The sequence below is a fragment of the Chitinophaga oryzae genome (genome assembly GCF_012516375.2).
Classification (GTDB): domain Bacteria; phylum Bacteroidota; class Bacteroidia; order Chitinophagales; family Chitinophagaceae; genus Chitinophaga; species Chitinophaga oryzae.
This window is the reverse complement of sequence record NZ_CP051204.2, coordinates 2,651,909-2,709,579: the sequence shown is the minus strand read 5'-3', so window position 1 is coordinate 2,709,579 and position 57,671 is coordinate 2,651,909. Positions and strand designations below refer to the sequence as shown.

The window sequence follows — 57,671 nt, the reverse complement described above, 5'->3', positions numbered from 1 at the left end:
GTACTTTGTGCTCACTTGTTGCGTAAACACGCAATGAAGTAAAAGAACTATAAAAAAGCAGAAGGAGTTGCAGATGATCTGCAACTCCTTCTGCTTTTAATGCGTTTAGCGGTTGTAGTATTTGTTTACCGCGTCCGTCCTGCTGCGGACGTGCAGTTTCTCATAAATATTATGAACGTGCCGTCTCACTGTTTCGATACTGATAAACAGGTTGCTGGCAATTTCCTTGTAGAGGAATCCTTTCGATAACTGATCGAGAATTTCTTTTTCGCGCGTGGTCAATGCTTCCAGCGCCGGGTTAGGTTTTGCCTGTTTCTGGAAAAAGGCCACCACCCTTCTGGCAATCTGAGAACTCATCGGCGAACCGCCTTCGTGCAGATCCCTGATGGCTTCCAGCAGTTCACCGGGAGAGGTTTTTTTGAGGATGTACCCACTGGCGCCGGCTTCCAGTGCCATGAAAATTTTGTCGTCATCTTCATATACAGTGAGCATCATAAACTGCATATCCTGGTACTCCGCTTTCAACCGGGCAATACATTCAATACCATTCATCCCACCGGGAAGATTAAAATCCATCAGGACTACGTTGGGCAGCAGGTGAGGGATTTGCTCCAGTGCGGTTTCTGCATTATTGAAGGTGCCAACACAGGCATAACCGTCAGAACCATTAATCAGCAATTCCATAGCCGTGCGGATATCATGGTTATCTTCTACTATCGCAATAGAAATGATGTCCATGTTATCCTGGGCCTTCTTCTTTGAGTATACCGTCATGTTTATAGGAATTATAACACTTAAATGTTACTTAAAACAAATGTATGTTAATTTAGTGGGATATCGAGAAAAACTATTGTGCCGTTGTTGGAAGTGATGTCTGCATTGCCGCCTACGGCCATCATCCGCTTCTGTATATTTTTCAAGCCATTGCCAAACAAACGCACCTTCTCCTGGTCAAACCCTTTGCCGTTGTCTTTGATCATGATCGTCATGTTTTTATGCATTTTCACTTCAATGATTACCTCTGTTGCCTTCGCATGTTTCACCACATTATGCAGCGATTCCTTCACCGCCAGGTAAATGTTCCGGCGTGTGCCGCCGCTCAGCTTAATATCCGGAATAACTTCAGGGAAGAAAAACTGATGCGAGATGTGCGCGTGCTCCAGGAAATCGGCAGCAAAACTGCGCATATACGCGATCAGATTGGCCAGGGAATCATTGGAGGAATTCATCGCCCAGATGATTTCACTCATCTTGTCGATCATCTCCCCGGCTGTTTCACTAATGCGCTCAATCTCTTTCGTTTGCGATGTGTCCGGTATCTTTCTTTTGGCTATTTCGCTCAGCAGCCTGATCGTGGACAAACCAGACCCCAGATCATCGTGCATATCGCTGGAAATACGCGCCCGCTCCTGGTCTACCGCCTGCTCTTTTTCCAGTTTTAGTTTCTCATGCCGTATTTTATAATCAAGATACAACGTAGAGAAATAATATGCAATGCCTAACAGCAACAACAGTAATAAAAATCTGAACCACAGCGATTGCCAGAACGGTATCCGGATCTGTATCTCCAGCATCGTGGGCGTTGTGTTCCAGCTGTCATCATTGTTGGAAGCTTTCACTTTAAAAATATAACTGCCGGGATGCAGGTTCGTATAGCGCGCCATCCGGAAAGCACCGGCCTCCACCCAGTCTTCATCAGCTCCTTCCAGCTTGTACTGTACCTTGTTTTTCAAAGGGTTGGTATACTCCAGCGGCACAAACTCAATTGCGATCGTGTTCTGGTTGTAAGGCAGCTCTACCCGCTTCAGCAACGAAATGGCGGTGTCTGACTCATAAGGCTTGTCCAGCACTTCCATCCTCCTGATAATCACCTTGGAATTGAACGGGTTCTTCCGGAAATTCTTCGGATAAAAACCATTTACCCCGCGGGTACCACCGAAAAACAATTCCCCGTCGATAGACTTATAAAAAGCGCCGGTATTAAACTCATTGGACTGTAGCCCGTCTTCATGATTAAACGTGGTGATCTCGCGGGTAACCGGGTTGATCTGTGTTACTCCTTTGTTGTGGCTCACCCAGATACGGTCTTTGTCATCCAGCAACACTCCGTACATGTAATCGTTGATCAGTTTCGGATAGTCGTAACTGTTATAGTGCGTTTTCAGCCGCCCTGAAGCGTCATACACGAACAACCCTTTATTGGTGGCCACCAGCAACTCTTTGTGTGGTGTTTTGTTGATGCCTTTTACCGTAGTGCCTTCCGGCAACTTCACATACCGCCAGTGGGAATCGGCCAGGTGTTTGATATACAGGGCCGACTTGGTGCCCACATACTGATTGCCCATATGGTCCTCGAAGTAAGTGGTCAGTAGTTCATCCTGGAAATCATGCACCACAGACACGGTATAATCATAACCGCCATGTTCTTCGAAACGCAGCAGGTAACGGCCATAATTAAAATACAGTTCACCGTTGGCCCGTTTGAAGAGAAAGGGGAACGGGTCTTTCTGCGGCGGCAGCTGCAGTGCGTCCACTTTGGCTGTCAGGTCCCGGAAAGCTTTGGTCTGCACATTGAACAGGCCGATATGCATACCGGCGAAATGCAGCCACAGGTGTTCAAAATTCTCCCGGCAGATAGCCCCCAGGTCATTGCCCGGGAACTTATGCGGATACAGTTCGTTACTGATACGCTCCAGGAACTTACCGCCTTCGCCATAGATGTTCAGTCCGTCGCGCATCAGGCCCACATACAATTTGCCGTCATCGTGCTTGTATACCGCCTGCACCATATTGTGGGAGATATAAGGAGAGCGGTAGAGGTTGAACACCTTTTTATGCGGGGAATATTTTTTTACGCCGTCACCATCAGTGCCCACCCACATGTTATCGGAACCGTCGCGATAAAGGTAGCTGACGAGGTTGTAGGAGCGGGTTTCAAATGTATTGAAGCTGACGATATGCCGGATAATTTCGTTGCGGGCGATACTGTAAATCAGTATGCCGTCGGTCCCGCCAATCCAGGCGTTGCCTTCATGATCGATCTCCATCACATTGGGAGTGAAAGCATCTCCCCATTCATTCCGGTAATCATAACTGAGATCGCTGAATTTGTTGCGGCGTTTGTTGAACACGACAATATGCCCTTCGCTGACGATCAGGATGGAATCCGCATTCAGGTTACGCATAATAGCATTCCTGCCAACACCGGGCAGGCAGTAGGTTTGCAGCTGCAGCGTCTGAATATCGAGCGCCAGCAGTTCCCCTTCGTCGCCACTCATCCAGATGGTGTTGCCATCCTTCAGCAAGGCGGAAGGAATAATGCCCATCCGCTGAAACTGCGGCGGATACAGGATAATACGGCGGGTCACATACGAACTGTCGTCCAGCACGTACAGCCCTTTCATAGGGCGCCATACCCACAGGCTCCGGGTAGCGGCATCTTCCCCCAGTATGCGGAATTTCACGTTGGCGTCCCGCTCCTGGGCATTTACATTAGAGGTGTCTATCAGTACGTTGCGGAAATTATTACGATACTTGTCGTATAGGCTGATCCCATTGTTATGGACCAGCAGCAGCTGGTGATGACGGTCGTGATAGAAAGAATATCCTTTGTAACCTTTCAGGTCAAACCGGTTGATCACCGCCCGGTTGCCGTTGCTGCCACGGGGCACCAGCTCGCCTTTCCCTTCCCCTGCCCTCGCCTGGGAGCTGGGTTTGTAGCGGTATTCGTTGAAAGTATAGCCGTCAAAACGGTTAATGCCATCGCGGGTGGCGATCCAGAGAAAGCCCTGGTCGTCCTGCGTGATATCAAAAATGGTGCTTTGGGAAAGCCCGTCATTTACACTGTAGCTGTCAAAAATATACGGCTTCTCCTGCGCATATAATATACCGGTACCCATTAGTAGGGCGCATAGGCTCAGGCAGAAAAGTCTTTTCAATTGGCGGGAATGAAGCACGCTGATTTAGTTATTGACAGTAAGCTGGTTTAGGCTGTTTTTGCAAATATATAATTCTGCGCCACACTTTAAAGCTATTTTGTAATTTTCTTGCGGTTTAACCGATTGGAAATAAATATTATAATTAATGACCATACTTGCCCGTTACATTCAACGTCCTGCTACCGGTGCTTTCCGGCAGATGATTTTCCTGAAGCGCCTGCTCAGTCAAAGCCTGCTTTTGCTGATGCTCACCACCGCCTATATTCAGGTGTCCGCACAAAATACTTATCAGCTTCACACGCTGGAAGCGCAACCACCCCTGAAAAGCATACGCGGCCTTAGTGCTGTGAGCGACGACGTGGTATGGGCATCCGGTACCGGCGGCATGGTAGGCCGCAGCATCAACGGCGGCGCGGACTGGGAATGGCATCAGGTAAAGGCATGCGACAGCTGCGACTGGCGCTCGCTCTACGCGTTTAACGATCGTAAAGCGGTGGTGATCAACGCCGGCGAACCGGCGCATGTGTTCCTGACGGAAGACGGCGGACAGTCCTGGCAGCGGGTATACTTCAACGCTACTCCCGGCATTTTCTTTGATGCTGTTGCCTTTTATAATGAACAGGAAGGTATCGCTATCGGCGATCCGCTGCAACAACATTTTGCAGTGCTCCGTACGCATGACGGCGGCCGCACCTGGCAATTGGATACGCCGGCACAATCCCCCGAAGCCGCTACCGGCGAGTCCATCTTCGCGGCCAGCGGTACCAGCCTCATAGGCCGCAAAGGCCTCACCACCTTCGTGACCGGGGGTACCGTATCCCGCATCCATACGCTGTCCGGCCACCAATGGAGCAGCAGGCCCTTGCCCCTGTTACAGGGACAACCCAGTATGGGCGCCTTCTCTGTGGCATTCCTGGACAACCGCAGCGGCATCGTGGTTGGCGGCGATTACCGCAACGACACCCTTCGTCAACAAAACTGTCTGCTGACCAGCGATGGCGGCCGTACCTGGACCAGCCCACGCACGGCGCCCGGCGGATTCAAATCCGCCGTCACCTGGCTCACAGCTAAAATACTGGTCGCCACCGGCACTTCCGGCACAGATATTTCTGTCAACGGGGGCAAAGACTGGCAGAAGATAGGCGCAGGATTTCATTGCGCTGTTAAAGCAAGAAAAGGAAAACGCCTATTTTTGGCGGGAAAATCCATTGGATATTTAGAAATTTAGATATTTAGAAATTTTGGGATTTTGGGGAATTGAGATTTGGGCGATTGTGGGATTGGGGATTGTGGGATTAGGGATTGGGGATTGGGGGATTGGGGATTGGGGGATTGGGGATTGGGGATTGGGGGATTTGAAAGAAACCAGGCACACTTCCAATCAAAAAATCGTAAATCAAAAAATCCCTAAATGAAAAAGGTGCTCCTGGAAAGGCGCACCGAAAAATAGGTTAAAGCAAAAAGTACATTTACAATATGAAGTTACTAACTAATCAAGTCAATTTTCACTCTTTTTTGTCAAAAGAGTGATTTAAATCGTAAACGCGGGAATATCCGCTTCTAACGCGAATGTCTGTACTACTCTGATTTTTTTATGTAATTTAAGACCATGCAACAGCCGGGAACTAACCCGGTAAAATACAGGCTGTTGTCCGTGATTCACAAAAAGAGATTATGCAAGTTGAAACCTCGTCCAGTAAATACGGTATTAAACATTATCCGGACGCTATCCGGGAATGGAAGAAAGAAGGAAACTATTTTTGTTTTTACACTACCGAAACCATTTTGGAAGTAAGGGTGATCGCAGACAAGATCATCCGTTTCCGCTACGCTGCCGACGGCACTTTCCAGCGTGACTTTTCCTACGCCACCAGCGACACCCTCGAAGAATCCCCTATTACTTTCGGCATTAAAGAATGGGAGGAGACTTTTGAAATATATACCGACGTTCTTAAAGTGTTCATTGCCAGGGACAACCTGCGTATCACCATTACCGATAAAGACGGGAAAGTGATCAACCAGGACGAAATGGGCTTCCACTGGCAGCACTACCTGCAAAAAGGCGGTAAAATCGTCTATTGCAGCAAACTCGTGCAGGAAGACGAGTGTTTCTACGGCCTGGGCGACAAGCCGACGGAGCTGAACCTGCGCGGCAAACGCCTCGAAAACTACGGCACCGACGCCTACGGCTACCAGAAAGACACCGACCCGCTATACCGCAACATCCCCTTTTATTACGGGCTGCACAACGGCATCGGCTATGGCATCTTCTTCGATAATACTTTCCGTACCATTTTCGATTTCGGTAAAGAACGGGAAGACGCCTGCAGCTTCTGGGCCCGCGGCGGGGAAATGAACTACTACTTCATCTACGGTCCTGAACTTCTGGATGTGGCTGCTTCATATACCCGTATTACCGGCACGCCGGAACTGCCGCCCCTGTGGACGCTCGGCTATCACCAGTGCCGCTGGAGCTACTACCCCGACAGCCGTGTCCGGGAAATAGCCGCCGAATTCAGAAAACGCCGGATTCCCTGCGATGTCATCTACCTTGACATCGATTACATGGAAGGCTTCCGCTGTTTTACCTGGAGCAAAGAATACTTTCCCGATCCGGCAGGCCTCATCAGGGACCTCGCCGCACAGGGTTTTAAAGTAGTAGTGATCATCGACCCGGGCATTAAAGTAGACCCGGAGTACAGCATCTACCAGGAAGGCGTGAAAAACAACTACTTCTGCAAACGGGCAGACGGCGCACTCATGGAAGGCGACGTATGGCCGGGTAAATGCGTGTTCCCCGATTTCACCAACCCGGAAGTAAGAGAATGGTGGAGCAGCCTTTTTAAAGGACTCGCAGAAACCGGCGTCCGCGGCGTATGGAACGATATGAACGAACCGGCTGTTTTTGAAATGGGTACTTTCCCGGAAGACGTACGGCACGACTATGACGGCGAAGAGGTAAGCCACCGTAAAGCCCACAACGTATATGGTCACCTGATGAGCAAGGCCACCGCCGCCGGTATGAAAAAATACCTGCTGCCCAACAGGCCCTTCCTCATTACACGCTCCTGCTATGCGGGCGCACAACGCTGGTCTTCCGTATGGACCGGCGACAACGTCTCCAGCTGGGAACACCTCTGGCTGGCCTCTGTTCAGTGCCAGCGCCTCGCAGTGTCCGGCCTCTCCTTCGCCGGCAGCGATATCGGCGGCTTTATCGGAGAGCCCGACGGAGAACTCTATACCCGCTGGATCCAGCTGGGCACCTTCCACCCGTTGATGCGCACCCACTCCGCCAGCAACGAAACCGGCTTCAACCAGGAACCGTGGAGCTTCGGGCCGGACTATGAAAAAATTGTCGCCAGGTTCATTTCCCTGCGGTATGAACTGCTGCCCTATCTGTATACCACCTTCTGGCAATACGCCACCCACGGCACGCCCATGCTGCGGCCCATCGCCTTCGTGGCACAGCATGATCCGGCTACCCATAACTGCACACACGAGTTCATGGCAGGCGATGCCCTGCTGATCAGCCATGTGAGCGAAGAAGGGATGAAAGAGAAAGCCGTATACCTGCCACAGGGTCAATGGTACTATTTCTGGAATGATAAGGTGTACAATGGCGGCCAACAGGTGACTGTGGCCACGCCACTGGAAGAAATGCCGTTGTTTGTAAAGGCCGGCGCTGTCGTTCCCCGCTACCCTGTTATGCAGCATACCTATGAAACACCCATCACGGAAATGCTGCTGCATGTTTACTACGGCGATACCGTTACACAAAGCACACTGTATGAAGATGCCGGTGATCATTACGGTTACAAGAACGGCCAGTACAATGTCATCACTTTCAAACAGGTCTCTTCGGCAGAACAGTTTATGCTGAAGAAAAAATATTTCGTCAACTATGAAACAGCGTATAGCCATCACCGTATTATCCTGCATGGCCTGCCATTTGAAGCAGGCGCCGTGCTGGTAGACGGCGTACCGCTGATGCTGACTGCCGAACATCACTTACCTGACGGCACTATTTCGTTTATAGCTGACCGTGGGTTCGAAAATATTACGATCCACAAAGTGTAAGATAATTTGTTGTCAGACCGGTCATGTGCATCCCGCAGGGAAAGCATGACCGGTTTTTCTTTTTCCGGAAGACCAATAACTACCCGTATGAAAATTGCCATTATCTGAAATTACAATCCCCAGGCGGGCACCCGGGCTCTACCGCGGCACATCCGCAGCCGCTTATATGCAGGTTTCTGCTGCAGGTAAAAGCGTCCATAGAAACACCCTGATACCTGTGCCCGCTATAACGCGTGTTTGCTAATGAAACAAAACCATCTGTAAAAAAAGAAAAAGGAGAAAGAAGGTTCAGAAGAAAAAAGGCTCTCAGATAGAGATCTGCCGCCGGGTTCCTAACCTATGCCAACTTTAGAGATCCTAAAAATAACAGCTTAAATGCGATGCGCAAAATTCTGACAGCTGTCAAAAGCACAATGAACAAAATGAACAGATTCGTTAACATTGAATTAAGAAATCGGCATTATACCAAGGTTAGTACCGGTTTATCACAGAAAGCCTAAACGCACGCTCATCGGGCCTTTTCCCGGATGCGACCAAACAGCAGTAGATAAGTCATTCACCCCCAATACTCTCCGACAAAGCGTTTCATCAACAAAATCCATTTAGCAAAAGCGGCAAAAAAACCGGATATCCTGTTATACAAATACGTCAGCGGGAATATAGAGATGGTCCCCGATCATAGCTGTATACTAAAATATCCGGTATATACTGCTTAGTAAAAAATCGACAAAAAGAAAATAGAGATCAACGCGCAGAAAACCAGCAATACAAAAATTGCGCGGAACAAAATCTCAGTTCTGTCAGGAGTGGATTCCAGTCCATTTAATTCATGAGGTCCATCTCCATGGTTGATTATCAGGTTTTTCATACAAACAAATTAAAGGATTCACAATAAAATAGCGTACACATTGCCATCAGAGCTTTGTTCCTCATTTACTTCTCTAATGAAAGTACAAAATAAAAAGCTAAAACGGACAACTTTTCTCCTTCATTTTGGCATAAAAACCCGTTCATTTTGTTCAACCTTCTCAGTGTTGCTTTTTTCGCTTTCCGGCGTCCTGGTGGGGCAAAGTCGCAGGCGCAGGTGCCGTAGGGGGCGTTGCGACAGTAGTACTATCTTCCCCCATATCTTCAGGCGTCACCAGCTCTCCTCTTTTGTAATATGCTTTCGCCATTTTACCGGTATCTTCATCATATAATTTCCATACACCGTTGCGCACGGAATTGCCCTGCCGCACGATCACCACCGGCGTTTCCTGTTGCGTTACCGGGTCCACGGCCATCACGGTGTCCTTCTGCCCTTCTATTTCGGTCGCCAGGTAAGCGCCTTCTTCCGCACGCTTTCCGTTCGGATAAAAGTATTTACAATAACCATCCAGCACATTATTCCGGTAGGTCTCTTCTGCGATAATATTGCCGCCGAGCGAAGTCTTCTTCCAGATCCCTTCCTTACGGCCGTTTTTATACGTTCCCTCCCAGATATACCCAGGCTCGCCACGCAGCTCTTCCACCTGTTCTATCCAGTAACCCTGTTTACGCTGTTGGGCATCTTTCTGATTCCTGGGCTGCCCGGCCTGTCCCTGCACCTGGCCTGCTGTCGCCAGCATTAACCCGATGATTGTCCCCGCTATTATTTTTCGCATATGCTGTGATTTTATCACAAGTTAAATAATTCCGACATGTATTTGCACCTGTAATAAAAAGCCGGCGTACTTTCCAGTACACCGGCCCGGTTGTTTTTTAGCAGCGTTACTATTTATGTAGTTTAATATCTCCCAGCTTTGTATCCCTGCCCCGCTCAACGGTCACATTGGTAATGGTAGTGTCTTTATACCCGTTGGATGTATTCACAAATACATTCCAGGTACCCGGTTTCAACCCGCGCACTTTAAACTCACCGCTTCTCCAGGGCAATGCGTACAGTGTGTCTTTGTTGCTGTTGTAAACAGAGATCACCGGGTAGGCGTCCCAGGGCGTAACACGGCCGGAGAGGCTGCCCATTTTCAGGATAGTGAATACGTTGATGTACGGACGCAGGATGAACTTGCCGTTCCAGGTACGGATGATGGAACGTTGTACATCGAAATCCAGCCACAGCTGCAGGTTGTCGGTAGACACTTCGTCCCATTCGTTATGCCTGATCCTTACAATAATCTTTGACTGGCCGGCCACAGAGGTAACCGGATAAGTCACGTTGTTTTTCACGAGGGAATTGTTGTCTCCAATGGTGATACGGATCCGCTTCATCACGCCCTTCTTTACCAGGCCACCGGCCAGCAGGGTATCGGCGCCATTACGAAGCGTCAGCAGGTCATACACGCCGGGACGGATGCTCAGTGAATCCCATACCTGGCAGGTATCACGGCCCTGACGGTCGTGGTCGCGGTCTTCGTCCCACCAGCAACGGTCGCGGTCATTCCAGTTGTCGTCGTCGGTTTTTCCGCAGGTGTCTATCAATATCTCTACCTTGCGGATGTCCAGCAATACCTTGTCGAACAGCCCTGGATCATCGGAAAGAAACAAGCTGACTTTTTGCTGGTTCCGGGGAATCGGATCAGCGGAGGATGATTGATCTTTTTTACAGGAGTACAACAGGATGGCGGCCAGCAAAGGAATCGATACGGCCAGCAAACCCCGCTTCAGGAGAGCACTTTTCATACTTTGTAGGTTTTTTATACAATAAAAAAAATATGGCTGATGCAGATAGCACTTAGCAGATAAGGCCGGCTGTTGGTCCTGGCTGGATTGTTGGTGTTGTTGGCTTCGTCTGTACTCCGCTTACCAGGCACGCTGACTAATGACTATATGCTATAAAAAAACGTCTGTATCTCTCCTCTTATTGCAGCTGCGCAAACGTCCTGATAATAGATGGGGCAAAAAGAAAAAGGTTTAACGGCAGCAAAGAAAAATCCGGTAACCGGGCAACGCCGGATACCGGATTCAAATAACATGTATGTCAAACAATTACGCTGTAACGGGTTTCAGTATGGTTACCCCCAATGGCGGGATACGGAGCGACAGGGTATATTCGCGGCCATTGTAAAATTGTTTTGCCGCCTGCAGCGGACCGGTATTTATCACCCCGCTTCCATAATACCGGGGATGATCACTGTTTAACACCTCTTCCCATACGCCTCCCAGCGGGATGCCCACCGGGTACTGCTCACGGGGCACCGGCGTCATATTCAGCACCACCAGCATTACATCGCCCGCCGCTTTGCCTTTACGCAGGTAGGCCAGCACACAATTGTCATAATCGTTGACGATCATCCATTCAAAGCCCTCTCCTTCAAACTGTTGCTCGTACAAAGCAGTAGACTCGCGGTACAACCGGTTAATGTCTTTTACGAAATCCTGTATCCCCTTATGGGTAGCGTGTTTTAATAGGTGCCAGTCCAGCTCCCGTTTGTAATTCCATTCGGAAGTCTGCCCCAGCTCGCCCCCCATAAACAGCAACTTAGTGCCGGGATGAGTATACATATAACCGTACAACAGGCGCAGGTTGGCGCATTTCTGCCAGTCGTCGCCCGGCATCTTGTACAGCAAAGGAGATTTACCATGCACGACCTCGTCATGGCTCAACGGCAGCATATAGTTCTCGCTGAAAGCATATACAAGGCTAAAAGTCAAATCGTTCTGGTACCATTTACGGTGAATGGGATCTTTTTGGAAATAATCCAGCGTATCATTCATCCAGCCCATCATCCACTTCATGCCGAAACCCAGTCCTCCCATAAAGGTAGGCCTGGACACGCCATAATGATTGGTGGAGTCTTCGGCAATGGTCTGTACATCGGGGAACAGCGCATACACTGTTTCATTCAGCTTTTTTAGGAAACTGATGGCTTCCAGGTTTTCATTGCCGCCCAGTTCGTTGGGTTCCCAGGCGCCGCGCTCCCGGGAATAATCCAGGTGTATCATGGAGGCCACGGCATCTACCCGCAGGCCGTCGATATGGAATTTGTCCAGCCAGTAAATAGCATTGCTGAGCAGAAACGACCGCACTTCATTGCGGGAATAATTGAAAATATAGCTGTTCCAGTCAGGATGGTACCCTTTGCGCATATCGGCGTATTCGTACACATGTGAACCGTCGAACCGGTACAGACCATGCGCGTCATGCGGAAAATGGGAAGGCACCCAGTCGAGTATCACGCCGATGCCGGCTGCGTGAAAGGCTTCCACCATGGCCATAAAATCCTGCGGCGTGCCGTAGCGGGATGTGGCGGCGAAGTAACCGGTCAGCTGGTACCCCCAGGAGCCGTCAAACGGGTGTTCCATTACCGGCATCAGTTCCACATGCGTGAAGCCCATTTCTTTCACATAGGGCACCAGCATAGCGGCAATTTCTCCGTAGGAGTAAACGCTTTTTTCGTCGTTGGGGTCTGGCCTGCGCCAGGAGCCGAGGTGCACTTCATACACGGAGAAAGGGCTGCTCAGGCTGTTATGTTTCTTCCTCTGCTGCATCCATTTTTTGTCGTGCCAGGTATGGTCCAGCGGATGCACCACGGAAGCTGTTTTAGGGCGTACCTCCCAACGGGTGGCAAAAGGATCTCCTTTAAAAAGCTCTTCTCCGCTGTTGGCACGGATAAAGTATTTGTACAGGCAGCCGGCTTCCACGCCCGGAATAAATCCTTCCCATATGCCGGAGCTGTCCCAGCGCGGCAAAAGGGTATGACTGTAATGGTCCCACTGGTTAAAATCACCCATGACGGCCACAAAGGCAGCGTCCGGAGCCCATACGGCAAAATAGGTGCCCTGTACGCCCTCATATTCGAGCGTATGTGCGCCAAATTTTTCGTATAGCCGGTAATGTGACCCTGCCTGGAACAGGGCAATATCTCCGGATGAAAAAAGCGAAAATGGTTCTACTGACTGCAAAGGGCGATTGATAACTCCGGTCATAGTAACGTGTGAATTGGGTGTCTGCATAAACAAGATAGTCTAAATTTGGCTATTTTGACATTTAGTCGTTTGGTTATTTGAGAATCAGGGAATTTCGAAATTTCGAAATTTTAAAATTTTGAAATTTAGGGATTTTTGGGAAGAGGAAGTCACCGGGGGTAAAAAAAGGCGCCCCGGGAGGCAACAAAATATTAAAATAACAAAATGAATTTGGGTATCTCAATATCCGGATGCGCAGGGCTGTCCTGATATCAAAATACCCAAATATTAGAAAGCTAAATCAGCTTAGTATTTACGTTTAAACGGAGGTTTACCGCCGCCGGAGTGTTCGCGTTTTTCGCCGGAACGGGGACCGCCAGGTGTCCAGGTCCTTTTGCGCGGACCGCCTTCGCCGCGGTTGCCACTGAAGCGGCCACCGCCACCGCCGCCACGTTTGTCGCCATCCTGCGACATTTCGATGCGTACAGCGCGACCGTTGTATTCCACTTTCTTAAAGCTCTGGGTCACTTTTTCCAGCTCGTCATTTTCCACTTCAAAGAACGAGTAAACACCTTTCAGATCGATACGGCCGATTTTGTTGCCACGTACGCCGGTGTTGTCGCACAGGTAACGGAGCATGTCGCCGCGGTTGAAATCGTCCACAGAGCCGAGGTTGATGAACAGGCGGGTGTATTTGCCACTGCCACGGCTGCCACGGCTGTCGTCACCGAAGCGTTTGTCATCTTTCGTGTTCAGGTCCGGAGCATCCTGGTAGTATTCCAGGAACTGGTTGAACTCGAGGGACGCAAAACGTTTGATCAGCTCTTCCTTCGTCATGGAGGAGAACTCTTCGTATATACGTTCCAGGTACGGTTCGATCTGTTCTTCGTTGACAGTAACGTTGTGTACTTTATGTACGAGGCCGAACAGTTGTTTTTCGCAAACGGCGAACCCGTCGGGCACTTCTGCTTTCACGAATTTTTTGCCGATCACTCTTTCGATCTGGCGGATTTTTCCGGTGTCACGGCCGCCGATAATGGCGATGGAGACACCGGATTTACCGGCACGGCCGGTACGGCCGCTACGGTGGGTGTAGTTTTCCACGTCATCCGGCAGGTCGTAGTTGATCACGTGGGTCACATTGTCCACGTCGATACCACGGGCGGCTACGTCGGTAGCTACCAGTACCTGCAGGGCTTTTTCACGGAAACGTTTCATCACCTTGTCGCGCTGCTGCTGGGTCAGATCGCCGTGCAGGGCGTCGGCATTGTAACCGTCCTTGATCAGGGATTCAGCGATCTCCTGGGATTCAATTTTGGTACGGGTGAAGATGATGCCGAAGATATCGGGGTTATAGTCCACGATACGTTTCAGGGCAGCATATTTATCGCGTGGGCGTACCACGTAATATTCGTGCTCGATGTTGGCGTTACCGCTGTTTTTAGTGCCCACGGTGAGCTCAAACGGATCTTCCATGTACTTTTTCGCTATACGGCGCACTTCCTGTGGCATCGTAGCGGAAAACAGCCAGGTAGTTTTGGATTCCGGGGTGTTGGACAGGATGTTGTTGATGTCTTCCTGGAATCCCATGTTCAGCATCTCATCAGCTTCGTCCAGTACGGCATAACGCACATTGTCGAAGTTAATGGCGCCGCGTTCGATGATATCCAGCAAACGGCCGGGAGTGGCCACCACGATGTGTACGCCTCTCTTCAGTTCACGCAGCTGCTGCACGATGCTGGAACCGCCATATACCGCTACAATGTTTACTTCGCCGAGGTATTTGCTGAAATTCTTGAGGTCGTTGGTGATCTGCAGACACAGTTCACGCGTGGGGCAGAGGATCAGTCCTTGTGGTTTGTTGATTTTCAGGTCCAGTTGCTGCAGCAAGGGTAAGCCAAAGGCAGCAGTTTTACCGGTGCCCGTCTGGGCCAGTCCCACAAAATCGCGGTCTCCACTTAAAAGAACGGGAATAGCCTGTTCCTGGATCGGTGTTGGGGAAACGAAACCCAGGTCCGTAATTCCCTTCAAAATAGGCTCTTGTAAGCCCAGTGATTCAAATGTTGTCATTGATTTGCATTAATCGGGCTCCGTCGGGAGCCATGTAAGGCCCTTCGCCTGCGGGCGGCGGGCTGTTGAAATATTTTCTATACCAGTTCACCTTCAAGGTCGTAATCAAACGCCTTAGTGATACGTACATTCACAAATTCGCCGGGTTTCAGGCGTTTGGTGGTATTGATGATCACCTCATTGTCCACTTCCACAGAGTCGAACTCCGTGCGGGCCAGATATCTGCCGGCCTCTTTTTTGTCAACGATGACTTTCAATACTTTTCCTACCCTTTCCTGGTTTTTCTCCAGGGAGATTTCCTGCTGTACTTCCATGATCTCCTGTGCTCTCCGCTCTTTCTCTTCAGCAGGGATGTTGTCTTCCAGCTCGTAGGCGCTGGTACCCTCTTCATGACTGTAGGTAAATACACCCACTCTGTCAAAACGCATTCTTTCGAGGAAACCTTTCAGTTCTTCCACGTCGTCTTCCGTTTCACCGGGGAAACCGGCGATCAGGGTAGTACGCAGACAGATACCGGGCACTTTGGCGCGGATCTGGTGGACCAGTTCTTCGATTTCTTCCCGGGTGATCTGGCGTTTCATGGCTTTGAGCATAGCGTTGGAAGCATGCTGCAAAGGCATATCGAGGTAGTTGCAGATGTTGGGGAACTCGTTCATGACGTCGAGCACTTCCATCGGGAACTTAGTCGGATAAGCATAGTGAAGGCGTATCCATTCCAGGCCTTCCACGCCGGCCAGTGCGCGCATCAGGTCAGCCAGACGGCGCTGTTTGTACAGGTCCAGGCCATAATAGGTCAGCTCCTGTGCAATCAGCATAATTTCCTTCACACCGGAACGGACCAGTTTCTCCGCTTCTTTCACCAGTTCCTCTATAGGACGGGATACGTGACCACCGCGCATCAGCGGAATGGCACAGAAAGAGCAGGTACGGTTGCAACCTTCTGCAATCTTCAGGTAAGCATAGTGGGAAGGAGTGCTCAGCAAACGTTCGCCGATCAGTTCTGATTTGTAATCCGCATCGAATTTCTTCAGCAGCAACGGCAGTTCCATGGTGCCAAACCAGGCGTCCACGCCGCCAATCTCCGATTCCAGGTCGCCCCGGTAACGCTCACTCAGACAGCCGGTCACATATACTTTGTCCAGCTTTCCGCGTTGCTTCAGTTCTACCTGTTCCAGGATGGTATTGATGGATTCTTCTTTGGCTTTGTCAATAAATCCGCAGGTATTCACGACCACGATATTATGATCGCGTTTGGTGCTTTCATGCACCACATCGATCTCATTGGCCAGCAGTTGCCCGCTCAGCACTTCTGAGTCAACCATGTTCTTCGAACAACCAAGCGTAATAATGTTAACCTTGTCTTTCTTTAAAGTTTTCGTCTTCAAGGGCGAATGTTTTAGAGCCTGTGGCCGCTTTTTACCGGCCAGCTACCGCCACGAAGACACACAGACACTAATTGTATAAAACAGCAGACTTACTGTACGTGACTTTGAGCCTTAGTGGGGGTTGAGTAAGGAAGTTGCAAAGGTACGGAAAATATTTGGTTATTTGGCTATTTGGCTATTTGAATATTGGATTTACGGATTTTGGATGCTGATTTACGGATTTTGGAATTTTTTGATTTTGGGATATCGGGGAGATTGTCGTTATTATAATAAGTTTTTAAAAATCGACCTTGATTTTCAATCTCCCGGAAATCCCAAAATCAAAAAATTTCAAAATCCGCAAATAAAAATAACCAAATATTAAAATGTTTAAATAGCTAAATGAGAAAGCGTTTTATCAGCACGCTGGCGGGCCAGTTCCCGCTTCTTATGATACCACCACTGCGGGGCCAGTTTAATCAGCAGGTTGTTGATGCCGCGCAGCCCTACAATATGATACAGCCCGTTGAGCTTGCCGGTCAGCGAAGCGTCCAATGCCCGGAGGCTCATGGCGAAACCGCCGTCCATATACTCCATATGATGCCAGTAGCCACCCGGCATGAAGAGCGTATCTCCATGGTTCAGGATGGCCGTCAGCCCCCTGGCGTGGGCCAGGGCCGGGTAATGTTCTTCATCCAGTTTTTCATGCCAGTTGACAAAAGAGGCGGCGCTCTCTACGGTAAAAGGCATGCGGTAAATGTAGGGCGATTGTTTGTTCTCCAGCAGCAATACCCTTTTGCGGCCGATGAACTGGGTATGGAAGATGTGTGACATGTCGATGTCGTAGTGCATATGCGCCACTGATCCGGCGCCACCGACAAACAACATAGGGTATTTTTTCAGGAAACCTTTAGCGTACTGATCGGGCCAAACAACATCCTGTACGAGTTGGGGAGCATGTTGGAAAATATTGAACAGGAATATCCGCAGTTGTACCGGGCCCTTTTTTACCATATCAATATATTCTCCGAAAGTAATGTAATCGTCTGCTCCGTTTACCAGGGTATTGGCGCCGGCACGCTCGTTATTGTAAACGCCCACCTTCTTGTCCCCGACAATACTCTTAAAGTAGTCCCAGGTCCATTTGGTATAGGCCGGCGATTGTTTACTCAGCCCTGCTGCTGAGATCACTACAGGTTTACGGGGTAAATAATAATTTTTGCGAAACTCCTCAGGTGTGATGTCGTCAACTCGGTCTATGTTGTTTATGATCATAACTACGAATTGTTAAGTAGGATTACAAAAAAATACTATAATTCAAATGTAACAAATGCAGATTTATAAACGGACAAATTGTAAAGAGCGAAAACGTGGCCAAAAAATAAATATCCGGGCATAACAATCAGCCCGGATATATATTTACCTAAAGTAAAATGCTAAGTGGGCTTGATTCTATATTCAAAACAGCACACACAAAACTATTATAATCAATCATTTAGACTAAAGAGTGTTTCTACAAACGCTTCTTTATCAAAGACTTGTAAATCTTCCATTTTTTCCCCGATACCGATATATTTTACCGGGATTTTAAATTGGTTGGCGATGGCCAGTACGACCCCGCCTTTTGCCGTACCATCCAGTTTGGTGATGGCCAGGGCGGTCACTTCAGTGGCCGCGGTGAACTGGCGGGCCTGTTCCACGGCATTCTGCCCGGTAGATCCATCGAGCACCAGCAGTACTTCATGGGGAGCGTCGGGAATAACTTTCTTCATCACGCGTTTAATCTTCCCCAATTCCTCCATCAGGTGGGCCTTGTTATGCAAACGGCCGGCGGTGTCCACGATGATCACGTCTACCTCGCGGGCGGCGCCGCTTTGTACAGTGTCGAAAGCGACTGCCCCGGGATCTGAACCCATTTGTTGTTTCACGATAGGCACATCTGCGCGTTCGCTCCAGATGGTCAGCTGGTCCACCGCCGCAGCACGGAAGGTATCGGCAGCGCCCAGGAGGACGGATTTGCCGGCTTTCTTAAAATTGTAGGCCAGCTTACCGATGGTCGTCGTTTTCCCTACCCCGTTGACGCCTACCACCATGATCACATAGGGCTTTTTACCGGCGGGCACATCAAATTCGCGGAAACCGCTATCGGGCGCATCCACGAGAATGGCTGCAATTTCTTCCTTGAGTATTCTATTTAACTCGCTGGTTCCCAGGTACTTGTCTTTAGACACCCGTTGCTCGATCCTGTCAATGATTTTAACCGTTGTATCAACGCCCACATCGGCAGAAACCAAGGCTTCTTCCAGGTTGTCCAGCACTTCGGTGTCTACGGTCGACTTACCGGCGATGGCGCGTCCTATCTTACTGAGAAAGCTTTCTTTGGTTTTCTGTAATCCCTGATCAAGGCTTTCCTTCTTCTCCCTGGAAAATAGTTTATTGAAAAAGCTCATAGTTTAGTTTAATTGGGCTGGGACCGCGGGTCCCTTTATCTGCATTATCCGGGTGCTGGCAGGCAGCATTCGAACTGTTCCAAACAGGCTGCTAAAATACAGCTTTTGTGTTAACAATCGCACCCAGGGGTATAAAGAGACAATCTTATGGTAATAATGAGGGCTGGACTGCCTACAACACAAAAAGCTGTCCTTTATCGGGACAGCTTTCAGTATTATTAGTAAAGCCGAATTACTTTTGATTAATGTGCTCCTGAACTTTGTCTTTGTGCACAATTGCTTCTTTGAAAGTATATGCACCGGTTTTAGGAGAACGTACTGCTCTGATTACCTTAGTCCACACTTTAGATTCAGCTGCTGCCTTAGCATCTTTTACTTTCGCGTTCTTTGAAGCTGCTTTTGCCATTGTATTGATTGTTTTTATGGTCTGATGGCGCTATGGCTATCCAGAACAGCCATTCACCATTTAACAATTACTTATTTAATTTCTTTGTGTACAGTCACTTTCCTCAGAATAGGATTGTACTTTTTCAACTCCAGACGCTCAGGAGTGTTCTTCTTGTTCTTGTTGGAGATATAACGGGAAGTTCCGGGCTGACCAGAGTTTTTGTGCTCTGTGCATTCCAGAATTACCTGTACTCTGTTACCTTTTTTTGCCATTGTGTATACAAATTAAGTGAGTCCTTAGAATTAGATTTCCGTACCAGCTGCACGCAATTCTTTGACTACTGCATACAAACCTCTTTTGTTGATGGTTCTTAAACCGTCAGCAGACACCTTTAAAGATATCCATTTGTCTTCTTCCGCGAGGAAAAAGCGCTTTTTCTGCAGGTTAGGCAGAAACCTTCTCTTTGTCTTAATGTTGGAGAAGGAAACATGGTGACCTGTAATCGGCTTCTTTCCTGTCACCTGACATACTCTTGCCATGATTTAAAAAATTTAGGAATGCAAAAGTCAAACTTTTTTGTCGATTTTGCAAATATTATTAGATGAATTTATTCACAATCCGTCTAAATCCGTGTAATCCCAGGTGTCCACTTAAAAAATAAACACAGTGCAAACTATTGATAATCAATGGCTGCAGGACGAATTTACATCTGTCCGGACGAGGTCATTATTTTTTATATAAATTTTATAACAATACGACCAGGCTGCGCAGTACGGCGCCAAGGCGAACGGCTTCCAGTACCCGGAGCTGTTCTGTACCCTGTTTCAGTACGGCTTCTTCGTGCGAAGTTACGCACATTTCGCATCCGTTGAGCGCAGATACCACCAAACTCAACAGTTCAAAAAACTCTTTGCCGATCACCGGGTTGGCCATAATGCTCATCCGGATACCTGCGGGCGTAGCGGTATAGAATTCCTTGTTCACGAAGTGGCGGAAACGGTAATACACGTTATTGGCGCTCATCAGGGAAGTACAGCTGATCACTTCGGCGATTTCCTTTTCGGTAGCGCCTTCTGCGGTGGCCATTTTTTCGAAGGAGGCCTGCAGCGCGGGCTGTTTATCATTCACCGCCACTGCCACCCCGATCAGGTAAGCTTCTTTTTTGGTCAGCGTGCCCGCATTCAAAGCGTTGGTCACGTTTATCTTCAGATCTTTCAGGTAACGCGCGTCGGCATTCACCAGCGCCTGCAGGCTCGCGGAAGGCGCGGTGCCTGCCAGTCCCACTGCTTCCAGCAGCTGTACGGCGGTATCCTGATTGGTTGTTGCAAACATAATTTTCTCCTTCTATTTAAAACAAAGCAGCAAAGATCTCTTTGCTGCTTTGCGTATCTTATAAAAATAAAATTAAGCGGTCAGCGTAGCTTCGCCTTTGTTCCAGTTGCAAGGGCACAGCTCATCTGTCTGCAGTGCGTCCAGCACACGCAGTACTTCTTTCACGCTGCGGCCTACAGACAGGTCGTACAGGGATACCCAGCGTACAATACCCTGAGGGTCCACGATGTAAGTAGCACGGTAAGCCACTTTTTCGTTGGCTTCCAGGATACCCAGTTCATCAGCCAGGGATTTGGAAGTGTCAGCCAGCATCGGGAATTTCAGATCACGCAGATCTTCGTGGTCCCTTCTCCAGGCAGCGTGCACAAACTCGCTGTCGGTAGAGGCGCCGATCAGGATCGCATCGCGGTCAACGAAATCCTGGGCGTGCTTGTTGAACTCGGCGATTTCAGTAGGACAAACAAACGTAAAGTCTTTAGGCCACCAGAACATCACCATCCATTTGCCTGAAGCTTTCAGTTCGTCAGAAGACAGTTCATAAAATTCTTTGCCTTTTTCGATGGAAACAACGGCCGTTTTTTTGAATTCGGGAAACTCAGACCCTACGGATAAGATAACATTTTTCATATTCTATATCGATTTTTGATTTACAAACAGGCATTCTATCAAATTACCGGGCGCAAAGATCACTTTACATTCATTATTAGTCAAATAGATTTTTAAAATGTGACATTGAGTTTGTCTATATATGTTCCTTTTAGCAGCCTCTGGAAGGTCCACCGCAGGGATTCCCCTTATAATTAAAAAAATTTTCCGGGACTTAACATTTTAATGGGATTTATGTAACTTTTTGGCACGTTATTTAGTTATATAAGCAGAGATTTTTAAATTTAACAACAGCATGGAAATGAAAAAGAAATACGTACTACTGGTGATTATAACGATTGGACTAGCTTTGATTCCGTTTATCAAAAACAGCATCATCAAACAGGATGAATTTGACGCTACCAAAGATCTGTTCATCTAGTGTTTAGCCGGTCCCATTGTGCCGATCAAAACTGCCCCAGGCCGGGGTCAGGCCTCCATTTGCTGTTTGGTTCGTAATGCTGCCATATTGCACTCCCCACTTTCCTTAACAGTTCCCAAGCCTCGTTATCCCGGTCCCAACGCTCATCTGCGTTGTTTTTTGTAATGATGCAATACACATAGTCGCCGTGCGGCGCATTTACCAGGACCACCTCAGACCTGGACGCGTCCACCGCACCGTTTTTAGAGGCGGTACGGATATCCGGAGGCACCATCCGCAATCCTTCAGCATCCCAGAAATTACGGGTCAGGTTACGGTACATCCGTTCACTCGCCGCACGGCTCACCACTTCTCCTTTATAGATCTGCTCCATCAGCGTAGCCATCTCCCGCGGTGTCGTCTGCCCCCAGCCATATAATTTCCAGTCCCCTGCCCTGCCCGGCGTCCGGGAATTCACCCTTGTATGCACAAAACCATGGCCCTCCAGCCACGTATTGATCTGCGCCCCTCCCCCGGCCAGCGCCTGCAGCCACAGACTGGCGGTATTGTCGCTCATGGTCAGCATCAGCATCACCACCTTGTCCAGCGTTATCTGCTGACTGTCACGGAAAGCACCCAAAATATCTTCCCCGGGATACAAAAGGGAATCACGGTAGGTCAGCAACTGCCGGTATTGCAACGTCCCTTCCTGCAATTGATGGAACACGCCCACCTGTATGGCCATTTTGATCATACTGGCCGTAGGAAACACCGTATCCGCGTTGATAGCTACCGTCCTGCCGGTCTTCAGGTGGTGCACATACACGCCTGCCTGCCCGTGATGGGCGGCCAGCAGGGGCGCCAGCTTGTCATACAACTGCTTGTCTGTCCGTTGCGCAGTGACAGATTGAACGCACATCAGTAAGAGGAAAAAGAGGATCTTTTGCATGATTGAAATTACGACTTACGAATTACGAATTGAGGGCTGTTTTATGGGAGGTTTAGTTTGTAACCTTTCCATAAAACAGCCCTCAATTCGTAATTCGTAATTATCAGGTTACTTCATTGATCAGATCTGCAAAATTACGGACACCGATCATTTTGGCAGACGTATAGCCTTCGGCGTAGTCCACCCCTACCATTTTGCCGAGCATTTTGGCGCGGTAAACAACACTGTCGAAGAAACCGGCGCCGGAAATATACGTTTGCGGCTCGTTGTCTTTCTGTGTAAGGAACTGGGAGCTGAAAGCCTTGATGGCATCCAGTTTCCGCTCCATCACCGGGGTGATGTCCACGACAAAATCAGGCTCGTGATAGCGGTCCTGCAGGAAATGAAACACCTGCCTGGGGCGCCATGCCTGCTGTGCTATGCCATCCACCGTGGTTTCTATCTTCCGCAGCCCGGCGAGGAAACAGCTGTCGGCAATCAGTTTGCCCGCGCGGCCATGGTCCGGATGCCGGTCATCCATAGCGTTGGCCAGCACAATATCCGGCTGGTATTTACGGATGGCGGTGATGATCGCCATTTGTTCCATCGTATCGTTTCTGAAGAAGCCATCGGCCAGTCCGAGGTTTTCCCTTACCTCCAGTCCCATGATCTTCGCTGCTGCCTGTGCTTCCTGCTCACGCAGCGCCGGCGTGCCACGGGTACCCAACTCTCCGCGGGTAAGGTCAACAACGCCAACCTTCATGCCTTGCTGCGCGTGTATCATCAAAGTACCTGCACAACCCAGTTCCACATCGTCCGGGTGTACAGCGATTGCGAGTATATCCAGTTTCATGCTGTAAATAAATTGAGGTGCAAAGATGGGAAATAATTGGTTACCACATCACTTTTCGGTGCTGACGATCAGCACGCCGGCCTGCCGGTTTTTGATATGATACCGCTCTTCCAGCACCCTGGGAGACACAATCTCCAGCGATACAAAAGTCTTTTTGTCCAGCGTCATCAGCCGGGTTTCGTCCGTGGGGGTAACAGGATAGTCGTTGACAATGTACTGAAAGCTGCTGTCGCTGCCATACCGGCGCAACAGGCTGTCGTATGCCGGCGCCGCGGCGCTGAGCAGCCGGCGCACTCTTTTACGGGCAAAGGGTTTCGTTTCCACATATATCACGGCGTTGGCAGCCCGGCTGCCATATTTCTCAACTGCTTTCTGTCCTTTTACAATAGAGATCAGACCGATCTGGTCCGGAGAGAGATTTTCCATCAGGGCTGATGTCGCCTCCACGCTGTCTATCACATAGATCTCGCCTTCATGCTGGGCCAGCGCCCCCAACGAGGTTAACAACAGGCTGCATAACAATATCCGAGTTTTCTTCATACAGCTAAGATAGCCATATTAATTATAAGCGCGGTACCGCTGGTACATTTCCAGCTCCTGGACAATGACTTCAATATCGCGGTCTTCCTGCTTGTCATAATCGCTCTTCAGGTTACCGCCGAAAAAGAAAGCCACGGTTTGCCATACCCGGGCGTTAAAACCACCTTTGAGCTCTTTGATGATCTCATAGCAGTTTTGGCCGGTTTCGCGGTCAATCAGTTTCATGAGGACTTTACCCTGGTATACGGAGAGGTTTTGCAGTTTATCGCCGAACTGTTCCTTCATTTCCTTTTCCTTGGAAGCGAGGAAAGCCTTGCGCTCTTTTTTGGAAGACATGGCCGACAGGCGGCTGTTCACATCTTTCAGCAACCTTGCGGCCGTGCGGGCGTAAGGATAGGTCACATATACCGCGTTGCGCAAGCGGTTGTACCGTTCCTTTTCTTTTCGCAGGGCCCTGGGCATTTTATCCACCACATCAAAAATAGCCAGGGTAATCACCGGGATGGTATCGTTTCCGACCACGACCGCATGCAGGGCCACCGTATCCACGCCGTGCGGCGCCTGTGACTGCGCGCTGGCTTCCTGCCGGCAAAGGGAAATGCCCGTGATCAGGATGGCGGATAAAATGATTTTACGGCGGCAGTGCATACTATTTTTAACGGTGCTGATGGATAAATGTTACCACAAGTTAAAAAACATTTCAGATTAAATAACAACTAAAAAGGGCTTGAAAAAGCGGTCATCGCACGGGCTTCAACCTCAATACCGAATCGGCAAACTGGTTGATGGCATTGGCCACAGCGGGCAGATCATGGCCGGTCAGCCTGCTGCCCATCACATGCGCGCCTGCGCCCGGAATAGGGACCGCCGCCTTCAGATTGCCGGGCGTGCCCAGCTCCTGCTCCATTTTCAGAATAGCGGATACACGAACAGTCGGGTCCTGGTGTAATTCGTCTTTATAATAATACAGGTTCAGTACCGGCTGTTTTATTTTGCCGAAGGTAGCAGGCGTCATGGAAGTTTCCAGCAGGTTTTGCAGTTGCACTACGGCTTCGAGGCGGTATTTGTTGTTCCAGTACTGAGCTCTCACCGCATTGGTGTCTGAAGATTCCTTGTATTTACCGCCTTTCACCAGCCGCGCCAACTGCAGCCCCCACGGATCATTGGCCAGGAAAGCCAGATCGTCGTTGATGGCGATATTGGGCGACATATTGATCACGGCGTACACGTCCTGCGGGTAGGTGGCGGCCAGCTTCAGGGCCAGCGTACCTCCGGTGGAGGTGCCGATGAGGATCACCTTCCGTCCCAGCGCTTTTCCGATCTGCAGGGCTTCTTTGGCGTCTTCCCACAGCCCGTCGGCTGTCATGGTGAGCAAGGGCTCCGTGGTGTCAATGCCGTGGCCGTCCAGCCGGCTGAGGTAGAGGTTACAGCCGTAACGACGGGCAAAATCGTGGTGAATGGGATCTCCTTCTTCCTGGCTGGCAGAAAAGCCGTGCAGGTATACCACCGCGTAGGGCGTCGGCTGGGCGAGGGAATCGGCCCATATAATACGGGCTTCGTTATCAGGTTTCAACCGGTGACGGGCTTCCCTGTCATGAATATACCGCTCCAGCGCACGGCCATCGGAAGGCACCACCGGCAGCGTGAGGGAATACACCGGGGAGGCAGGATGCGGGCCGACAAGGAATACAACGGCCAGTACGGCGATGAGGACCAGGAATATGCGCAGCGATCGCTTCATAGCGGGACGGATTGAGATAAAAAACCAGGGGATCTGAATTACCCGAAAATCTACGTAAAATTTTCAAGCAATTCAGATCCCCGTTATTAATAAATCAAAAAATCCTTAAATATTTACCGGCGTCTTTTTCGTACCTGCTTTGGCGTTCTTCTCTGTTCTCCTGGTACGCTGTACAATGCTCATACCGGTACCCACGATAGTAATAATCACACCCAGCCACAGCACGTTGATGTATGGGAATACCAGCGCTTTCATCACCACGTAGTCACTGAAGCCGGCAGCTTCTTTCACTTTCAGCTCGATTTTATTTTCTGCCGGCATGATCTTCGTAAAGCGCACATTCAGGTTGAGCGGCGCCAGTGTGTCTTCCACGCTGTACTGATAGCTGCTGTCGCGGATGAAGTAGATAGGCTGGAGGTTGAAGTGGTCGTCCGTTTGTGTATGTACTTCCAGTTTCGCACCTACCGCCAGGTCATTGGGTTCTGCGATATAGTTTTTGTTTTTAGGTGCGGGCTCCAATCCTTTCAGCACCATAAAACCTTTGGAGAAGAAAATGGAGTCGCCCACTTTCACTTCATGCGCGGTATAAGCCGTGGTATCGGCAGCAGCGGCTTCTGCTTTGTTCGGCGCGGCAGATACGTAGGTGAAGATGTCCCTGGTGAGATAATGTTTGGATGCCGGGTTGGAAGACAACGCATTTTCTTTACGGTTTACGAACGCATCGGGATAAAGGGTAAATCTTTCCTTCACTTCGCCGGTGGTTTTGTCTTTACGCTCATAGTGCATCACGTAGTAGGTTTTCGGATCCCCCTGAGCGGTAGAATCGCCTACGTAGGTCACGTGATAGTCGCCCATCTGTACCTGCACGTCTTTGGGCAGCATAATGTTTTCGCGCGGGTTCTGTTTGCTCTCCTTGCGGAAGAAGCCATCGTTGAGCATCTTCATCCGGTCGATGGAGATCACTTCCATTTTGGAAGAAGAGATCAGCGCACCCAGCAGCACCATACCGAAGCCGATGTGGGCCACAGAAGCGCCGGCGTTTTTCAGCTTGCCTTTCAGGCCACTGAAGATGTAGGTGAAGTTGCCGACAATGGCATAGATGCTGGTGAACAGCATGATATAAATAGCGGTGAGGAAACCTGCACCGTAGTTATCATAAGTGATGGGGCCTTTCCAGGCGATCAGGGCGGTGAACAGTACCGCCAGCGCTGTCGGCAGCCAGATTTTGCGGGTAAAGAACCCTTTGGGGGTATCTTTATATTTCAGGAACTGCACCACGGCTGTCAGTACGCCCAGTACTATCGCAATCCAGATCTGGATTTTGTTGTAGTGGAACATTACATCTGACGGCGGTGCGATGTCGTCCATTTTAAACAGTCCTTTCAGGCCGGTGAAAGCCAGCAGCTGGTTCCATACCGGGATGGAAGTGGTGAAGGTGATCTGGATGGCGGCGATCAGCAGGATCAGCGAACCGACGAACAGCCAGAATTCACGGGAATAGGTGCTTTCCTCTTTGTTGTTGCCCGGGATCTCTTTCCGGCGTGCGATCAGCAGGAAGATGGAAGGCACGGTAAACACGAATATGGTAAACAGCAGCTGGGCGGTCATACCCATATCGGTGAAGGAGTGCACGGAAGTGTCGCCCAGAACGCCGCTCTTCGTCAGGAAGGAAGAGTAGAGGATGAGGACGTAGGAGATAAAGAAAAAGAATACCGTCGATTTAAGGGCGTGGCCGGTGTGTTTGTAGGCCAGCAGGGTATGCAGGCCTGCCACCATCGTCAGCCAGGGCACCAGGGAAGCGTTTTCCACCGGGTCCCAACCCCAGTAACCGCCGAAATTGAGCGATTCATAAGCCCAGGCGGCGCCCATCATGATACCGGTTCCCAGCAGCGCTACCGCGAAGAGGGTCCATGGCAGCACAGGTTTTACCCAGCCGGTATAATCGCGGGTCCAGAGGCCGGCGAAAGCAAAAGCGAACGGGATGATCATGGAAGCGAAGCCGAGGAACAGGATGGGCGGGTGGATCACCATCCAGTAGTTCTGCAGGGTGACGTTGAGGCCGTTACCATCGTGGATATGCTGCATATAGTCCGCCTGCTGGAAGATGGGCGCAGCCTGGTTTTCAGGCGCCTGTCTCAGTAACATGAACGGATTGCTGCCCACTTTATACCCCAGGATGAAGATACCGAGCAGCATGCTGGCGAAGATCACCTGTGCCAGGGAGAACACTGTCATTACCGGCGCTTCCAGGTTTTTGGAAGTACGGATCAGGATAATACCGAGCACGCTGTTCCAGATGCTCCAGAGCAGGAAGCTTCCTTCCTGGTCGGACCAGAGGCTGGAAAAGAGGTACTGGGTCGGCAGGTCCCGGGAAGTATTACGCCAGGCGTATTTATATTCGAAATAGTGATTATTGAGAATAAAGAAAAGGCAACTGAATACAGCGATCACGGAGGCTGACTGGATCACAAAAGACCAGCGGGCCAGTTTTTTCCATGAATCGCGAACGAGCGGCTCTTTGACTTTAACAGCGTTGTAATAAGAGATCGTGGCTACCAATGATGCTACAAATGCCAGAATGGCGAAGAAATGGCCCAGCTGGCCCGGCAATAAGTGTTCCCCTTCAAATTTCATGAGAAATGGTATATAGATTGAAGAATTTAAATATTTTACTATCCAGCCATTTCACGCTTTGACATCCATCAAATAACTAAATAATAAAATATCTAAATCTGAAAATTTTTAAAGCTGTTTGTTGCCCACGACTACCTGATCGTCTTTATATTTAGACGGGCATTTCATGAGTATTTTGCTGCAGTGGAATTCATTACCCTGCATTTTTCCGGTGAGGACCACGGATTCCGCTTTTTCAAAATCTGTAGGTTTGGCGCCGTAGAAAACGACTTTGCGGGTTTCGCCTGATTTATCGTGTACGTAGAAGCTGAATAAGTTGGCATCCTTCAACGGATCGTATTGCATGGCCTGTAAGGTGTCCAGCTTGCCGATCACATGGAACTCCTTTCCCTCTTTCTCACGTGCGGTGGCAAATGTTTCATAGGTGCTGAAATCGCCTACCATGGTTACAATTACACCTATTGCAACCGCAATTACCACCAGCAGAATAATATTTGTTTTTTTCATATGAAAATTATCTTCCCTATTGTTGTGACACAGGCTGTAAAATCCGCTACCAGCAACGCTTCTTCATTTATCTTACCCTACCTGCATTTATCTCTTTCCAATTCACGGGGCAAAATTAACGCAAAATGACCGTCTTCCGACAAAATTTATATAAAAGGCAATTCTTTTTGTGGGAAGGGGGGCTGTAAGTAAACATAATCCTATCTTTGCGCGGAATTTTGAAAAGTAAGATTATATCATGGCTGATTTATCTCAATTTGACCCTAACTCGGTGGGGCTGTTGTCCAACAACATTTTTGGTTTACCTTTTTCAGAAGAAGAGGCCCGACTGGTATTGCTGCCTGTGCCCTGGGAAGTGACTGTTTCTTACAGCAATGGTACCGCACGCGGACCGGAACATATTTTCCGGGCTTCCTTCCAGGTAGACCTTTATGATGCCGACGTAAAGGATGGCTGGAAACAGGGCTTTTTCATGCGTGAGCCGGACAAGCACCTGTTGCTGCGCAGCGACTACCTGCGCAAGGAAGCGGAGCTGTACCTGAAATTCCTCACCGAAGGCGGAGATATCTCTGAAAATGAATTTCTGAAGAAAACGCTGGTGGACGTTAACAACGGCACCCGCGCCATGAATGAATGGGTGTACAACCAGACCAAACAGCTGCTGGAAAAAGGCAAGCTGGTGGCATTGATCGGTGGCGACCACAGCACCCCGCTGGGTTTCTTCAAAGCCATCGGCGAGCAAAAGGGCGATTTCGGCATTCTCCAGATAGATGCTCACTGCGACCTGCGCGACGCCTATGAAGGATTCCAATACTCCCATGCCTCCATTATGTACAATGCGCTGGCAGAAGTGCCGCAACTGACCAAACTGGTACAGGTCGGCATCCGTGATTATTGCGAGGAAGAAGTGGACTACATCAACAACAGCAATGGCCGGGTGGTAACATTCTTCGATAAAAACATCAAAGAACGCCAGTTCGAAGGCGAAACCTGGAAAGCTATCTGCGACAGTATCATAGAAACACTGCCGCAGCAGGTATATATCAGCTTCGATATCGACGGGCTCGATCCCAAACTGTGCCCGCACACCGGTACGCCGGTAGCCGGCGGCTTCGAAGCAGAGCAGATCTATTATCTTTTCAAACGTTTGATCGCCAGCGGCCGCCAGCTGATTGGCTTCGATCTTAACGAGGTGAGCGCTTCCCATGACGACTGGGATGCCAACGTAGGAGCACGCGTATTGTTCAAACTGTGTAACCTGTTGGTAAGCGCTAATTCATAAGCCATGTATAGTCTGCGTATCCTGCACCCGAATACAGCCAGCAGGCTGCGGCTCCTGCCCGTCATGCACGGACTGGTGGGCATCCTGTTCCTGTTTGATGCCATCGGCATTTATAAAGGTCCTCAGCCGAACTGGCTGCTGGTAGGCTTTTTTATGGTCGTAGGCCTTGTTTCCCTGGCCTTCCCCTTTGTGGTGAAGCGCACGCGGAAATTCAGCGAAATCAACAGCATTGCCCGGCTGATACAGGCTTTCATCTGCATCAGCGGCAGCTTATATTTTCTCGGGCATCAGCAGCCTGTCACCGGCCTGCTGATGTTCGCCGTAGGCGTGGGCATGGCCTACATCGGCTGGATGGAATACAAGATATTCCAGCCGGTACATGTAAAGATGGACAATACCGGCATTGTACTGCCCACGACGTTCTCCGAGAGACGGATTGGCTGGAACGAGCTGAATAACGTAATTTTGCGCAACGACCTGTTCACCATGGACTTCAAATCCAATAAAATCATTCAGCTGGAAGTGCTGGACGAGCCCGGACAGGAACAACGTGAAAAAATGAACGGATTTTTCCGGGAAAGACTTGGATAGATTTGGGAATTTTTTGATTTACGATTTTTTGATTGGGAGAAAGAAGCAGCATTTCTTAGTCCCAAAATCGTAAATCCCTAAATCCCTAAATCGTAAATTTATTATATGCTGAAACAAACACCTTACATATTATACTCTGACGGGAAAGGAAACATCTTTGAAGACACCTCCATGCAGGTGGTAGGCCGTAGCGGCTGGGATGCCTTTCCTATTGATCCGGAAGAGTGGATCGAACTTCCTGAAGGCGGTAATCTGTATGAACTGCCCGGCCGCCGCGGTATCGGTATCGATGTCGCTTCCGGCGAAATGGGCCTGTGTGATAAAGGTTGGGCCGTAGCGGCATTCATTCCGCCTGCCCACACCGGCTTTTACCTGGCAGCCTATGAAACCATGCCTGACGCCCCTACTCTGCCGCTGTTTTGTTACACGGCAGTAGGCTGGCTCGATGGCAAGTTTTATGTGCCCGCCACCCGCATTGAAGCCGATATCCGCCAGGAATGCGCCGGCTTCGACGCCAAAAAAGTAAAACAAGGCGTTAAACAATTGATGGACGCTTACCCGCATAACAGGCTGGTGAAGCATCTCGCAGAGAACTGCGCCCTCACTTACGAATGTCCTGCCGCCCGTAATTATTTTATGGGCAGATGGGAATGCCCGATCCCTTCCTCTCCGGCCTGTAACGCCAACTGCGTGGGCTGCATCTCTTTCCAGCCGGAAGACGAAACCATCGTGTCCACACAGGACCGTCTCCGTTTCAAACCTACGGCGGAAGAAATTGTGGAATATACCGTGCCGCACCTGGAAACGGCCCCCTTCCCGATCGTCAGCTTCGGCCAGGGCTGCGAAGGCGAACCGCTGCTGATGTGGGAAACCATCCGCGAGTCTATCCTCGAAATACGTAAACATACGCCTAAAGGCAGCATCAATATCAACACCAACGGCAGCAAGCCCGACGCGGTACGCGCCCTCTGTGAAGCAGGGCTCAACAGCATCCGGGTGAGCCTCAATTCTGCCCAGGAAAAGTATTACACGCCGTATTACCGTCCCAACAACTACAAGTTCGAGGACATCATCGAAAGCCTGAAGGTGGTACGGGAATTTAACGGATGGACTTCCATCAACTATTTTGTTTTTCCGGGGATGACCGATACCGAAGAGGAATATGAAGCCCTGCGCACGCTGATCCGGGAAACCGGCCTGAACATGATCCAGTGGCGCAATTTCAATATCGATCCCGACTGGTACCTGGGCAAACTGGGCATTACCGAGCCCGGTCCCTGCATGGGCATTAAACAGTTACAGGAAATGATCCATGAAGAATTTCCGGACGTGAAGTTTGGTTATTTCAATCCGCCGATAGAGCGTATCAAAGGCGATTACATGGCAGATTTCGCTCACTAAAGCGCTACTTCCTCCCACTCACTGATAAAGCCGCTCCTCTGCGCGTTCTCTTGCCCGAAACGGTATTGACGCGCATAGGCAGACGGCGACATCCCTGTCACTTTCCGGAATACCCGGTTAAAGGTGATAGGATTGTTATACCCTGTTGCGTAAGCTACCGACGCAATGCTTTCCGCGTCGCCGTTGATGATTTTTTTGCAGGCCGCGTTGATACGGATTTCGTTGAGGAATTCGAGATAGGTTTTGCGGGTGTGCTTCTTAAAGTATTTACAGAAGGCGTAGGTGGTCAGATGCGCTACAGAAGCGATCCTTGCCAGGGAGATGTTTTCCGCGTAGTGTTCCAGCGTATACTGGTAGATATCATTCATCCGCAGCCCTTCCGACTCGCTGTAGGCGTGACGCAGGAAGCCGGTGGACAGTGATTTCCAGTCCTTCACCTGCCGGGAGAAGTAAGTCAGCAGCGACATGAAGGCGAATAACCGCTCCGCCCCGGTAAGTTTGCAGAGCCGCATGATTTCGGCGGCCGTTTTTTCTTCGTAAGCTGGCGGCAGTTGCAGGCTGGAGCGGGTTTGCTGCAGGAACTTGCGGACGGATTCCAGCTCCGGCAGCGCCAGCATACCTTTCAGCGCATTGTCGTGGTCGAAGAAAATATGGATGGCGTGGATGTTCTTTTCTTTCAGGTTCTCAAAGTAGCGGGCATCGCCTTTGAACATATGCGGCTGGTTGGCGCCGATCACGTAAATATCGCCGGCTTTGAACGGCTGGGTGTAACTGCCCGCAATCAGGGTACCCTCCCCTTTGATGATGAGGGTGAGCTGCGCCTCTTTATGACGGTGCAGGTAATTATAAAAATAAGGAAGTATGTCCTCCTGGATAACCACAGACCCTTCCTCCGCTACCGGAACAGTAAATTGAATTACTTTCATTTACCAATTTTACTCCTTTTCGGGCAAATTTAGCTATTTCCGGACAATATCCGTTAAGTCTTGAACAATTACGCTGCTATCACTTTCTCCGCCCGCGCCCGCTTCTGTTGCAGCCAGCGGAAACCTGCCGCGGACAGCACGCAGCCGCCGGCCGTAATGGCCCACCAGGAGGTAAAGCCGAGATGTTGCACCACAAAAGCCCCGCTGGTGGGCGACACCACGGTGGCCAGCGAATAAGAGATCGTATACAATGCGGCATATTGTCCGCGGTTATGGTCCTGGCTGCGGCTGATCCAGAAACTGTTCATGAAAGGCAGGCAGAGCATTTCCCCAAAGGTGACCACTATCATAAACACGGCCGCTATGCCCCATACCGGCGGCAGCACACAAAGCAGCACATAGGCCAGGCACACCATCATGGCGCCCCTGGACACGTATACCAGGTTGGGCAGTTTACCGTCCAGGTGATGGATCATCACCATTTCCACCATCACTATCAGCAGGCCGTTGAGCGACATATTCAGTCCGATGGCCCATTCCTTCATTTGCACCACCTCCTTGAAATACAGGGGCACCATGCTCGAAAACTGAAAGAGGCAGATCGCGTTGATCATGCCGAACAGCAGGAACCAGAGGTACAGGCTGTCTTTCCAAACGTTCTCTGTCTGCCCCGTGGCCACGGCTTTTTCCGGTTTGGCCGGCGCCGGCACCGGCGGCAGGAAAATCCGCATCAGCAGCGCTGCTACGATACAGGTGCCGCCATCCACCCAGAACAACCACTGGTAGCTGATGCTGGCCAGAAAGCCTCCTAATGCCGGTCCAACGGACCAGCCGAGGTTGACCGCCAGCCTGTTGAGCGAATAAGAGCGGGTACGGTTCTGCGGCGCGCTGTAGGCGGCAATAGCGATACTGTTGGCCGGCCGGAAGGCGTCTCCCACGGAGCTCAGCACAAATACGCAGATGCATATCTGCGGAAAGGTGCGCATCTGTCCCAATAAAATAAGCAATACGCCGTTAAAGAGGAGGCTCCAGAACTGGACCTGGTAAAAGCCGATACGGTCAGACAGCCAGCCACCCAGTAAAGCACCCACAATAGCGCCGGTGCCGAAGCAGGCCATGACCAGCCCGGCCTGTGCGATGGAAAAATGCAGATGTGCCGTCAGGTAAACGGTGAGGAAAGGAACCACCATGGCGCCGCTGCGGTTGATCAGCAGTACCAGCGACAACCACCAGGTAGCTGCCGAAAGTCCGGTGTAGGCGTTCTGGTAAAGACGGATAGTTTGTTTGAGCAAATTCATACAACGGCCGCAAAATAAAATGCAACAAATAGGATTAACAGCATAGTTTTTGCAAAGATGATAAATTCAGATCGCTGTATCTATATTTTTTTTCATTCAAAAGTTTAACTTTGACGCTTACTGGCGCTTAATCAGCTATCATGGAGGAAAACAACCGTAAAAAAAATATTCAGGCATTAGGAGTAACTATCGGCGTACATGCGCTGCTGTTAGTAGCACTGGTATTTGCCGGTTTCTCGGCGCCTCCGCCCCTGCCCGACCAGGACCTGGGGATGGAAGTCAACCTGGGCACCTCCGATGATGGAATGGGCGACGAACAGCCGCTCAACCCGAACCCTCCCAGTGCAGCAGCATCCACACCTGCCCCCGCAGAAAGTGAACCCGCCGCCACTGAAAAAGATAACAGCGCACCACAGGAAGTAGCTACCCAGGAAGATGAAGAAGCACCGGAGATAAAAAAACCGGAAAAACCGGTTGAAAAACCCAAAGAACTGCCTAAAAAGCTGGAGCCCAAGCCGGTCGCTAAACCGGTGAAGAAACCGGCCGCAGAGCCCAAACCTACGCCTCCGGCGCCCAAACCACAGCCCAAGGCGGTTTATTCCGGCGGTAGCAGCACCAATGCCAATAGCGGCAATGGCGCACAGGGCTCCAATAATTCCACCGGCGAGGGTAACACCGGCAAACCCGGCGACAGGGGCCAGCTTAATGGCGACCCTAACGCCAAAGGCTATACGGGCGGTGGCCTCGGTGGCGGACGTTCAGACTTCCGCCTTAATGGACGTAATCTTATCAGCCGGCCGAGCGTTACCTACGACGGCACCGAGTCCGGTTATATAGCTGTCAACATCAAAGTAGACCAGAAAGGGAACGTGATCGCCGCTACCTTCAGCATGAAAGGCTCCACCCTTAGCAACCCGCAGCTGATAGACATTGCGCGGAAAGCTGCACTCAACGGTCAGTTGAAATACAATGCCAATCCGGACGCGCCTGAAGTGCAGTTCGGTACTATCCGTTTTTATTTTAAAGCAGAATAGCGACCATTTACGGATTTACGGATTTTGTGATTTTTGATTAGTGAATTTTTTGATTGGAGCTGTCACGAGATCAAAAAAGATTTACGGATTTTCTGATTTGTGAATTTTTTGATTGGAGCTGTGACATGATCAAAAAAGAATTTCCCATGTAGTTACAATCAGCAAATCCATAAATCCATAAATCCGTAAGTCCATAAATCTTTTTGAGAAACCTGTCTTTTTTTATTAGCCAACGATGAGAATGCACCGAATCCTGTTCAGCACTGTTTTGTTTTTATGGCCGGCATACGCCGCCGTGGCCCAGACATTTCCCGGCTACAATACCAGCAACTATGCCGGTATCCACGGAGTAATTTCCAATCCTGCCAGCGCGGCAGGCTATCGTTACAAATGGGACGTAAACATTATCGGCGCCGATGTGAAAGGGGGCAACACCTACATGAAGGTACCCAAGTCCATCCTGTTTAATCCGCCTCCCCGCAACAAATGGGTGCGCAACCAGGACTATTTCCTGGACACCGCCGCCAACCGCCGCCAGAACGGATGGGGCATGGCTGAAATAGTGATGCCTTCCGTGTTATACGCTATCGACGAAAAACAATCCGTGTCTTTTATATGGCGCGTGCGCGCCAGCGCCAGCGGCGGCAATCTGCCCACGCCGCTGGCCAACTTCTTCGGCAACGACTATCCCAACATCCAATACCGTGGTAAAAATCTCAATATTGAAAAAGTGGGCGTAGGCGCACATATCTGGAATGAGCTGGGCTTCAGCTACGCCCGTACCATCCATGAAGGTTATACCAGCCGCTGGAAAGCCGGCGTAACGGTAAAACTGCTGAGCGGCATCGCCGCCGGCTACGCCCAGGTGGCCAACGCCAGCTTTGTCCTCAACGACAGACGCAACGGAGATATCACCAGCGGCACCCTGCGGTATGCCTACAGTGAAGAACTGGACCACTGGCAGAAACCATACACCCGCAACCTCCAGCTCTTTCATAACAACGGCGCAGGCTTCGACCTCGGCGTTATCTATGAGTACCGTCCCGACAACGGCGGCTTCGGCCAGTTCGAAGGCACCGATGCCGATGAGTATAAATTCCGTCTCGGCTTATCGCTCAACGATATCGGCAGGATTAAATACCGGAAAGGCGCCAATAACACCGATCTCGATCTCCGGAAACAGGACATCAACCCCAATGAGATCACCTACAAAGACAACGAGAGCCTGAAACAATACTCTACACGGTTAAACCGCTATTTCACGCCTATCCCCGGCGATGACAGCAGCTTCGTGATGGCCTTGCCCGCCTCTCTTCAGCTGATGGGCGATTATAATATCAACGGCCGCTTTTTTGTAAGCGCCAACGCCATCATTGCACTGAACGCAGGAAAAAACGGGCTGGCGAGAACATATGCCATGACCCAGGTGTTAATTACACCACGGTACGAAACCGAACTGTTCGGCGCCTATATGCCGTTTGTAGTGAACCACAACGGACAGGCGGATGTAGGGGCAGGCTTTCGTATCGGCCCGTTGGTACTGGGATCTTACAGCCTTTTTACCACGCTTTTCCAACATCGCATCAACCATACGGATGCTTTCGTAGCTTTGCGGATCAATCCGGGCATGTTGGGTAAAGGCAACAAAAACAAAGGCCAGCTGGGATGCCCGGTAAATTTTTAATTTACCTTTATGAATGCATATCAGGAAGCACTGGACTATCTCTACGGGCAACTGCCCATGTTTACCAAAGTAGGGGCCAGCGCTTATAAAACAGACCTGCATAATACGGTCGCTTTATTACAACAGCTCAACCATCCGCAGCATACTTTTAAAACCATACACGTTGCCGGGACTAACGGCAAAGGCTCTACCAGCCACATGCTGGCCGCCATCCTGCAACAGGCGGGTTATAAGACCGGCCTGTACACTTCCCCTCACCTGCTGGACTTCCGCGAGCGTATCCGGATCAACGGGCAGGTAGCGCCGGAGGACTTTGTGGTGAACTTCACCAACAACATGCGGCCGTTCATTGAAAGCATTTCGCCTTCCTTTTTCGAGCTGACTGTAGCCATGGCCTTCCAGTATTTCGCCCAGGAGAAAGTGGACATCGCGGTCATAGAAGTAGGACTGGGCGGCCGGCTCGACAGCACGAACGTAATTACGCCGGAGCTGTCTGTCATCACCAATATCAGCTTTGACCATAAAAATATCCTAGGCGATACCCTTCCCCTGATCGCATCCGAAAAAGCCGGCATTATCAAACCCGGCGTACCGGTAGTGATCAGCGAGACACAATCCGAAATACAATGGGTGTTCCGCGAAAAGGCTGCCGAAACCGGCTCCCCTGTCCACTTTGCTGACCAGGAATGGATGGTGGACGGCAGTATCATCAAAGACAATCATCTTGAGCTAACGTTACTGGATACACGAAAAGGGGCCATGCATCATATCCGGCTGGACCTAAGCGGGCAATACCAGGAAAAAAATGTGATGGGCGTGTTGTCGGCCGTAAAGGTGCTGCAGCAGCAGGGCTGGCATATTACGTGGGACCATGTGCTGGCGGCGTTATCGCATGTGCGCAAGCTGACAGGGCTGCGGGGCCGCTGGGAAGTAGTCGGCGAAAAGCCGCTCACGGTAATGGATGTAGGGCATAATGAAGCCGGCATCCGCGAAGTGGTACAGCAGCTGGAGCATGTCAACTACCAGCAGCTGCATATTGTCACCGGTTTTGTAAAAGATAAAGAGGTGGATAATGTGTTGCCGCTGTTCCCGGCCACGGCTATCTATTATTTCTGCCGGGCCCAGATACCGCGGGCGCTGGACGAAGTAGCGCTGGCAGAGATGGCGGCGCGGCACGGACTGCAGGGCCGCCCCTACGAGTCCGTACAGGCGGCGTTGCAGGCGGCGCGGCAACATGCCAGACCGGAAGACATGATCCTGGTATGCGGCAGTTTCTTTATCGTGGCAGAAGCGATGTAATTATTTCATTTCCATACGTCCCATGTGCATCAGCGCGTAACAGAGGCCGGTCACATGCAGGCTGTGGACAATTTTGTTGTCCAGTATCAGCTGCTGCACTTCGGGAACAGACATCAGCACCACTTCAATTTCTTCGTTGTGGTCCAGCTGTTGTTCTTTCACTTTACGGCCGCCGGTAGCGAGGAACATATGCGTGTAGTTGTTACTGGAGGCCGTATTGGCAGCCACCTTTCCCAGCGATATCAATTCACTGAATTCATAGCCGGTTTCTTCCAGCAGTTCACGTTCCATGGCAAATTCCGGAGAGGGGTCGGTAGCGTCCATAGTGCCACCGGGAATTTCCAGCAGCGTTTGACCGATCCCCTGCCGGTACTGGCGGATCATGATCACCTGCCCGTCTTCCGTGAGGGCTACGGCATTTACCCAGTCGTTGTATTCCAGTACGTAGTAAGGCTCTACAATGGTCCCCTGCGGGGTAATGCATTTGTCTTTACGCGCGGTTAACCAATCGTCTTTGAAAAGATATTCAGACGACAGCAGTTTCCAGTCCATATTCATAATAATACTTTACCAGTTCATGCGTTCCTTCAGTCCCTGTATATGGCCGAGGTGGTGCTTTCCGTGCCAGGCATAATTGGCGGCCACGGTTTTCATATTAAAGCGCCGGCCATGTTCCGGGTGGATGAAAGAACGTTCCCATTGTTCGGGTGTCAGGCGTTCCATGAGGTTGGCCCAACGGGTGTGCAGGGCGTGCAGCAGCGTGATGGACACATTGATGGGTGTGTTTTTCACGTCTTCCAGTTCGGCCCATGCGGCTTCATCGTATGGTTTAATAATAGGTTTTTCTTCTGTCAGCGCCATTTTCATGCGGGTAATAGCATTGATATGGCTGTCTGCCAGGTGATGTACCACCTGAGTTATATTCCAGCCGCCGGGCCGGTAGGGCTTCTGCAGCTGGAAAGCGTCCAGGTTTTGCACGGCCATTTCCACCAGGGTGGGCAGGTCGCGGATATCGTTGATATATTCCCGCAGCATAGCGGGACTATAATCCGGCAGCGGTTCAAAACGACCAATAGGATATTGTAATGCTTCCATAAGCGGGTTTATTAAGACTCGCGAAGATCTTTTCCCGTAAGATGGATAAACACATCTTCCAGGTTGGCTTTCTTCACTTCTTTGCTACGCTCGAACCCTTTGGATACGAGGTTATCGATGAGGGCGTCGGGCGAATCGATGGCGATCACCTGTCCGCTGTCCACGATGGCGCAGCGGTCGCACAGGAATTCAGCTTCATCCATATAGTGGGTGGTGATCACTACGGTGGTGCCCTGTGCCCGTACCTGCAGGATCAGGTCCCACAGATTGCGTCTTGCCTGCGGATCGAGGCCGGTAGTGGGCTCGTCGAGGAAGATGATGCGTGGCTTATTGATCAGGGTAGTGGCGATAGAAAAACGTTGTTTCTGGCCACCGGAGAGTTCCTTGTATTTTGCTTTTGCTTTGTCTTCCAGGTTGAAGAGGCGCAGCAGTTCGATGGGTTGCACCGGCTGGTTGTACAGGCCGCCGAACATCTCGATGAGTTCCACGAGGTTCAGCCCGGGATAGTAGCCGGAGCTTTGCAGCTGTACGCCGATGATTTTCTTAATATCGTTGGGAGCGGTGTCCAGGTCGAATCCGCCGACGGTCACCTGGCCTTCCGTTTTTTCGCGTAATGTTTCAATGATCTCAAGGGTGGTGGACTTCCCGGCGCCGTTAGGGCCCAACAGGCCGAATATCTCATGTTCGTACACGTCAAAGCTGATTCCCTTTACTGCGGTGAATTCCCCGTATTTTTTCACCAGGTTCCTCACCTCAATGATCTTGTTCTTTTCCATGCCACCAAATTATAAAAGATTTACGGATTTTGGGATTTACGGATTTTCGAATTTTGGGGTTTGGATCATAAACACCCGGAAATCGCTTTTTATTTAATATTTAAATATCTAAATATTTGATTATTAAAATAAAAATCGGATTCCGCGCTTTCAATCCCGAAATCCAAAAATTCGAAAATCCATAAATCCCAAAATCTGTAATTCAGTTAGTGTTTAATAAACACTTGTGTAAAGAAGGTAATTCTTCCTTTACCGGCGGTGCCTATGCCGATCATGTTATAGTCCCCCAGCATATTGCGCCGGTGGCCTGGGCTTTTGATCCAGCCATCCACCACGGCCTGGGCGTCGAGGGTGCCATAGGCCACGTTTTCAGCGGCGGCGCCTACCCGGCCCATTTTTTTGGTGATGTAGGCCACACGGTCTTCAAAACCTTCGTGCCCGAAACCGGTGCTGCCGTTAGCCATATCGCGGCTGTGGCGGCGCGCCTGCTGGCTGATGGTTTCATCCAGCTGCAACGGTTTCAGTCCTTTGGATTGACGGAATTTGTTGGTGTAATAGAGGATCTGTTCGTCGAGACTTCCTCCTGTTGCGGTGCTGTCTGCGCGGCTGGTGGCACGTGAACACGCGCTTACCTGGAATGCGGCAAACATGGCGAGCAGTAATACAAGGACACTGCGGCTTTTCAAAATGGACATAAAATTGATGGTTAATAATGATAACTAACAGCCTGTAAGCAAGCGCTGTACCAAAATTACGAATTACGAATTACGAATTACGAATTGAGGGCTGTCTTATGAGGCAGTTACTAAGTAACCTTCCCTAAGACAGCCCTCAATTCGTAATTCGTAATTACTTATTCATAATGTCTTTCCAGGTCTCCATCATGTTTTTGGAACCGATAAAAATGGGCACCCGCTGGTGCAATTGTACCGGTTTCAGTTCCAGCAGGCGTTGGCGGCTATTGGCCATAGACATCCCGCCGGCTTTTTCCATGAGGAAAGACATGGGGTTACACTCGTAGCAGAGCCGCAGACGGCCTGATTTATACTTGCCGAAGGCAGGGTACATGAAGATACCTCCCTGTATAAGCGTACGGTGTATTTCCGCTACCATGCATCCTACAAAACGGTGACGGTAGATACGGTCGTTTTCATTTCTCGCCATAAAATGATCGATGGATTGGCGTACCTTATCTTCATACAGGTGATAGTAACCTACGTTGACGGAGAAAATATCGCTTTCCGGCGGGCATTTCAGGTTGGGGTGCGAGAGGCAGAACTCCCCGATGGAAGGATCAAGGGTAAAGCCCTGCACGCTGCGGCGGGTAGCATAGACCATCATGGTGGAAGATCCGTAGATGATATAACCGGCGGCAATCTGCTGGGTGCCCGGCTGCAGGAAATCCTCCAGGTTGCACTCCTCTCCTTCTGCCGACAGGCGGCGGTACACGGAGAAGATAGTGCCGATAGACACATTCACGTCAATATTGCTGGAGCCGTCCAACGGATCGAGCAATACAACATATTTGGATTTTTTGGAGTGTTCGTCGTTAAAGGCGATAAAGTGTTCTTCCTCTTCAGAAGCAACACCGCAGCAGTAAATACTGGTGCGCAGTGAGTTGATAAACTGTTCGTTGGCAAATTCGTCGAGTTTCTTTACGGATTCCCCCTGAACATTGGTTTTTCCGGCTTCGCCCAGGATATCGGCGATACCGGCCTTGTTTACCTCCACATTTACCCTTTTAGCCGCCAGACCGATATCACGCAGTAAACCTGACAACTGGCCGGTGGCACCGGGATAGTTACGTAATTCCTGGATGGTGAATTCATCCAGGGTCATTACCTTTTGCTTGTGATTCATAACGTTATTTCAGTTTTCCGGGACGAAATTAACGGAATAAGCGCTTATTTTAAAGGAAATGTCATTTCTCTGTAAACAGATTTTAAAACAATTCTAAACTTGCCTTACTTTGCCAAATAATTTTTAAAAGGACAAACTATCATATGAAGGTTTTCAAGTTTGGCGGCGCAAGTTTAGAAAGTGTTGAACGCATTAAGCAAGTAGCACAGATCGTCCAGTCATTTCCGGACGACAAACTCCTGATCGTTATCTCTGCCATGGGAAAAACGACCAATGAACTGGAAAAGGTGGCGCAGAACTTTTACATGCGTAAAAGGGAAATAGCCGCCCAGTTGTTGTACAATGTGGAACAGCAGCATATCCAGGTGGCCGAGTCCCTGCTGGGCAACCGTGAGCATCCGCTCTTTCAGCAGCTGCAGCAGTTCTTTACCGAAGCGGAATGGACGCTGGGCGAAAAACCGCTGCGGGCGTATGACTACTATTACGATCAGCTGGTAAGCATGGGCGAATTGCTCAGCACCGCCATCGTCAGCGCCTTCTTTAACACCATCGGCTTATCCAATACCTGGGTGGATGTCCGGGACGTGTTCCGCACAGACGATAACTTCCGGGACGCCAATATCGACTGGGCGTTTACCCAGAAACAGGTAACGGAAAAGGTAGTGCCGCTGTTTAACCAGACCAATATCGTCATTGCACAGGGCTTCATTGGCAGTACCGACCAGAACGAGAGCGTGACGCTGGGCCGGGAAGGCTCCGACTATTCCGCCGCCGTATTCGCCAATATGCTCGACGCCGAAAGCCAGACCATCTGGAAAGACGTGGAAGGCCTGAAAAACGCCGACCCGAAACTGTTCCCCAATACGGTCAATATTCCGGAGATCAGCTACGGAGAAGTGATTGAAATGGCTTACTACGGTGCGCAGGTGATCCACCCGAAAACCATCAAACCACTGCAGAACAAACAGATCCCGCTGCTGGTGAAATGTTTTCTCGACAAAAACCTGCCCGGCACCGTCATCAGGGAACAGGCAGACGTCCGCCAGCTGCCGCCCATCATCGTACTGAAAAGAAACCAGGTACTGCTGACGCTGACGTCCAAAGACTATGCGTTTATCACAGAAGATAAGATCAGCGACATCTACGAAACGTTCCATCGCCTGAAAGTAAAGATCAACCTGATGCAGAACGGGGCCATCACCTTCTCCTGCTGCATCGACCACAACCCGGAAAAGATTGAGCTGCTGATCAAGGCGCTGCATAATGACTTTAAAATTTCCTATAACGAAGCGCTGGAACTGCTGACCGTACGCTACTACCAGGACGGCCTCCTCGAGGACCTCAGCAACCACCATACGGTGCTGCTGGAACAACGTTCCAAAGTGACCGTGCAAAGGCTGCTCAAAAAGTAGCTTCTCGCAAAGCGCGCTAAGGTTTTGCCCGCGTTTTCAGGTAATTAAGAGCGCAAAGACCGGAAGGTCACCTTTTGCCAACTGTATTATATTATCAACCGATTTACTTAACCGGGTTGGTGCATGATCGGGTTTTCCCAATAGTTGTTTCGGCGATCAATCGCTCTTTGCGCTCTTCCTTAAAACCTTAGCAAGCTTTGCGAGAAAAAACCGCTTATCCCCGGATTTTAACAACCATACCATTCCCCGTTTTTAAATCAATTCCCGGCTTAATTTTACATTGGTTTCCACTGCTTTGAGATCGGAACAGGCGCCCTCCTGCCCCAAATGGAAATTTTTTTTTGACCGGAGGTGCAACCTTTTTTCAGAAGGGTCGTCTTTAAGATGTAAAAAGTACTATAAGATGAAAAAAGCCGCCCTGTTACTGATAGTTACCAGCTGTATCGCGTTAGTTCTCGCCTCCAAAGGCCTGCTGAAAGATATGGCCCCGATGCAGAGCAGTTCTCCGGATATACTGCCTTTATTTGTGATAACAGATGCCAATTGGCCCGGCGCATTACCCACCCGCCAGGCTGATGCCGATGTTAACCCCGATAACGCGCAGTTGCGGCCGAAACCTATTCAGGACGCTGTAAAAACTATTGTCGATATATACCATTCACAAAACCAGATCCGGCAGTAATCAATAGACTGTCCTCCTAATCAACTTATTGGAATCGCTTCTGAGAAAATCTAAACGGTCGTATGAAAAAATTCATCATCGTGCTGGGGATACTTATGTCCGCTGTCATGTACGCTTTTGCACAAAAAAACCCTACCGGCACCATTTCCTTTAAAATAACAGACGCCGCCGGCAAGCCGCTTCCCTTTGCCAGCGTACTTTTGCGTAAAACGCAGGACTCTGCGCAGGTGAAAGGCGAGATGTCTTCCGAATCAGGCGAAGGCCGTTTCGAGAAAATAGCTTTCGGCCAGTACTTCCTGCAGGTATCCCAGATGGGTTTTACCACACAATATGCCGCCAATTTTACCATAGACGCCTCCCATACCAACATAGCCGTACCGGCCATCGCCCTGCAGCCGCTGTCTAAAAGCCTGCAAACGGTGAATGTGACCGCCACCCGGCCCTTCATAGAGAAAAGCGCCGGCAAAACGGTGCTCAACGTGGAAAGCAGCGTGACCGCCGTCGGCAACAGCGCCCTCGACATCCTGAAAAGAGCCCCAGGCGTGCAGATCGACAATAATGAAAATGTGAAAATGAAAGGGCAGACCGTCACCGTGATGATTGACGGAAAACTTACCTACCTCAGCGGGGAAGACCTGACCAACCTCCTGAAAAACACTCCCGGCGAATCGATCTCCCAGATAGAAATTCTCACCAGCCCCTCCGCTAAGTACGATGCCTCCGGTAACGGCGGTATTATCAACATAAAAACAAAAAAAGGCAAACTCACCGGTATCAACGGTACCGTGAATGCCACCCTTTCCCAGTCCCGCTACGGTACCTACAGCGCCAATGGCACCTTCAACTGGCGCACCACCAAATTCAACCTGTTCGGCGATCTCGGCCGCACAGACCGCCCCTTCCAGATCACCCGCAAATACAGCAGGGCCTTCAACGATAAAGGAGTGGTGACCGAACAAACACAGGATATCTTTCAACGCAACCGTTTTCAGCGCAACGCCGCCAAAATCGGTTTTGATTATTTCCTCAACGACAAACATACCGTAGGCTTCATCGTGAACGGGTTTAAAAACCGCTTCAGCAACCAGATCTACAGCAACACCTATTTTATGAACAAACCGGGCGCCCCGGCTGATTCCCTGGTGAACTCCTACACGACCAACAACAACCGCTTCAATAATATCGCCATCAACCTGAACTATAAAGCCGTGCTGGACACCGCAGGCCGGGAATACAGCGTAGACGCAGATTATGCGCGCTTTAACTCCGAAAGGGCACTGGTGCTGAATGACAGTATGCTGGATGTAAAAAGCCAGCGGGTACGCAATCCAAACGGCATCCGCAACCAGGGCGGCACGCAGATCACCATCAAAAGCCTGAAAGGCGATTTCGCCTGGCCGCTGGGCAAAAACGGGAAAGTGGAAGCCGGCGTAAAAGCCAGCCTGGTGACCACTGCCAACAGACTGGCCTATGATTCCCTCAAAAACGGCGAATATATCTTCGCGCCCAGCCAGAGCAATGAATTCAAATACCAGGAAGACGTGTACGCCGCCTACGCCAGCTATAAAAAACAACTGACGCCAAAAACCGGCATCCAGGCAGGCTTACGAGTGGAAAACACACAATCGGACGGTTACTCCGTAACCCTGAAAAGCCAGGTAAAGCGCCATTATACCGACTTCTTTCCCAACCTTACCATCGATCAGAAGCTGAACGACAACAACAAAATCAGCCTCGCCTACTCCCGCCGTATCGAACGCCCGGAATACGGGCAGCTGAACCCGTTCATGTTCTATCTCGACCGGTACACGTTTTTCAGGGGCAACCCCTACCTGCAACCGCAGTACACCAACAACGTAGAACTGGCATATACCTTCAAAGACAAATACATCGCTACGCTGGGATACAACCGCACCACCGACGTGATCAACGAGTTCCTGTACCAGGACGACAGCGCCAAAACATCCACCAGCACGCTGATGAACTACAAGAAAAGCCACGTGTACAGCCTCGCCGTAACATTGCCTTTCCAGGTCACCAAGTGGTGGATGAGCGACAACAACCTGAACGCCGCTTACAACGATTACTACTTCACCAATAACAAGAACCAGCCGGAGATGACCAGCAGCTTCACTTACAGCTTCAACAGCACCAACACCATTACGCTGCCGAAAGACTTTAAGCTGGAGGTGGCCGGGTATTATAACTCCCCTTTTGTGTACGCCATCTTTAAAGGTTATAATGAGTACAACCTGAACCTGGGCATACAGAAAACATTCTGGGACAAAAAAGCCACCATTAAATTCAACTACAACAATATCCTTCGGAATGAATCCTACAGGGGTATTGCACAATACAGCAACCTGGCACTGCACATCTTTAACACGTGGCAGTTCAGGACCGCCAGCATCTACTTCAGCTACCGCTTCGGCAACAGCAGCATTAAAGCAGCCCGCGAAAGGAAAACCGGTACCAGCGACGAACAGAAAAGGGCAGGTTAAACGATCATTTTCATCATCTGCTGGATCAGTTGCATCATCGCGGTGGGATATACCCCCAATCCTATCAGTACCAGCGTCAGCAACATCAGCGTGATATTACCGGCTACAGGCAGCGAGGGCTTGATATACGTCACCTCCCCTGTAGCCGGTGCTTTAAACATCATGGCAATAATGCGGATATAATAATACAGGCCGATCACACTGTTGATGACCAGCATAAACAACAGGAACCACATGTGCCCGTTCACCCCGGCCATCACGATATAGAACTTGCCGATAAAGCCCGCCGTCAGCGGTATGCCCGCCAGCGACAGCAACATTGCGGTAAATACCGTCGCCACCCAGGGATAGCGCCAGAACATACCACGGTAATCGTCCAGCGTTTCCGCGTCCTGTACGCTGCTGCTCATTACGATCAGCACTCCGAAGGCGCCGATGCTGGTAATAAAATAGGCCACCAGGTAGAAAGAAATCGCTTCCAGCCCCGTTTGCACACCTGAAAGAAAAGCAACCAGAATGTAGCCCATATGGGCGATAGAAGAATAAGCCAGGATACGTTTGATATTCTGCTGCGTCAGCGCCAGCCAGTTGCCCGCAAACATGGAAGCCACCGCCACAATAGCCAGCATCCACCATATCATCGAGTAGTCGTTGCCGTGAATATCCACATAAAAACGGATCAGCACCACCAGCATTCCCCCCTTTGAAATAGTAGCGATAAAGGCCGATACCGGCAGCGGCGCGCCTTCGTAGATATCCGGCGCCCACATGTGGAACGGCACTACGCCCAGTTTGAAGCCGATGCCGATCAGCATCATGCCGAAGCCCGCCAGCACAGTCACCGGTATATATCCTGCCTGCCGCAGCGCAGCGCCGATACCCGGAAAATCCATATGCCCCGTGAACGCATACACGAGCGCCATACCAAATAACAGGAAAGCAGAGGACAATGCCGCCAGGATAAGATATTTGATGCCTGCCTCATCTGAGCGTTCGCGGGCCCGGAGATATGCGATCAGTCCATACAGGCTGATACTGAGTATTTCCAGGCCCAGGAACAGTGACATAAAATGCCGGCTTACCACCAATACCAAAGCCCCGGTGGTGGCCAGCGGCAACAGGAGATAATACTCCTCCTTGCGTTCTTCCCTTTCTTCAAAATAATTGTAGGATAACAGCAGGATGATGAAACCCGACGTGAGCCCCAGCCCGGTATTAAAGAGTGAAAACTCGTCCACAACCAGCAGCGGCGGCACGGTATGCGGGATATACAACGCCGCCGGGATGATAGCCGTCAGCGCCATCAGGTAGGCCAGCAAGGAAAAGGCATACGTGATGCGGTGATTACGTTTAATGGCGATCAGCAGCATGGAGATCACCACTGCCGTGAACAGGGTGATCAATGGCCCAAGGCTTATGAAATCAGCGAACGACATAATCTGTTTTTTGTGAAGTTTTCAAAACCGGTTGCGGATGTAATCCCAGTAAAAGAATGGCCATCACCAGTGCTACGATGATCACCAGCTCCCGTTTGTTGAGATCGGACAAAGTGTACTGCCGGGTTCCCTGTCCGAAGAATACTTTCTGCATGATGCGCAGTGAATAGGCAGTGGCCACCACGAGGCCGATGGCCGCAAACACCGTGATCCAGCGGTTGGCCTGCCAGCTGCCCATTAGGATAAGGAATTCCGCCACAAAATTGCCCAGCCCCGGCAGCCCCAGCGACGCCATCACGAAGATCATTGTCGCGCTGCCCATTACCGGCATTTTGGACCATAGTCCGCCCATCTCCAGGATGTTGCGGGTATGGATACGCTCATACAGCGCGCCGGCGATGATAAACAAGGCGCCGGTGCTTATACCGTGCGCGATCATCTGCATCACCACCCCTTCGTAAGCCAGCGCATTAAAAGAAAATGCCCCTACCAGTACAAACCCCATGTGGCTCACGCTCGTATAGGCGATGAGCCGCTTCAGGTCTGTCTGCGCATAAGCCAGCATACCGCCGTAAATGATGCCCAGCACCCCGAGGAACATGATCCACGGCGCAAAGTAGGCCGATGCTTCCGGGAACAGCGGCAATACCAGCCGCAGGATACCATAGGCCCCTGTCTTTAGCAGCAGCCCCGCCAGAATTACGCTGCCGGCCGTAGGCGCCTCGGTGTGTGCATCCGGCAGCCAGGTATGAAAAGGAACGGCCGGCAGCTTCACCATAAAAGCGATGAGGAAGCCCAACATCAGCCAGCGGGCCGTTTCCTGCTGCATAGGTGTGTTCAGCAGGGAGAAATAATCGTACGTATATACGCCGGTGTTAGCACCGTGAATAAAATACAGCGCCAGGATAGCCAGCAACATCAACAAGCCGCCGGCCTGTGTAAAAATGAAGAACTTATTGGCCGCATATTCCCTGTTCTCATGTCCCCAGATACCGATCAGGAAATACATCGGTATCAGCATCATCTCCCAGAAAAAATAAAAGAGAAAAAGATCCATGGTAAGAAACACACCGGTGATACCTGCCAGCACAAACAGCAGATTAAAATGAAAGAAACCTACCCGCTGGTTGATTTCTTTCCAGGAGATCAGCACGGCCAGCGCCCCGAGAAAAAAGGTGAGCACCAGCATCAGCAAAGACAGGCCATCCATGGCCAGGTTCAGGCTGATGCCAAAATGCGGCACCCAATCCGTTTTGTACTGGTACAACCACTGGCCGCCGGATGCAGGATAGGTAGCCCATATCTGCGCCGTTACCGCCAGGTCCGCCAGCAGGCAGGCCAGCGCTATATATCTCGGCCACAACGTGTTCCGTGCCGCCGCTATCCAGGACAGCAGCCCTCCGGCCAACGGGATGATGATCAGTAACAGGAGAATCATTTGTTTCTACATTTAACCGTTAACGTTAGGAGACCATATGCAGCCGCCATATCAATACCGACAGGATGGCTACCGCGCCCAATACCACGCCCATGATATACCAGCGGAGAATACCGCTTTGCGTACGCGCCATCAGGTTATGACAAGCCTCCATCAGTTGCGCCGTTCCGGTATATATTTTATCGATCAGGTCTTTTCGATTGACATTAGAGAGATAAACAAATGGTTGCACGATCAGCGCGTCATACAGCGCGTCCATGTCCCAGCCGCGCCGCCAGCAGCCCTGCAGCCATACCTGCCCCGGCATGCTGAGGAAGTCCACCATACCCTGCGGCCTTCTGATCACCCACATATAAGCCAGCCAGATACCCCCCAGCGCCAGCACAGCCGATATTAGCTGCGACATCCATTCCAGGGCCACGCTGTCTGTTGCCAGCTGCACCGCCGGCAACACCGGCAGCAACCAGTGGCTGAACAGGGCCACATGCCCCAGCGTGTGCGGCAGTTCTATAAACCCGGCAACGGTAGACAATACCGCGAGGATATACAATGGCACCATCATCACGGGGCCGGGTATATGATGTACTTTCGTTTTGGCTTCCCCGTAGAAGACCAGGAAAAACATACGGAAAGTGTACATGCCTGTCAGCAAAGCCCCCAGCATACCCGCCAGCCAATAGGCTTTATGCCCGCCGGCTGCCGCGAGTGACAGCCAGATGATCTGGTCTTTGCTGTAAAAACCTGCCGTAACAAAAGGGACGGCTGTCAGCGATGCGCAACCGATAAGGAACACCCAGAAAACACCGGGCAGCAGCTTTTTCAGTCCGCCCATTTTAAACATGTCCTGCTCATGATGCAATGCCACAATCACCGCGCCCGCTCCCATGAACAACAACGCTTTGAAAAACGCATGCGTCACAAAATGGAAGATGGCGGCCGACCAGGCGCCGCATCCCAGTGCGAGGAACATATATCCTATCTGGCTGATGGTGGAATAAGCCAGCACTCGTTTGATGTCTGTCTGCACCAGCGCGCTGACGCCCGCCATCAGCAGCGTGAGGGCGCCTATCACCGCCGTCGCCGTTTGTGCGGCGGGAGACAGTTCAAAGACCACATGCATACGTGCGATCAGGTATACGCCGGCCGTCACCATGGTAGCGGCATGTATCAGTGCGCTCACCGGTGTGGGGCCTGCCATGGCATCGGGCAGCCATGTTTGCAGCGGCAGCTGTGCCGACTTGCCCACGGCGCCGCCAAGCAACAGCAACGCGATCAGCGTCACCATCGGATCACCCTTCGCCCACAATACCGGCGCCTCCTGTAACAGCCGCTGTATATTGAGCGTGCCCATGTGCTCAAACAGCAGGAACAGGGCGATGGCCATCGCCGTATCCCCTACTCTGGTCACAATAAAGGCTTTGCGCGCCGCGTAGTTATTGGCAGGGTCTTTATACCAGAAGCCGATCAGCAGGTAACTGCAGAGCCCCACGCCTTCCCAGCCGAGGTATAATAACAGGAGATTGTCTGCCATCACCAGTACCAGCATGGAGCCGACAAACAGGTTCATGCAGGCGAAAAAACGGCCATAGTCTTCATCATCCTGCATGTAACCGGTAGCATATACATGAATTAAAAAGCCAACAATGGTAATCACCAGTACAAACACCACCGACAAAGCATCCATGCGGAAATCGATGCCCGCAGCGAAGCCCGGCACCTGTACCCACTGCCATACATGCTGCACCACCGGCTCTTTGCCGGCAGCAGCCACCGCCGCCGCCACTGCCAGCGCTACTAACGCCGACAGCGCCACGCTGCCGCAGCCGATCACGGTAACGGCAGTACGGCTTACACGTTTCCAGCAAAGCATGAGTATACATGCGCCGAGAAAAGGAATGGCAGGTATGAGTGCAGGCAGCATCTGGCAAAGTTTTAATGGTGATAAGGATTAATTAACCGTTCATCCTGCTGGCTTCGTCACTATCCAGCGTGCGGAGCTGATGATATAACTGTAATATCAGCGCCAGCCCCACCGACACTTCCGCAGCAGCCATCGCGAGGATGAACATAAACATCACCTGCCCGTCGGCCTGCCCCCAGTGGGAAGCGGCCACCACAAAAGCGAGTCCGGCTGCGTTGAGCATGATCTCCACTGACAGCAACATAAAGATGATATTGCGCCGGATCAATACGCTGATCAGCCCCAGCACAAACAGGATACCGGCCAGTAACAGGCCCGCTGTTGTAGGATGCAGGTTCATGTGTTCAGATTATTTTCAAGAAATCGATGTAAGGTTTTCTTATGTTGCCGTCCGAGATGATAAGCTCCCACTATGCCGGCCATCAACAGAATGCCCGTCAGTTCCACAGCTATCAGGTAAGGGCCGAACAAGGCCATGCCTACCTGTTTGGGTGGCACCACCTGTATACCTGCGGCTGGCTGTTTGTTCTGCACGATCAGGTACAGCAGTTCCCCCAGCAGCACGAGGCAAAACACCCCCGGCACAATCCATATCCGTGGCCGTAGCCAGGCTTTCTCGTGCTCGGCGGTTTCCAGCCCGAGGTTCAGCATCATTACAAAAAAGATAATGAGCACCATGATAGCGCCGGCATAAATGATGATCTCCAGCACTGCCATAAACGGCGCACCATACGTATATAATACCACCGACACCGCCAGCAGCGATACCACGAGATATAACAACGCGTGCATGATATTATAGCAGGTGACGACCCTCACCGTAGCCGCCACGGCTATTAATGCCGCTACGATAAATGCGATGTCCATGATATTGCTGTTTTATGGTAACAGGCTTTTGATATCTACCGGTGGTTCTTCCTGTTCCGCTTCTCCTTTGTCTTTGTTCTTAATAGCCAAACCGGCGACCTTGTAATAGTTGTATCCAGGGTACTTGCCCTGGCCCGGTATCAGCAGGTCATGCTTTTCATATACCAGGTTCTGACGATTATATTCCGCCATTTCAAAATCAGGTAGCAGCTGTATAGCGTAGGTAGGGCAAGCCTCTTCACAGAACCCGCAGAAGATGCAGCGGGAAAAATTGATCCGGAAAAATTCCGGGTAGCGGCGCCCGTGTTCATCTTCCGTGGCTTGTAAAGAGATGCAGTCCACCGGACAGGCGGCTGCGCAGAGATAACAGCCAACACAACGTTCTTCACCGTCAGGGTCCCGTGTGAGAGCGATACGCCCTCTCCACCGCGCCGGCAGCGGCGCCTTCTGTTCGGGATACTGGTAAGTGTCCCGCTTATGGAACATATGCAGAAACACGAGCCACATACTGCGCAATAGACTAAACATATATTTTGATATTTAGTTATTTAATTATTTGGATATTAACCAGAGCTTGATCGCTGCCGTCACCCACAGGTTGAGCAACGATAACGGAAACAACACTTTCCATCCGTATTCCATCAGCTGGTCATACCGCGGCCGTGGCATGGATGCCCGCAGCAGGATGAACAGGGAGATGAAAGCAAACGTTTTAATGGCAAACCACACCACTGGCGGCAGGAAGGCGGGGCCGAGCCAGCCTCCGAAGTAGAGCGTTACCACCATGGCGGAGATAAGTGTCACGCCCAGGTATTCACCGATGAAAAACATCCCGAATTTCATCCCGGAATATTCTGAGTGAAAGCCCGCCACCAGCTCACTTTCCGCTTCGGGAATATCAAACGGCAGCCGGTGTGTTTCGGCAATACCCGCTACCATAAAAATGAGGAACCCCAGCAGTTGCGGGACGATGAACCATACCGTACGCTGCGCCTCCACGATCTGCTGCAGGTTAAAACTGCCGCTGAGCACCACTACGCCCATGAGCGCCAGTCCCATGAACACTTCATAGCTGATCATCTGCGAAGCGCCACGCATGGCGCCCAGCAGGGCGTATTTGTTGTTGGAAGCCCAGCCGCCCAGCACGATGCTGTACACGCCTAGCGACGACATGGCGAGGAAAAAGAGAATGCCGATATTAAGGTCCGCCACCACAATATTGGGGGCAAACGGCACGATCACAAAACTCATCAATACACTGGCCACCACTACGGCCGGCGCAAATACAAACACCACTTTATCGGCAAACGGAGGGATCCAGTCTTCTTTAAAGAACAGCTTCAGCGTGTCTGCCAATACGATAAACAGGCCGAAGGGCCCCGCCCTGTTAGGGCCGTAGCGGTCCTGCCACAGGGCCAGCATCCTGCGTTCCAGCCATATCAGTCCTGCGGCTGTATTTAACAGTACGAAGAGTACTCCTCCGATAATCCACCAGGCGTTTATCATAGCTTTAAATTTTAACCAGCTGCGGCGCTTCCGCCACCTGCATATGCGGCAGCCCTACCGGGATGCCGGCGGCTCCTTTCTGCAGGGTGTCGTTGATCACGACCGGCAGCGCGTACTGGTGTCCGTTATCCATAAAATAAAGCAGATGTCCTGCCGCCACCTGAAAACGATGCGCGTCTTCGCTGTGCAGCATAATATAGGGAGCAGGCATCCGCTGGGCGATGCCCGGCGTATGAATGCTCAGTTCTTCCGATCCGAAAATGTGGTAGAGCGGCACCAGCAGCAGATGGCCCCCTACCGGGATGAAAGGATCGGGTATGTTGGTATAAAATTTCGTTTGACCGTTTACGTTAGGTTCCAGCAGGCGTTTGCCGGGGTTGCCGCCGTGCAGGGGGCCGCCTGTTTCTACCTGGTATTTGTTGACCGACTGCACCGAGTTCCAGCCCGGCGCCCAGAAGAAGGGGATCACGGAGGAAGGTGGTTCGCCCCGGTATCCTTCCATGGTGAAAGACAGGGCGGTGTCAGCATCTTCCGCGGGTTTGGGTTCGCTGACGTTCACATTGGCCAGCATGGCGGTACGCCCGCTGTAACGGTGCGGCTCCCTGGGTATCTTCTGACCGGCGATGCGGAAATCTGCCGGCGGCGTGATGGTATCGATGCCGGAAAATACCGGATATCGGGCTGCGATGGCCCTAAGCAGATCGTCATAGTGCAGCAGGGAGCGAAGGAAGGTATGCCCGCACACGTCCGCCAGCTGCAACAGCCAGCGCCAGCTTTCCTGTATGGCGCCCTGCGGGTTAAACACCTGCAGGAAGCGCTGTGCACGGCCTTCATTGTTGACCAGCGTGCCGTCCGCCTCTGCAAAAGTACCGGCGGGCAGTACGATATTGGCTCTTTCGGTAGTAGGATTATGCAGATGATCGAGCACGATCACTTCTCTGCAGTGGTTGAAGAACTGGTTGGCCGTATGCAGGTCCAGCCGGCGGTACAGGTCATTTTCCAGTATCAGCACTGTCTCTGCGTTACCGTTGAGTACTGCATCTACCGCTGATTCCAGGCGATGGCCGCCCAGCATTTCGAGGCCCATGCTGTTGCATTCCGGTACGGTAAAAGAGAGCATGGCGTCAGCGCCTTGCTGTTTCAGGGCCCAGGCCAGGTTGGCCGCAGCCCTGATCACCTGTTCGCTACCGCCCCCATAGCCGGCTATTACCAGCGGCCGCTTCGCCCCCCTGAGCGCAGCAGCGATGGTAGCAGCCGCCTGTCTCCCTTCTTCCGACATGCCGGTTACTTCCGGTAAGGTACCGTCCAACAGATGACTAACAGCAAAGGCTATACGCGCAATATTATCAGGCGCGGTATGATAGGCGCCGGTAGCCAGTTCGTCCAGTTTGGTTTCCACCACGTTCAGGATAAAGAGCGGCCCTTTGTCGTCCTGTACCGCCTCCCGCACGGCCGCATCCTGCCAGGCAGGCATATGGATATTGCTGATGGCATGGTCCACCGGCATACGCCGGATGGCCTGGCGTACAGAGAGCGCCAGCATAGGGGCCGTATTGGTGAGGTCTTCGCCCAGGATCACCACCGCGTCAGCGGCAGCGGCTTCCTGCATGGAGGCTGACCGTACCGGGCCTTCCTGCAGCAGTTCCAGCATCAGGCGGACCAGCTCATGTTCCGTCTCCCCGATACCGATATAAAAATTGTCCGCTCCTACCAGTTCCTTCAGCACATAGTTGGATTCCACAGAGGCCCGCGGGGAACCGATGCCGATCACCTTACCCGGCTTCATTCGGTTCCGCACATGTTGCAGCACCGGCAGCCCGTTGGCCCTGTCGTCCGGTGAATGAACCACCAGCGGCTCACGGATACGGTCTTTACTGTTGACGAACTCATAACCATAACGGCCACGGTCACAAAGGAAATAACCGTTCACCGCCCCGTTGTAGCGGTTGGTGATCTGCCGCAGGGAGCCGTAACGTTCGCCCGCAATGATATTGCAACCAAGGCCGCATCCCTGGCAGATGGATGGCGCCGTGGTCAGGTCCCACTTGCGGGTATAATGCTGTTTGAGTGTTTTATCGGTGAATACGCCGGTAGGGCATACTTCCACCAGGTTGCCGCTGAACTCACTTTCCAGCGTACCGTCCTGCTGACGGCCAAAATAAACGTGGTTATGCGCAGCAAAAACATCAAGGTCTTTACCGCCGGCAAAGTCCTTATAGAACCGTACGCAGCGATAGCACTGGATGCAGCGGTTCATTTCGTGGTTGATAAAAGGTCCCAGTTGCTGATTGCGGTACGTCCTTTTGGAGAAATGGTAGTCACGGTATACGTGGCCGGTCATTACCGTCATATCCTGCAGGTGACAGGAGCCACCTTCGTCGCATACGGCGCAGTCATGCGGATGGTTGGTCATGAGCCAGCCGATCACATGACCCCGGAAAGCGACCGCGTCACTATCGTTGACGGATAAACGCATACCCTCTCTCACCGGCTCCATGCAGGCCATCATCAGCCTGCCACGGGTATCCTGTTCATCTTTAAAGATTTTGACAGCGCACTGGCGGCAGGCCCCTACCGATCCGAGGGCCGGGTGCCAGCAGAAGTACGGCAGGTTGAGGCCGAGCGACAAACATGCTTCCAGCAGGTTTTTGCCTTCCTTCACCTCATATGGGATATTATCAATGTTGATGATGGGCATACGGGCATTTTTTTTCTTTGATATGTTGTTCGAAATCCTCCCTGAAGTACTTCAGGGCACTCTGCAGGGGCTCCATGGCCCCCGGCGCAAGGGCGCAGAAGGTGTTGCCGGGCCCCAGCAGTCTGGCATGCCTTTCCAGCAGTTCCAGATCCGATGGCTCACCGGTACCGTTTTCCAGCGACCATAATATTTTTTCCGTCCAGGGCAGTCCCTCCCGGCAAGGTGTACAGAAGCCGCACGACTCCTGTGCGAAAAAATGTTCGAGGTTATGTACAAAGCCGACGGGGCACGTGCGATCGTCGAGCACGACCATCGTGCCGGTACCCAGCCTGCTGCCTGCGGCAGCCACGCCGGCGAAATCCATTTTCACATCCAGATGGGCATCCGTCAGAAAATCAGTGGATGCGCCACCGGGCAGGGCCCCACGGAAGCGGTAGCCGTTCCGCATACCGCCTGCATGTTCTTCCAACAGTTCGCGCATAGTAATACCCATTGGCAGCTCCCATGCACCGGGCTTATTGACCCTGCCACTGACGCCATAAATTTTCGTACCCCCGTCGGCGGTATAACTCAGGGATTTAAACCACGCTTCGCCGTTATTGACGATGTGGGAAATCCAGCTGAGGGTTTCAACATTGTTGACGATGGTAGGTTTTCCAAACAGTCCGCTTACCTGCGGAAACGGCGGCTTGGCGCGGGGGGTGGCGCGTTTGCCTTCCAGTGAGTTGAGCAGGGCGGTTTCTTCACCGCACATATATCTGCCCACACCGGTGTGCAGCTGCATCTCGAGGCTGAAAGCGCTGCCGAGGATATTTTTTCCCAGGTACCCTGCCGTATAGGCGTCGGCGATAGCCCGGCGCATTTCGCGGGCTGCATCTTTATAAGCCCAGCGGAGGAAAACGAAAGCGTCGGTAGCCTGGATGGCATAAGATGCCAGGATCATGCCTTCCAGCAGCTGGTGGGGGTTGCCCTCCAGCAGCCAGCGGTCTTTAAAGGTACCTGGCTCCATTTCGTCTGCGTTGGCGATCAGGTATTTCGGGCCGGGCACATTCATGGGCACAAAGCTCCATTTCATCCCGGTAGCAAAACCGGCGCCGCCGCGGCCTTTGAGGTTGGCCTCTTTGACCAGCGTGCTGACCTGCGCCGGTTCCATATCCCGCAATGCTTTACGCAGGGCGGAATAACCACCCACGGCTTCGTACTCCCGGAGATGCAGGGCAGCGCCGTTATCAGGAATATGTTGTGTGAGTGG

48 protein-coding genes (1 of these 48 cut by a window edge) are annotated in these 57,671 nt (G+C 51.1%); 11 read left to right on the top strand and 37 right to left on the bottom strand.

Annotation, left to right across the window (positions count from 1 at the left end):
- Positions 1-105: 105 nt before the first annotated feature.
- Both HF324_RS11385 and HF324_RS11380 read right to left on the bottom strand, forming a co-directional pair.
- Positions 106-774, bottom strand: a complete 669-nt coding sequence (locus HF324_RS11385) for a response regulator transcription factor (protein ID WP_078670869.1) — start codon at positions 772-774, stop codon at positions 106-108.
- A 47-nt stretch (positions 775-821) separates the two neighbouring features.
- Positions 822-3,899 carry a ligand-binding sensor domain-containing protein gene (locus tag HF324_RS11380; protein ID WP_168802574.1) on the bottom strand — a complete coding sequence of 1,026 codons (3,078 nt, stop codon included), beginning with the start codon at positions 3,897-3,899 and terminating at the stop codon, positions 822-824.
- Positions 3,900-4,083: 184 nt separating this feature from the next.
- On the opposite strand from HF324_RS11380, the gene HF324_RS11375 reads away from it, so the two are divergent.
- Together HF324_RS11375 and HF324_RS11370 are read left to right on the top strand one after the other, a co-directional pair.
- A complete protein-coding gene (locus HF324_RS11375; RefSeq protein WP_168859806.1) occupies positions 4,084-5,166 on the top strand; it encodes a beta propeller repeat protein in 1,083 nt (360 codons plus the stop codon).
- 446 nt (positions 5,167-5,612) lie between these two features.
- The gene (locus HF324_RS11370) at positions 5,613-8,015 is read left to right on the top strand and encodes a glycoside hydrolase family 31 protein (RefSeq protein ID WP_168802572.1); all 2,403 of its coding nucleotides are present in this window, start codon (positions 5,613-5,615) and stop codon (positions 8,013-8,015) included.
- 1,028 nt (positions 8,016-9,043) lie between these two features.
- Here HF324_RS11370 and HF324_RS11365 read toward each other — a convergent pair.
- The 19 genes from HF324_RS11365 to HF324_RS11275 form a co-directional block, all read right to left on the bottom strand.
- Positions 9,044-9,658 (bottom strand): toxin-antitoxin system YwqK family antitoxin, encoded by a 615-nt coding sequence (locus HF324_RS11365; protein ID WP_168802571.1) that lies wholly within the window; start codon positions 9,656-9,658, stop codon positions 9,044-9,046.
- Between the two features lie 109 nt (positions 9,659-9,767).
- The gene (locus tag HF324_RS11360) at positions 9,768-10,673 is read right to left on the bottom strand and encodes a DUF4382 domain-containing protein (protein WP_168802570.1); all 906 of its coding nucleotides are present in this window, start codon (positions 10,671-10,673) and stop codon (positions 9,768-9,770) included.
- Positions 10,674-10,979: 306 nt separating this feature from the next.
- Positions 10,980-12,920, bottom strand: a complete 1,941-nt coding sequence (glgB, locus tag HF324_RS11355) for a 1,4-alpha-glucan branching protein GlgB (protein WP_220101299.1) — start codon at positions 12,918-12,920, stop codon at positions 10,980-10,982.
- Between the two features lie 285 nt (positions 12,921-13,205).
- Positions 13,206-14,969, bottom strand: coding sequence for a DEAD/DEAH box helicase (locus HF324_RS11350; protein ID WP_168802569.1), 1,764 nt, complete (start codon positions 14,967-14,969; stop codon positions 13,206-13,208).
- A 77-nt stretch (positions 14,970-15,046) separates the two neighbouring features.
- Positions 15,047-16,354: a 30S ribosomal protein S12 methylthiotransferase RimO gene (rimO, locus tag HF324_RS11345; RefSeq protein WP_168802568.1), complete on the bottom strand. Its 1,308-nt coding sequence runs from the start codon at positions 16,352-16,354 to the stop codon at positions 15,047-15,049.
- A gap of 369 nt (positions 16,355-16,723) precedes the next feature.
- The gene (locus HF324_RS11340) at positions 16,724-17,608 is read right to left on the bottom strand and encodes a cupin-like domain-containing protein (RefSeq protein ID WP_168802567.1); all 885 of its coding nucleotides are present in this window, start codon (positions 17,606-17,608) and stop codon (positions 16,724-16,726) included.
- Positions 17,609-17,820: 212 nt separating this feature from the next.
- Complete coding sequence (gene ftsY / locus HF324_RS11335) at positions 17,821-18,783, bottom strand: signal recognition particle-docking protein FtsY (RefSeq protein WP_168802566.1); 963 nt, start codon at positions 18,781-18,783, stop codon at positions 17,821-17,823.
- A gap of 232 nt (positions 18,784-19,015) precedes the next feature.
- Positions 19,016-19,189, bottom strand: coding sequence for a DUF4295 domain-containing protein (locus tag HF324_RS11330; protein ID WP_168802565.1), 174 nt, complete (start codon positions 19,187-19,189; stop codon positions 19,016-19,018).
- Between the two features lie 71 nt (positions 19,190-19,260).
- Positions 19,261-19,443 (bottom strand): 50S ribosomal protein L33, encoded by a 183-nt coding sequence (rpmG, locus tag HF324_RS11325; protein ID WP_074238941.1) that lies wholly within the window; start codon positions 19,441-19,443, stop codon positions 19,261-19,263.
- Between the two features lie 30 nt (positions 19,444-19,473).
- Positions 19,474-19,710 carry a 50S ribosomal protein L28 gene (gene rpmB / locus HF324_RS11320; RefSeq protein WP_078670880.1) on the bottom strand — a complete coding sequence of 79 codons (237 nt, stop codon included), beginning with the start codon at positions 19,708-19,710 and terminating at the stop codon, positions 19,474-19,476.
- A gap of 205 nt (positions 19,711-19,915) precedes the next feature.
- Complete coding sequence (locus tag HF324_RS11315) at positions 19,916-20,503, bottom strand: carboxymuconolactone decarboxylase family protein (protein ID WP_168802564.1); 588 nt, start codon at positions 20,501-20,503, stop codon at positions 19,916-19,918.
- A 72-nt stretch (positions 20,504-20,575) separates the two neighbouring features.
- The gene (locus tag HF324_RS11310) at positions 20,576-21,130 is read right to left on the bottom strand and encodes a peroxiredoxin (protein WP_168802563.1); all 555 of its coding nucleotides are present in this window, start codon (positions 21,128-21,130) and stop codon (positions 20,576-20,578) included.
- A gap of 425 nt (positions 21,131-21,555) precedes the next feature.
- Complete coding sequence (locus HF324_RS11305) at positions 21,556-22,458, bottom strand: serine hydrolase (protein ID WP_168802562.1); 903 nt, start codon at positions 22,456-22,458, stop codon at positions 21,556-21,558.
- Positions 22,459-22,561: 103 nt separating this feature from the next.
- Positions 22,562-23,290, bottom strand: a complete 729-nt coding sequence (bshB1, locus tag HF324_RS11300) for a bacillithiol biosynthesis deacetylase BshB1 (protein ID WP_168859804.1) — start codon at positions 23,288-23,290, stop codon at positions 22,562-22,564.
- 48 nt (positions 23,291-23,338) lie between these two features.
- On the bottom strand, positions 23,339-23,830 hold the full coding sequence (locus HF324_RS11295; RefSeq protein ID WP_168802560.1) for a hypothetical protein: 492 nt from the start codon (positions 23,828-23,830) through the stop codon (positions 23,339-23,341).
- Positions 23,831-23,848: 18 nt separating this feature from the next.
- Positions 23,849-24,478 (bottom strand): DUF4294 domain-containing protein, encoded by a 630-nt coding sequence (locus HF324_RS11290; protein WP_168802559.1) that lies wholly within the window; start codon positions 24,476-24,478, stop codon positions 23,849-23,851.
- A gap of 91 nt (positions 24,479-24,569) precedes the next feature.
- Positions 24,570-25,571: an alpha/beta hydrolase gene (locus HF324_RS11285; protein ID WP_168859803.1), complete on the bottom strand. Its 1,002-nt coding sequence runs from the start codon at positions 25,569-25,571 to the stop codon at positions 24,570-24,572.
- A 105-nt stretch (positions 25,572-25,676) separates the two neighbouring features.
- Positions 25,677-28,205 (bottom strand): cytochrome c biogenesis protein CcsA, encoded by a 2,529-nt coding sequence (gene ccsA / locus HF324_RS11280; protein ID WP_168859802.1) that lies wholly within the window; start codon positions 28,203-28,205, stop codon positions 25,677-25,679.
- A 108-nt stretch (positions 28,206-28,313) separates the two neighbouring features.
- Entirely contained in the window at positions 28,314-28,712 is a 399-nt protein-coding gene (locus tag HF324_RS11275) for a cytochrome c maturation protein CcmE domain-containing protein (protein ID WP_168802556.1), read from the bottom strand.
- Positions 28,713-28,950: 238 nt separating this feature from the next.
- On the opposite strand from HF324_RS11275, the gene HF324_RS11270 reads away from it, so the two are divergent.
- From HF324_RS11270 to HF324_RS11260, 3 genes are all read left to right on the top strand, one after another.
- Entirely contained in the window at positions 28,951-29,994 is a 1,044-nt protein-coding gene (locus HF324_RS11270; RefSeq protein WP_168802555.1) for an agmatinase family protein, read from the top strand.
- Between the two features lie 3 nt (positions 29,995-29,997).
- Entirely contained in the window at positions 29,998-30,585 is a 588-nt protein-coding gene (locus HF324_RS11265) for a hypothetical protein (RefSeq protein WP_168802554.1), read from the top strand.
- A 105-nt stretch (positions 30,586-30,690) separates the two neighbouring features.
- Positions 30,691-31,986: a radical SAM family protein gene (locus tag HF324_RS11260; protein WP_168802553.1), complete on the top strand. Its 1,296-nt coding sequence runs from the start codon at positions 30,691-30,693 to the stop codon at positions 31,984-31,986.
- Here HF324_RS11260 and HF324_RS11255 read toward each other — a convergent pair.
- Complete coding sequence (locus HF324_RS11255; protein ID WP_168802552.1) at positions 31,983-32,912, bottom strand: AraC family transcriptional regulator; 930 nt, start codon at positions 32,910-32,912, stop codon at positions 31,983-31,985. The genes HF324_RS11260 and HF324_RS11255 overlap by 4 nt on opposite strands.
- A 68-nt stretch (positions 32,913-32,980) precedes the next feature.
- Positions 32,981-34,210 carry an MFS transporter gene (locus HF324_RS11250; RefSeq protein ID WP_220101298.1) on the bottom strand — a complete coding sequence of 410 codons (1,230 nt, stop codon included), beginning with the start codon at positions 34,208-34,210 and terminating at the stop codon, positions 32,981-32,983.
- A gap of 140 nt (positions 34,211-34,350) precedes the next feature.
- On the opposite strand from HF324_RS11250, the gene HF324_RS11245 reads away from it, so the two are divergent.
- The 3 genes from HF324_RS11245 to HF324_RS11235 all read left to right on the top strand — a co-directional run bounded on the left by HF324_RS11245 (position 34,351) and on the right by HF324_RS11235 (position 38,227).
- A complete protein-coding gene (locus HF324_RS11245) occupies positions 34,351-35,244 on the top strand; it encodes an energy transducer TonB (RefSeq protein WP_168802551.1) in 894 nt (297 codons plus the stop codon).
- Between the two features lie 235 nt (positions 35,245-35,479).
- Positions 35,480-36,928, top strand: a complete 1,449-nt coding sequence (locus tag HF324_RS11240; protein ID WP_168859801.1) for a DUF5723 family protein — start codon at positions 35,480-35,482, stop codon at positions 36,926-36,928.
- 9 nt (positions 36,929-36,937) lie between these two features.
- A complete protein-coding gene (locus HF324_RS11235; RefSeq protein ID WP_168802549.1) occupies positions 36,938-38,227 on the top strand; it encodes a bifunctional folylpolyglutamate synthase/dihydrofolate synthase in 1,290 nt (429 codons plus the stop codon).
- On the opposite strand, the gene HF324_RS11230 is transcribed toward HF324_RS11235, so the two are convergent.
- The 5 genes from HF324_RS11230 to fbp all read right to left on the bottom strand — a co-directional run bounded on the left by HF324_RS11230 (position 38,228) and on the right by fbp (position 41,958).
- Positions 38,228-38,785 (bottom strand): NUDIX hydrolase, encoded by a 558-nt coding sequence (locus HF324_RS11230; protein ID WP_258539490.1) that lies wholly within the window; start codon positions 38,783-38,785, stop codon positions 38,228-38,230.
- A gap of 9 nt (positions 38,786-38,794) precedes the next feature.
- On the bottom strand, positions 38,795-39,322 hold the full coding sequence (locus HF324_RS11225) for a YfiT family bacillithiol transferase (protein ID WP_168802548.1): 528 nt from the start codon (positions 39,320-39,322) through the stop codon (positions 38,795-38,797).
- Positions 39,323-39,333: 11 nt separating this feature from the next.
- Positions 39,334-40,098: an ABC transporter ATP-binding protein gene (locus HF324_RS11220; RefSeq protein ID WP_168802547.1), complete on the bottom strand. Its 765-nt coding sequence runs from the start codon at positions 40,096-40,098 to the stop codon at positions 39,334-39,336.
- Positions 40,099-40,304: 206 nt separating this feature from the next.
- Positions 40,305-40,793 (bottom strand): CAP domain-containing protein, encoded by a 489-nt coding sequence (locus HF324_RS11215; protein WP_220100727.1) that lies wholly within the window; start codon positions 40,791-40,793, stop codon positions 40,305-40,307.
- Between the two features lie 154 nt (positions 40,794-40,947).
- On the bottom strand, positions 40,948-41,958 hold the full coding sequence (gene fbp, locus HF324_RS11210) for a class 1 fructose-bisphosphatase (RefSeq protein ID WP_168802546.1): 1,011 nt from the start codon (positions 41,956-41,958) through the stop codon (positions 40,948-40,950).
- A gap of 143 nt (positions 41,959-42,101) precedes the next feature.
- Here fbp and HF324_RS11205 point away from each other — a divergent pair, with 143 nt between their 5' ends.
- The 3 genes from HF324_RS11205 to HF324_RS11195 all read left to right on the top strand — a co-directional run bounded on the left by HF324_RS11205 (position 42,102) and on the right by HF324_RS11195 (position 46,553).
- On the top strand, positions 42,102-43,370 hold the full coding sequence (locus HF324_RS11205) for an aspartate kinase (protein WP_168802545.1): 1,269 nt from the start codon (positions 42,102-42,104) through the stop codon (positions 43,368-43,370).
- 403 nt (positions 43,371-43,773) lie between these two features.
- Positions 43,774-44,052, top strand: a complete 279-nt coding sequence (locus tag HF324_RS11200; RefSeq protein WP_168802544.1) for a hypothetical protein — start codon at positions 43,774-43,776, stop codon at positions 44,050-44,052.
- 62 nt (positions 44,053-44,114) lie between these two features.
- A complete protein-coding gene (locus tag HF324_RS11195) occupies positions 44,115-46,553 on the top strand; it encodes a TonB-dependent receptor domain-containing protein (RefSeq protein WP_168802543.1) in 2,439 nt (812 codons plus the stop codon).
- Here HF324_RS11195 and HF324_RS11190 read toward each other — a convergent pair.
- The 9 genes in view from HF324_RS11190 to nuoF are tightly spaced (at most 31 nt apart) and all read right to left on the bottom strand, a layout consistent with a single transcriptional unit that may run on beyond the window.
- Positions 46,550-47,989, bottom strand: a complete 1,440-nt coding sequence (locus tag HF324_RS11190) for an NADH-quinone oxidoreductase subunit N (protein WP_168859800.1) — start codon at positions 47,987-47,989, stop codon at positions 46,550-46,552. The genes HF324_RS11195 and HF324_RS11190 overlap by 4 nt on opposite strands.
- A complete protein-coding gene (gene nuoM / locus HF324_RS11185) occupies positions 47,976-49,427 on the bottom strand; it encodes an NADH-quinone oxidoreductase subunit M (protein ID WP_168802541.1) in 1,452 nt (483 codons plus the stop codon). Before nuoM ends, HF324_RS11190 begins: the two co-directional genes overlap by 14 nt.
- 25 nt (positions 49,428-49,452) lie before the next feature.
- Entirely contained in the window at positions 49,453-51,348 is a 1,896-nt protein-coding gene (gene nuoL, locus HF324_RS11180; RefSeq protein WP_168802540.1) for an NADH-quinone oxidoreductase subunit L, read from the bottom strand.
- A gap of 31 nt (positions 51,349-51,379) precedes the next feature.
- Positions 51,380-51,688 (bottom strand): NADH-quinone oxidoreductase subunit NuoK, encoded by a 309-nt coding sequence (gene nuoK / locus HF324_RS11175; protein WP_078670908.1) that lies wholly within the window; start codon positions 51,686-51,688, stop codon positions 51,380-51,382.
- Positions 51,685-52,215, bottom strand: a complete 531-nt coding sequence (nuoJ, locus tag HF324_RS11170) for an NADH-quinone oxidoreductase subunit J (protein ID WP_168802539.1) — start codon at positions 52,213-52,215, stop codon at positions 51,685-51,687. The genes nuoK and nuoJ overlap by 4 nt, the downstream gene beginning before the upstream one ends.
- 12 nt (positions 52,216-52,227) lie before the next feature.
- The gene (nuoI, locus tag HF324_RS11165) at positions 52,228-52,743 is read right to left on the bottom strand and encodes an NADH-quinone oxidoreductase subunit NuoI (protein ID WP_168802538.1); all 516 of its coding nucleotides are present in this window, start codon (positions 52,741-52,743) and stop codon (positions 52,228-52,230) included.
- A 24-nt stretch (positions 52,744-52,767) separates the two neighbouring features.
- The gene (gene nuoH, locus HF324_RS11160) at positions 52,768-53,721 is read right to left on the bottom strand and encodes an NADH-quinone oxidoreductase subunit NuoH (protein ID WP_168802537.1); all 954 of its coding nucleotides are present in this window, start codon (positions 53,719-53,721) and stop codon (positions 52,768-52,770) included.
- 4 nt (positions 53,722-53,725) lie between these two features.
- Entirely contained in the window at positions 53,726-56,419 is a 2,694-nt protein-coding gene (gene nuoG, locus HF324_RS11155) for an NADH-quinone oxidoreductase subunit NuoG (RefSeq protein WP_168859799.1), read from the bottom strand.
- On the bottom strand, positions 56,400-57,671 hold the 3' portion of the coding sequence (gene nuoF, locus HF324_RS11150) for an NADH-quinone oxidoreductase subunit NuoF (protein ID WP_168802536.1). It continues 9 nt past the right edge of the window; the window shows 1,272 of its 1,281 coding nt (coding positions 10-1,281); its start codon lies off the right edge, out of view; its stop codon occupies positions 56,400-56,402. Before nuoF ends, nuoG begins: the two co-directional genes overlap by 20 nt.

Bases quoted from the DNA above. Each gene is read 5' to 3' on its own strand.
- HF324_RS11220 (WP_168802547.1), bottom strand. From the start codon at position 40,098: ATGGAAAAGAACAAGATCATTGAGGTGAGGAACCTGGTGAAAAAATAC.
- HF324_RS11255 (WP_168802552.1), bottom strand. From the start codon at position 32,912: ATGAAAGTAATTCAATTTACTGTTCCGGTAGCGGAGGAAGGGTCTGTG.
- HF324_RS11310 (WP_168802563.1), bottom strand. From the start codon at position 21,130: ATGAAAAATGTTATCTTATCCGTAGGGTCTGAGTTTCCCGAATTCAAA.
- rpmB (WP_078670880.1), bottom strand. From the start codon at position 19,710: ATGGCAAGAGTATGTCAGGTGACAGGAAAGAAGCCGATTACAGGTCAC.
- HF324_RS11375 (WP_168859806.1), top strand. From the start codon at position 4,084: ATGACCATACTTGCCCGTTACATTCAACGTCCTGCTACCGGTGCTTTC.
- nuoH (WP_168802537.1), bottom strand. From the start codon at position 53,721: ATGATAAACGCCTGGTGGATTATCGGAGGAGTACTCTTCGTACTGTTA.
- HF324_RS11365 (WP_168802571.1), bottom strand. From the start codon at position 9,658: ATGCGAAAAATAATAGCGGGGACAATCATCGGGTTAATGCTGGCGACA.
- HF324_RS11190 (WP_168859800.1), bottom strand. From the start codon at position 47,989: ATGTCGTTCGCTGATTTCATAAGCCTTGGGCCATTGATCACCCTGTTC.
- HF324_RS11305 (WP_168802562.1), bottom strand. From the start codon at position 22,458: ATGCAAAAGATCCTCTTTTTCCTCTTACTGATGTGCGTTCAATCTGTC.
- HF324_RS11215 (WP_220100727.1), bottom strand. From the start codon at position 40,793: ATGTCCATTTTGAAAAGCCGCAGTGTCCTTGTATTACTGCTCGCCATG.
- HF324_RS11250 (WP_220101298.1), bottom strand. From the start codon at position 34,210: ATGAATTTGCTCAAACAAACTATCCGTCTTTACCAGAACGCCTACACC.
- nuoJ (WP_168802539.1), bottom strand. From the start codon at position 52,215: ATGGACATCGCATTTATCGTAGCGGCATTAATAGCCGTGGCGGCTACG.
- HF324_RS11265 (WP_168802554.1), top strand. From the start codon at position 29,998: ATGTATAGTCTGCGTATCCTGCACCCGAATACAGCCAGCAGGCTGCGG.
- HF324_RS11290 (WP_168802559.1), bottom strand. From the start codon at position 24,478: ATGCACTGCCGCCGTAAAATCATTTTATCCGCCATCCTGATCACGGGC.
- HF324_RS11340 (WP_168802567.1), bottom strand. From the start codon at position 17,608: ATGATCATAAACAACATAGACCGAGTTGACGACATCACACCTGAGGAG.
- HF324_RS11385 (WP_078670869.1), bottom strand. From the start codon at position 774: ATGACGGTATACTCAAAGAAGAAGGCCCAGGATAACATGGACATCATT.
- nuoL (WP_168802540.1), bottom strand. From the start codon at position 51,348: ATGCTGCCTGCACTCATACCTGCCATTCCTTTTCTCGGCGCATGTATA.
- HF324_RS11350 (WP_168802569.1), bottom strand. From the start codon at position 14,969: ATGACAACATTTGAATCACTGGGCTTACAAGAGCCTATTTTGAAGGGA.
- ccsA (WP_168859802.1), bottom strand. From the start codon at position 28,205: ATGAAATTTGAAGGGGAACACTTATTGCCGGGCCAGCTGGGCCATTTC.
- HF324_RS11230 (WP_258539490.1), bottom strand. From the start codon at position 38,785: ATGAATATGGACTGGAAACTGCTGTCGTCTGAATATCTTTTCAAAGAC.
- HF324_RS11285 (WP_168859803.1), bottom strand. From the start codon at position 25,571: ATGAAGCGATCGCTGCGCATATTCCTGGTCCTCATCGCCGTACTGGCC.
- HF324_RS11315 (WP_168802564.1), bottom strand. From the start codon at position 20,503: ATGTTTGCAACAACCAATCAGGATACCGCCGTACAGCTGCTGGAAGCA.
- nuoM (WP_168802541.1), bottom strand. From the start codon at position 49,427: ATGATTCTCCTGTTACTGATCATCATCCCGTTGGCCGGAGGGCTGCTG.
- bshB1 (WP_168859804.1), bottom strand. From the start codon at position 23,290: ATGAAACTGGATATACTCGCAATCGCTGTACACCCGGACGATGTGGAA.
- nuoG (WP_168859799.1), bottom strand. From the start codon at position 56,419: ATGCCCATCATCAACATTGATAATATCCCATATGAGGTGAAGGAAGGC.
- HF324_RS11360 (WP_168802570.1), bottom strand. From the start codon at position 10,673: ATGAAAAGTGCTCTCCTGAAGCGGGGTTTGCTGGCCGTATCGATTCCT.
- HF324_RS11225 (WP_168802548.1), bottom strand. From the start codon at position 39,322: ATGGAAGCATTACAATATCCTATTGGTCGTTTTGAACCGCTGCCGGAT.
- glgB (WP_220101299.1), bottom strand. From the start codon at position 12,920: ATGACCGGAGTTATCAATCGCCCTTTGCAGTCAGTAGAACCATTTTCG.
- HF324_RS11245 (WP_168802551.1), top strand. From the start codon at position 34,351: ATGGAGGAAAACAACCGTAAAAAAAATATTCAGGCATTAGGAGTAACT.
- HF324_RS11295 (WP_168802560.1), bottom strand. From the start codon at position 23,830: ATGAAGAAAACTCGGATATTGTTATGCAGCCTGTTGTTAACCTCGTTG.
- HF324_RS11195 (WP_168802543.1), top strand. From the start codon at position 44,115: ATGAAAAAATTCATCATCGTGCTGGGGATACTTATGTCCGCTGTCATG.
- HF324_RS11370 (WP_168802572.1), top strand. From the start codon at position 5,613: ATGCAAGTTGAAACCTCGTCCAGTAAATACGGTATTAAACATTATCCG.
- nuoI (WP_168802538.1), bottom strand. From the start codon at position 52,743: ATGTTTAGTCTATTGCGCAGTATGTGGCTCGTGTTTCTGCATATGTTC.
- HF324_RS11235 (WP_168802549.1), top strand. From the start codon at position 36,938: ATGAATGCATATCAGGAAGCACTGGACTATCTCTACGGGCAACTGCCC.
- nuoK (WP_078670908.1), bottom strand. From the start codon at position 51,688: ATGAACCTGCATCCTACAACAGCGGGCCTGTTACTGGCCGGTATCCTG.
- HF324_RS11270 (WP_168802555.1), top strand. From the start codon at position 28,951: ATGGCTGATTTATCTCAATTTGACCCTAACTCGGTGGGGCTGTTGTCC.
- HF324_RS11205 (WP_168802545.1), top strand. From the start codon at position 42,102: ATGAAGGTTTTCAAGTTTGGCGGCGCAAGTTTAGAAAGTGTTGAACGC.
- rpmG (WP_074238941.1), bottom strand. From the start codon at position 19,443: ATGGCAAAAAAAGGTAACAGAGTACAGGTAATTCTGGAATGCACAGAG.
- HF324_RS11330 (WP_168802565.1), bottom strand. From the start codon at position 19,189: ATGGCAAAAGCAGCTTCAAAGAACGCGAAAGTAAAAGATGCTAAGGCA.
- HF324_RS11240 (WP_168859801.1), top strand. From the start codon at position 35,480: ATGAGAATGCACCGAATCCTGTTCAGCACTGTTTTGTTTTTATGGCCG.
- HF324_RS11275 (WP_168802556.1), bottom strand. From the start codon at position 28,712: ATGAAAAAAACAAATATTATTCTGCTGGTGGTAATTGCGGTTGCAATA.
- ftsY (WP_168802566.1), bottom strand. From the start codon at position 18,783: ATGAGCTTTTTCAATAAACTATTTTCCAGGGAGAAGAAGGAAAGCCTT.
- fbp (WP_168802546.1), bottom strand. From the start codon at position 41,958: ATGAATCACAAGCAAAAGGTAATGACCCTGGATGAATTCACCATCCAG.
- HF324_RS11260 (WP_168802553.1), top strand. From the start codon at position 30,691: ATGCTGAAACAAACACCTTACATATTATACTCTGACGGGAAAGGAAAC.
- HF324_RS11200 (WP_168802544.1), top strand. From the start codon at position 43,774: ATGAAAAAAGCCGCCCTGTTACTGATAGTTACCAGCTGTATCGCGTTA.
- HF324_RS11380 (WP_168802574.1), bottom strand. From the start codon at position 3,899: ATGGGTACCGGTATATTATATGCGCAGGAGAAGCCGTATATTTTTGAC.